Here is a 47,384-nt window from a genome sequence, read left to right on the forward strand (position 1 = left end):
CGTGCGAGTAGCACAGCCAGTAACAGAGCCTTATAGGCGTAGAGCAAACCACCCGTTTTACGGGTGGTCCTGATTTTTTTTTTTTTTTTTTTTTTTTTTTTTTTTTTTGTTATATAAATATAACAAAGTATTAATTTTAACAATTAATACTAAGAAAATAGTAAAAAAATAATTAATTAAATAAAATTTAGATAATAAATTGAGATAAAATATAATAAAATATTAATTGACAAATAAAACCAAAAGAGGTATATTAATATTAACTTTAATACTTTAATGTACTAAAGGAGGAGATTGGAATTAAGAATATAGTACCTGAGGGAACTAGAGATTTTACAATAGATGAATGTAAAAAAAGAAATGAAATTATTAAAATTATAACAATGGTATTTGAAAAGTGGGGATATGAAGAAATTGCAACACCAACTATAGAGTATTATGAAACTTTTAAACATAAAACTCAAAATTTAAAAGAAGAAGAGATGTATAAATTTTTTGATAAAAACGGAAGAATATTAGTCCTAAGACCTGATATGACAGTGCCTGTAGCGAGAATGATAAATACTAAATTAAAGGATATGAATTTACCTTTAAAGCTTTTCTATAAGGCAAATGTATTTAGAGTACATGAAAGTTTAGAAGGAAAAAGAAATGAATATTTAGATTGTGGTATTGAGTTAATAGGTGGAGATGGAGAAGGAATAGATTTAGAGGTATTAATAACAGCATTAGAAGTGTTAAAGTCTTTAAAAACAAAGGAAAGTTTTAAATTAGAAATAGGTAATGTAAATATCTTAAAATCTGCTATTAATTCAATGGATTTATCAAAAAATCACAAAGAAAATATAATTGAACTTATTAATAAAAAGAGTTTGATAAATTTAAAGTGTTATTTAGAAAATCTAGAAATAAAAGAGGAGTATAAAGAGTTTTTAATGACTTTACCATGGATTTTTGGTGGATGTGAAATGATTAAAAAAGCTAAAAAAATAGCATTTAATGATGAAATTAAAGAAAATATATTATATTTAGAGAAGTTATTTTTAAACTTAGTGGAATTAGGATATGAGAAGTATATATCACTAGATATGAGCATGGTTCCTAGATTAAATTATTATTCTGGTGTTATTTTTAAGGGATATGTTAATGGAATTGGATCAACAGTATTAAGAGGAGGAAGATATGATGGGTTATTAGAGAATTTTGGAAGAAAAGTTTCAGCAATAGGATTCTCTGTTGATGTGAATTTATTAATTAATTCTTGTAATTACAATGAAAATATTAAGAAGAAAAATATAATTGTAAATAAGAATGATTATTTAACGGCATTGAAGAATGCCATAAAGGAAACAAGAAATAATGAATATATAGATATTGAATATAAAGAATAAAAGTAGGTGATTTAATGTGATTAGTATAGCACTTACAAAAGGTAGAATTGAAAAAGATGCAATGAAAATATTTGAAGAAGCAGGCTTTGGAGTTGATGAATTAAAGGATAAAGGAAGAAAGCTAGTTTTTAAAGATACTAAAGAGAATATTAAATATTTTTTAGTAAAAGCTAATGATGCTGTAACTTATGTAGAGCATGGAGCCGCGGACTTAGCTATAGTAGGAAAAGATACAATATTAGAAAAGGGAGAAAACTACTATGAAATTTTAGATTTAGGTATTGGAAAATGTAAGTTCATAGTTGCAACATTGCCAGATGCCAATATATTTAATCGAATAGGCCATATAAAAATAGGAAGTAAATATCCAAACGTTTCTAAAAAGTATTTTGAAGGTAAAGGAATGGATGTTGAAATAATTAAAATTGAAGGTTCAGTAGAGCTTGCACCTATCTTGGGGATAAGTGAAGGAATAGTAGATATAATGGAAACAGGAACAACATTAAAAGAAAATGGATTAGTTGTTGTTGACGAAGTATGTGATATAAGTTCAAGGATTATAGTTAATAAATCTAGTTTTAAATTAAAAAGAGATGAAATAAATGAAATTATAGATAGAATTAGAGCAATATGCAATAAATAGTGTTTTTATATAGAAGTAAAGGGGGCAATTTAATATGATAGACATAATTGAATTAAATAATAAGTATATCAGTGATGTTGTATCAATTATAAAAAAGAGAAGTAATACTTTAAATATAAGAAAAAATGTAGAAGAGATAATTGAAAATGTAAAGTCTTCTGGGGATAAGGCTTTAAGGGGATATAGTTTGGATTTTGATAAAGTGTATTTAGAAAATTTTAAAATTGACGAAGAGGAAATAGAAAAGGCTTTTATTGAAGGCGATAAGTCTTTTATTAATATATTAAAGGAAAGTATTAAAAATATAAAAAAATATCATGAGAAACAAAAAAAGACAAGCTATATATATCAAAAAGAGTTTGGAGTATATATGGGACAAAGATTAATTCCAGTAGATAGTGTAGCTATATATGTACCAGGAGGAAAAGCAGCTTATCCATCATCTGTATTAATGAATGCTATTCCAGCAAAGGTTGCAGGTGTAGAAAAGATAGTATTAGTTACACCACCCGACAAAAGTGGACATGTTAATAAAAATATATTAATTGCTGCAAAGTTATGTGGAATAAGTAATGTTTATATGTTAGGAGGAGCACAAGCAATAGCAGCATTAACCTATGGTACAGAAAGTATAGAGAGTGTATCAATGATAGTTGGACCTGGAAATGCCTTTGTAGCAGAGGCAAAAAGGCAAGTATATGGAGATGTCGGAATTGATATGGTGGCTGGACCAAGTGAAATTTTAATTATTGCAGATGAAAAATCTAATCCTAAATATATTGCTGCAGATTTAATGTCTCAAGCAGAGCATGATGAATTAGCCTCTTCAATTTTAGTTACAACTTCTAAAGAAATAGCAGAAAAAGTAAACAGTGAAATTAAATTGCAAATTGAAAAAATGAGTAGAAGAAAGATAATAGAAAGTTCTTTTAGGAATTTTGGAAAAATAGTAATTTGTAGTTCTATAAAGGATGGTATTGAGTTTGCAAATTTAATAGCACCAGAACATTTAGAACTTTTAGTAGATAATCCTATGGAATATTTAGAAGGAGTAAAAAATGCTGGTTCAGTATTTATAGGTGAATATACTCCAGAACCTATAGGTGATTATTTTGGAGGAACTAATCATGTGTTACCAACAGGAGGAACAGCAAGATTTTCATCACCTCTATCAGTAGATACATTTATTAAAAAGTCATCATTCCTATATTATTCACAAAAAGCAGTAGAAAGAGACGGAGAAAAAATAATTAGATTTGCTACAGAAGAAGGGTTAACTGCTCATGCAAATTCAATAAAGGTAAGATTAGAAAATGAAGAAAATAAATAGTTATGGCAAGGTAGTGAATAAAGATATAGGAATAAGAGTAAATGCAAATGAAAGTTATAAAAATATAAGTGATTATGAATTAAGGGATATAACTGAGGAGATAGGTAATGTTAAATTTAATAGGTATCCAGATGATGAATGCAATGAATTGAGAGAGGTATATGGAAAAGTTATAGGAGTAAATAAGGAAAATTTAATTGTTGGAAATGGATCTGATGAAATGATTTCTTTAATTATAAGTTCACAAATTACTAGAAAAAAAGTTGTGCTAACAATAGATCCTGATTTTTCAATGTATGATTTTTATACATCTGTTAGTGATGGTGTAATAAAAAAATATAGTACTGAACAGAATGGAACTTTTTCTGTAAATAAGTTTATTAATTTTGGTGAAAAATTATCTCCAAAGTTAATAATATTTTCAAATCCTAATAATCCAACAGGTCATGTAATAAGCAATGAAGATATATTATATATATTAGATTCATTTAAAGAAAGTTTAGTTGTAGTAGATGAAGCATATTATGAGTTTTATGGACAAAGTATGATTTCATATATAGAAAAGTATAAAAACTTAGTAGTAACTAGAACTTTATCTAAAGCATGGGGATTAGCGGCTCTAAGAGTTGGATTCTTAATTGCTAATAAGAATTTGATAGAAGAATTAAGTAAAAATAAAGTTCCCTATAATTTAAATACAATTTCCCAAGTTATTGCTACTAATGTATTGAGGCATCCAGAGAAAATTCTTGAAAATGTAGAAGAAGTAGTTTACGAAAGGGAAAGATTATATAAAAATTTAAAAAATATAGAAGAAAGATGTAGTAAAAAAATAGTGTTTTATAAATCTAAAGCAAATTTTATTTTTGGAAGATCTGTTATTAAAGAAGAGATAAAAAGAGTACTAGATGATAATGGAATACTAATCAGATATTTTAAGGATGATAGTTTTAGAATAACAGTTGGATCATCATTAGAAAATGATTTAGTAGTTAATGTTATAGAAAGTGCAGTATTAAGTAGGGAGGCAGTATTTAATGAGAACATCACAAATTAAAAGAGATACAAAAGAAACTAATATAAACTTAAGTATTAATTTGGATGGTGATGGAATTAACAATATTAAAACAGAAATAGGTTTTTTCAATCATATGTTAGAATTAATGTCATTTCATAGTGATATAGATATTGCTTTAGAAGCTAGGGGAGATTTAGAAGTATGTGATCACCATTTAGTTGAAGATACTGCAATATGCATAGGAAAGTGTATAAAGAAAGCATTAGATGATAAGAGAGGAATAAAGAGGTATAGTACAGTTTTTATTCCTATGGATGAAGCTTTAGTAATGGTTTCTATAGATATTAGTGGAAGGGAATATTTGCATTTTGAAGCAGATTTTAAACGTGAAAGCATAGGGAGTTTTTCTGTAGAAATGGTTCAAGAGTTTTTTAGAGCACTTGCATTTAATGCCGAAATAACACTTCATATAAAAGTTTTATATGGAGAAAATGATCATCATAAAATTGAGGGGATTTTTAAAGCCTTTGCCAGAGCGTTAAAAGAGGCTATTAAGGTAGAAACAAATGAAATACCATCATCAAAGGGATGTATATAGTTATTAAAAGAAAACCTGTTAGGAGTTGAAGATTAAGATGATTGTTATTATAGATTATGGTATGGGAAATTTAAAAAATGTTTATAATGCATTGAAGTATTTAAATATTCCTTCTAAGATATCACAGGAAGTAGCAGAAATAAAAAATGCAGATAAATTAATCCTACCAGGGGTTGGGGCATTTAATAAAGCGATGTATAACATTAATAGTATGGGATTGACAGAGGTAATAAGTGAAAAAGTTAATAATGGAACACCATTATTAGGAATATGTTTAGGAATGCAAATGATATTTAAAAAAGGGTATGAAAATGGAGAATGTAATGGATTAGGTTTTATAGATGGAGATGTTAAATTATTAGAACCAAAGGAAAATGTAAAAATACCACATATAGGATGGAATAAACTAGAGTGTAATAGAGAAAATAATTTGCTTAAGGGATTAGCAGAAAATAGCTTTGTATACTATGTTCATAGTTATGCTGCAAGTAATGTAAAGGATGAAAATTTAATAGGATTTTCAAACTATGGTGCTATTAAGGTACCTTCTATTGTTTGTAAGGGTAATGTTTATGGAACACAGTTTCATCCGGAGAAGAGTGGTGAAGTAGGACTTAAAATACTTAAGAATTTTGGGGAGGTAATAAAATGATTGTAATACCGGCAATAGATATTATTGGAGGAAAGGCTGTTAGACTATACCAGGGAGATTATAAGAAGAAAGAAGTTGTTGGAAATGATATACTTCATATAGCAAAAGAGTTTGAAAAAAATGGAGCAAGGTATATACATTTAGTAGATTTAGATGGAGCAAAGAAAGGGAAGTTAGTAAATAAGAAAATAATAGTTAACTTAGCTAAAGAGCTTAGCATTCCAATTGAAGTAGGTGGAGGAATTAGAAGCTATAGTGAGGTTGATGAATTAATTAATAGTGGAGTTAGCAGAGTTATTTTAGGTACAGCAGCTTTAGAGGATGAAGAGTTTGTGGAAGGAGTAGTAAGGGATTTTGGAGAAAAGATTGCAGTTGGAGTTGATTGTAAAAAGGGGTATATATTTACTAAGGGATGGCTTGAAGAAAGTAATGTTCATTATATAGATTTTTGTATAAGGATGGAAAAGATAGGGGTTAAAAATATAATTTTAACTGACATAAGTAAGGATGGAACTCTAGAAGGTACTAACATATCTATGGTGAAACAGCTTAAAAAATATGTATCAATAAATATTACAGCATCAGGTGGAGTAAGAGATTATTATGATATTAAAAAGCTAAATGATTTAGATATATATGGTGTAATTATAGGAAAGGCATTATATTCAGGAAATATTGAGATGAAAAGAGTTGTAGAATTATGTAGTTAAATGGAGTGAAATATCTATGAATAAGGGGGGATGATATGCATACGAAAAGAATTATACCTTGTTTGGATGTAAGAAATGGAAGTGTTGTTAAGGGGGTAAATTTTATAGGTATTAAAGAAATTGGAGATCCAGTACAATTAGGTGAATATTATTACAAGCAAGGAGCAGATGAGCTTGTTTTTTTAGATATAACGGCAACTCATGAAGGAAGAGGAATAATGGAAAAAGTAGTAGAGAGAGTTGCTGAAAAAATATTTATACCATTTACAGTTGGAGGTGGAATAAGTAGCATTGATGATATAAGAAGAATTCTTAGAGCTGGAGCAGATAAAGTAAGTTTAAATTCTGCTGCAGTAAAAAATAAAAATCTTATAAGTGAAGGTGCTGTATACTTTGGAAGTCAATGTATAGTGTTAGCAGTTGATGCTAAAAGGAGAATTGATAATTCAGGATGGAATGTATTTGTAAATGGAGGAAGAATAGATACAGGAATTGATGCCTTAGAATGGATAAAAGAAGGAGTTAAACTTGGTGCTGGTGAAATATTGCTTACTTCTATGGATGCAGATGGAACTAAAGATGGATTTGATATTGAATTAACTAAAAAGGTAAATGATATTATAAATGTACCAGTGATAGCATCAGGTGGATGTGGAAGTCTAGGAGATTTTAAAGATATATTTAAAGATGGAAGGGCAGATGCAGCATTAGCGGCATCATTATTTCACTATGGGGAACTTACAATAAATGAAGTGAAGAAATATCTAAAAGAAAATAATGTAGCAGTTAGAACAATATAAATATTTGGAGGGATCATGAGAAGTGAATTAAAGGATAATAAAATTATATTAGATTTTAAAAAGGGAGGAGGACTTATACCTACCATAATTCAAGATTATTATACTGGTGAAGTATTAATGCTTGCATATATGACAAAGGAAAGCTTTGAATTGACAAAAACAACAAAGCAAACTTGGTTTTATAGTAGAAGCAGAAATGAATTATGGAATAAAGGTTCTACATCAGGGAATTTTCAAGAAGTAAAAGAAATTTGGTGCGATTGTGATAAGGATACATTATTAATAAAGGTAAAACAAAATGGTATGGCTTGTCATACAGGTGAAAAAAGTTGCTTTTTTAGGAGGATTGGATAGGGTGATATTAGAGGAGTTATATGAGATAGTAAATAATAGAAAAAATAGTGAAGAAGAAGGTTCTTATACTAAGTATTTATTAGAAAAGGGAACAGATAAGATATTGAAAAAAGTTGGAGAAGAATGCACTGAGGTAATTATTGCAGCCAAAGGCAATGATAAGGATGAAGTAATTAATGAAATCTGTGACTTAGCATACCATATATTAGTATTAATGGTAGATAAAAATATTGATATGGAAGAAGTTGAAAATGAATTAATTGCTAGAAGAAATAAGATTAATAATTTTAAAGGTGAAAGAAAAGAAATAGAGCAAATATAGAGATGGAAGTACAAGATAGTAGATTATTAATAGTTATAACATAACCCAATAATATTAAAAGTATCATTGGCTTATGTTATAATAAATTTATTACAAATATTATTTTGTAATTTAGTTATATAGAAAACTACTTTAATATAAAAGTATAGTATGGGAGAAGAAGAAATGATTAAAGCAGTAATATTTGATTTAGATGGAACATTATTAGATACATTAGAGGATTTAGCTAATGCATGTAATTTTGCATTAAGAAGCTGTGGATATAAAGAGCATCCAGTTAAAGATTATGTAAAGTTCGTTGGTAGTGGAAGATATATATTAATTCAACGTATATTACCTGAAGAATATAAAGATAATAAAGAAGTAATAAGCAAAGTTTTATCACTGTTTGATGAATATTATGGTGAGCACATGATTGATAATACGAAGCCTTATGAAGGAATTAATGATATGATTCAAGCTTTAAAAGAAAAAGATATAAAATTAGCAGTTGTATCTAATAAACCAGATGAGTTTGCAGGAGATGTAGTGAAAAAATATTTTAGAGATGATTTTGAAATTACATATGGACAAAGACCAAATCATGCTGTAAAACCGGATCCAAGAACAGTTTATGAAGTAATTGATTATTTAAAAGTAAATAGAAATGAATGCCTATATGTAGGAGATTCTGACGTTGATATGAATACAGCTACCAATGCAGGAGTTGAATCAGTAGGAGTTTCATGGGGATTTAGAGGTGAAGAGGAATTAAAAAAAGCTGGTGCCGATTATATAATTCAAAAACCAAGTGAATTACTAGATATATTAAATAGTAAATAATAAAATAAGTTTTTAGCAAAATAGATATATAGGATAATTCTTATATATCTATTTTGTTTTATTATATATATTGACAATAGAATAAAAAAGATATATTATTAACATAATACCGATAGGAATAGTAGGAAAAAGAAAGGGAGGTAGGTGAGATTATGAAAATTTCGACTAAGGGAAGATATGGAATTAGAGCTTTAATTGATTTAGTAGTTAATTCAGAATGTGGAAGTGTAACTTTAAAAGCTATATCAGAACGTCAAGAAATATCAGAAAGGTATTTAGAACAAATATTTTCATTGCTTAGAAAGTCAGGTTTGATAATAGGAAGAAAGGGTGCTCAAGGAGGATATATTTTATCAAAAAATCCGAATGAAATTACAGTAGGAGAAGTTTTAAGAGCATTAGAAGGTGAATCTCTTCTTATAGATATAAATGAAGATGAAGAGAATTGTATGGAGAGATTTGTAAATAAAATTATTTGGAGTGAAATAAATAAGAAGATAAATGATTATTTTGATTCTATAACATTAGAGTGTATTGTTGATGAATACAGAAAAGAAAAAGAAGAAATTATATATTATATCTAATTTTAACTAGTATAAGAAATGAATTTAATGTAATATATACATAGATATATATCAATATATAGGAGGATAGTATGAATAGTACTTTTTTATCAAATTTTATAATGATAACAAACTTTAAGACAATAGCATTTATTATTATTCTTGTAGCTATATTATTTGGAGTAAATATTATGGCTAAGAAGAAAATAAAATTTTCTACTAGAATGATAGTTTCTACTATTTCAGGTTTAGTTTTAGGGTTAATAGTTCAATTAGTAGCAGGATTTCCTAATAATCCAGGTGAGGTTCAATGGATTAGTGAAGTTAATAAGTGGTATGGACTTATTGGATATGGATTTATGGATTTATTAAAGATGCTTGTAGTACCTTTAATATTTGTATCTATTATCAGAGTTATTATTAACATGAAAGATGGAGAAAATCTTGGAAAGCTAACAACTAGGTCAATTTTTATATTATTAGGAACAACTACTATTGCAGCTATTGTTGCTATTATAGTAGGAAACTTATTTAAATTAGGAGTTTCAGCTAATGTTGTTGAAAGTACAAATGAAATAAGAGAAATAACACCAGTAGTAGATACTTTAAGAGGATTGCTTCCATCAAATCCAGTGTCTGCAATGGCAGAAGGAAATGTAGTTGCAGTAGTAATCTTTGCTGCATTTATTGGAAATTCTATGAAAATATTAAATAAAAAGTATAGTGATGTAATTAAGCCAGTAACTGATTTAGTTAATGCTTCTTATAAAATAATTACTAGTATTGCAATGACTGTTATAAAGTTAATGCCATATGCAGTAGTAGCATTACTTGCAAATACAATAGCCGGAAGAGGATTATCAGCAATAAAGGAAGTTATAGGGTTTATAGTAGCTCTATATGTAAGTATTATTATTGTATTTATTATACATTTAGTAATTATTGCGTTTTTAGGTGTTAATCCAATTAAATATGTAAAAAAGGTTATGGAGCCATTAATTTTAGCTTTTACTTCTCGTTCAAGTTTAGGTACATTACCAGTTACAATAGAAACATTAACTGACGGAGTTGGGGTAGATAATGGAATAGCATCATTTGTAGGAAGCTTAGGTTCAAATATGGGAATGAATGGATGTGCAGCGATTTATCCAGCATTAATGGCTGTAACATTAGCAAATATGTCAGGAACAACAATGGATATAAGTTTCTATGGAATGCTTATAGTAATAATTGTAATTGGTTCATTAGGAATAGCAGGATTACCAGGAAGTGCTACTATGGCAGTTTCAGTGGCTATATCAGGTATGGGAATGGGAGCGTACTTCCCGTTAGCTGGAGGAATAATAGCAATTGATCCTATATTAGATATGGGACGTACAATGTTAAATGTTAATGGTACAATGGTTACTGCAGTAGCTGTTGGTAAGACTTTTAACAAGATAGATAAAGATAAGTTAAATGCAAAATAATATATAAAAAAAGTAGTCAAGTACACCAGAATAATTAGATGTATTTGGCTACTTTTTCTAGTTTGTGAAAATAAAATCAACTGCTTGTAAGGAATTATAGTAAAAGTAAGAGGAAATACATTCTTGTATGTGAAATTTATATAAAATTTTATCAGAAATTAGATAATATTTAGTGTTAGTGACTTTTGATATACAGAAAAATATAGTAAAATATAATTTATGTAAGATATTAGATCTTTAATAAGATTTTTTTAAACAGATTAGTTTCAAATTAATATATCCAATGAAAATTAATTAGCTGTTTGGACATTGTTATCTCCCAGCTAAAAAGAGATACTAGTGTTAAAGCGGCTAGTAAGTAGATAAATACTATGATAGGAGATAAAAAAATGACATATAAAAAGAAAAAATATAAAAAGAAAAAAAAGACAGTTGGATATAAAAGTAGATTATTTATTGTTTCAGTTTTGGTATTTAGTTTATTGGCTTTTCTTATATTGAGATTAGCATGGCTAACTTTGGTAAGTGGACGAGAATTAGAGGCAAAGGCAAATTCAGAGTGGCAAAAGGAAATTAGTGTAACAGCTACTAGAGGGGATATATTAGATAGAAACGGTTCTGTATTAGTGTCTTCAGCAAATGTTTATAGAATAGACTTTGATTTAGATTCTGTTAGAAATCACATAAAAGAAAAGAAAATAACTATGAATGATATTGCAGTTGAAATTTCAAATGTAACAGGTGTAGAAGTTGAAGAAGTTCTTAAAGCATTAAATAAAAAAAATTCAGATGGAAGTGATGCCAGTTATTCACCTTTAGTTAGAGGTGTTACTAAGGCTGTAGCAGATAGTGCAGATGATTTAGGGATATATGGACTTATAGTTTCTAGAGATGTAAAGAGATATTATCCTAATGAAAACTTCTTAGCAAGTGCATTAGGAGGGATTAATTCAGAAGGAACAGGGTTAACTGGTATAGAATTACAATATGATGATTATTTAGCTGGAATTGCAGGTATGAAAATAGGCGCTTATGACAGCTGGGGAAATAGATTGCCTTTTGACACATATAAATTTACTCCACCTATAGATGGGAGTGATATAATATCAACAGTAGATGAGAATTTACAGTATATAGCAGAAAAAGTTGCACAGAAGGGGTTAGAAGAACATAATGCTAAAGGTGTCCATGTACTTATTATGGATCCTAATAATGGTGAGATATTAGCTATGGTAAATAAGCCGGATTATGATCCAAATGATCCATATTCAGGCTATGAAATTTTCGATGGAGAAACAGATAATGATAAGATACAAAATATGTGGAGAAATTGGTTAGTAAGTGATACTTTTGAACCAGGATCAACATTTAAAACAGTAACAATGGTTGCAGCCTTAGAAGAAGGTTTAGTTAGTGATAATGAAACATTTACTTGTAATGGTGGAGTGAAGTTTGGAAATACAACAGTTCATTGTTGGAAAAGAGATGGACATGGAACTCAAACATTGGGTGAGGTTTTAAAGAACTCTTGTAATGTTGGTATGATGGAAATCGGAGAGAGACTTGGAATTGATAAGTTAAATGAATATATATATAAGTTAGGATTTGGTAAAACAACAGGTATTGATTTGCCAGGTGAAGCATCTGGAATAGTGAAATCATCTGATACAGTTTCTGCTATTGATTTAGCAACAATATCATTTGGACAAACTAATACAGTTACAACACTACAACTTATGGCTGCTTTCAATGCTATAGCAAATGGGGGAGATCTTATACAGCCACATATTGTTAAAGAAATTTCTCATGAAGATGAAAGCGGAAATAGAGTAATTGATGAAACAATAAAACCTACGACAAAGAAAGATGTATTGTCTGACAGTAGTACAGCATTACTTAGAAGTTACTTAGAAAGAACAGTGACTAAGGATGGACCAGATGGATCCTTTGTACAGGGGTATAATGTTGGTGGGAAAACAGGAACAGCTCAAAAGGTTGATCCTGCAACAGGAACTTATTCAACGGATAAATATATATCTTCAATGGTTGCTTTAGCACCTGTAGAAAATCCACAGATAACAGTATTTATAGCTGTAGATGAACCAAGTAATGGTTCTTATTATGGAGGAGAGGTAGCAGCACCGTTAATGAAAGAATTATTTGAAGAAGTATTTAAATATATGGATTCACCACTTGCTAAAGAGAGATTTTCAATTTATAAAAATGTAATAATTCCTGACGTAAGAGGAAAATCTATTGAAGAAGCAAAGGAAATATTAAAAGAAAATGATTTAGAGGCTGAAGTTAAAGGAAATGGTAAAACTATTGTATCTATGGATTCTTATCCAGGTTCAACAGTAAAAGAAGGAACTACTATTTCTATTACAGCAAAAGATAATGGACAAGTAGGGAAAGAAATAATAATGCCAGATCTTAAAGGTAGTACGAAAGAGTTTGCAGCTTCTATTTTAGATAACCTTGGATTGGAATATGAATTTGAAGGAGAAGGAATTGTTTATTCTCAAAGTATAACTAGTGGAAATAAGATTGTAAAAGGAACAAAAGTTACAATTACTTTAAAAAAGGAATTTGAATATTAAATATTGTATACTGGAGAAGATAATATGAATAGTAATACAAAGAAATTAAAAAAAGGAAAGAGTAAGAAAAAATTCAAACGAAAAAAAAAGCTAAACTCTGTTAATCCATATATACTCTATTCTGTATTAGCACTTGTTGCAATAGGAATAATTATGGTGTTTTCAGCTAGTTATTATGATGCATTATATAAGCATAAGGATGTATTCTATTTTTTAAAGAAGGAACTTACCTGGGTTCCAGTTGGAATTGGTGCATTAATAGTAATTATGTTAATAGATTATCATGCGTGGAAAAAAATCACTATATTTGGGTATGGAGCTACAATATTAGCTTTAGTAGCAGTTCTTATTGTGGGAAAAAATATTAATGGAGCTACACGTTGGCTAGATATTGCAGGGATTTCATTTCAACCATCAGAACTTGCTAAATATGTTATAGTATTTTTCTTGGCAATGATGATCGATAGGTATGGAAAGGTGAGTAAGAACTGGAAGGTTCCATTGATTTATTTAAGTTCGGCTCTTATCTTTGCTGGATTAGTATATAAAGAAAATAACTTAAGTATTGCATCTATTATAATGTTTGTTGCATTTATAATGATTTTTGTATCAGGAATGAGTTTTAAAGAAACATTTTCATTAATAATTATTGGAGCTGTAGGTATTATAGTAGGAATTTTTAGCTCTGATTATAGAACAGAAAGATTTGTTAGTTTTTTAGATCCATGGAAATATGCTAATGATGAAGGGTACCAGTTAATACATTCTCTTTATGCTTTAGGGTCTGGTGGTTTATTTGGGGTAGGGCTAGGAAACTCAAAACAAAAAGCTTTATATATGCCAGAACCACATAATGACTTTATATTTGCAATAATAGGTGAAGAGTTAGGTCTTATAGGATGTATTGCTGTTATTACTATTTTTGTGGTATTAATATGGGCAGGGATAAAGGTTGCAGGTAAGGCTAAGGATAGATATGGAAAGCTTCTAGCTACAGGAATAATTTCTGTAATTGCATTACAAGCATTAATAAATATTGCAGTTGTTACAGGTAGTATGCCTGTTACTGGAGTTCCTTTACCTTTTATAAGTTATGGAGGTACATCATTAGTATTTAATATGGCTGCTATGGGAGTTCTCCTTAATATTTCAAGGCAATGTAAAAATACTAAAGATGAAATTGAAGAAAAAATAATAAAAAGTAAAATGAACGTTTAATAAAGAGGTTACGAAAGTAGCCTCTTTTATTATATATAAAACAATAATAATTTATTGAAAAACAATAAATTATTATTGACTTAATATATAAGTATGATATAAAATATCAATGAGGTGATTATAAATGAAAAATAATATATTTAGAAAAATGTTATATATAATATCGGTTTTATCCATTTGTATTACTGTTATTGGAGGAATAAGTATACCCTGGATTACGAAGCTATATTATTTAAACTTTACAAATTTAGAAGAGCCAAGATTTATGAGTACTTTTCTATTTATAACAGCAATACCATTTATTCTTTTATTGATTGAAGTTATGAAGTTGTCTAAAAGTTTACTTAATGATACATATTTGAATAAAGAAACGCTAAAAAGATTAAAAAGAATAAGTATTTATTCTTTAATTGAATTTTTTATTTACTTAGCAAATATTATATTTATGTATCGTAACTTAGTGTTTGTTGTGGTCATTATTGCTACATTAATGGTATTCATGATTACGTCGGTGATTAGAGAACTTATAGTAAAGGGAATAGAGCTAAAAGAAGAAAATGATTTAACTATTTAAGGAGATAAGCTAAATGATTATTGTAAATTTAGATGTTATGATGGCAAAAAGAAAAATGAGTGCGACAGAACTTTCAGAGAAAGTGGGAATAACTATGGCTAATCTTTCAATTCTTAAAAATAATAAGGCTAAAGCCATTAGATTTTCTACTTTAGATGCCATTTGTAAGGCTTTAGACTGTCAGCCAGGTGATATTTTAGAGTATAGAAGTGATGAGGATAAGTAATGAGCTTTAAATAATATTATAATATTTGGGGGGACAAGGTATTATGAGAAGGGTTATAATGGTCATTTTAACTACTATCATTTATGCAATGTTTTTTATAAGTTGTAGTAATATATCTAATATTAAAAGTACAGAATTAAACAATATATTTATTGATAATTTAAATATAGGAAGTTCAATTAAAAAGATAAATTTAAATAAATATACTGAAAGCAACGCATTTTTAGGGGATTATATGTGCAAATTTGAAGAGATAATAATTGATTCAAAGAACAATAAGATTAATTATTTGTTTGGAAAATTTGATGAAAATAGAATAGTTATTTCTGTAAATGATAAAAGAAATTTAAATTATATAGATGAAATAAAACAAATATTAGGAGATAATTATAAAGAAAAATGGAAAGATAGAGAACAAAATTTAAAGAAGTATATTTATTTTGATAAAATTAATAATATAAAAGCTGAATTTGTATATGTAAGCTTTGATGAAAGTTTAGTTTGGATTATTTTATCTAAAATAAATAGTTAACAAGAATTATAAAATGTAATTAGGTAAGGAGATAAGTATATGAAAAAGTATTTAATAAGTATAGTTCCACTAGCAATTGGAATTTTATGTTTTATATTATCAGGAGTAATAGGAAGTGAAGTGTTAGCAGATGGGACATTGAAAGAGCCATTCTTTTTAATACCTATAGGATATTTATTTTTAGCAATAGGAATAATTTTAGGTATTATTATTTTACTTAAGAGAAGAAAAGTATGAAAATAAGAAACAATTATAAGTTTATTATAAATAGTTTTATAATAATATTTTTAACTACACTAGCAGTTTACTTATTTGTAGATCTTAAGTTGTCACAAAATGATCTTCAGTTATCTTTAATATGGATTTATACTACATTATTTACAGTTTCACTTATATTAATTTTTATTATTCTTATTATTATATATTTTATGAGAATATTATTAAAAAAGAAGAATTGTTATGGAAGATTGATAAGGAGAGCAGGAGTAATTGTAGTTATTATGATAATATCATCAGTAATAATAACAAAAGAGCATAATCGTTATCACCATATTATTAATAGTAATTGGGAGTTGAATTTACCTACAAACTATGAAGAGATTTATTATAAGGACAGTGGTCCAAGTTTTAATGGTGATGGTGAAAGATATTCTATATTTCAATATGAGAATTTGGATGAAATTAACAATTTAATAGAGTGGCAAGAGAAAAATAGTAGTATAGAAATTAATATGATAAGTGTATTGAGAAGACTAGAAGTACCAGAGGAATATTATCCAGACTTTAAAACTAATTTTAAGTATTATTATTCTATTAAAGAAGATAATTCTAAAATACATATGATTTTAGATAGTAATTTAAATAAAACTTATACTGTAGAAGAGATATTCTGAGAATGAGATTATTGTAAATATGAAGGGCAATATATGAGTGAAGATGATAAAAAAATAAGAAATATTAAAATTCAATCTACTATAGCATTTATAATAGTTTTACTCATATTAGCTATGTTAATAGGAGGAATCATATTTTTAAAAGAGTTTTTTATTCCCAGTAAAGAATTAATATCAAGAACTGAATCAATTGATGGAAAATATGATTTTAGAGAGAATTAAATTAACAATTGATTATATACAACTTAAAGTTTATTTAAAGAAACATTAGAAAAATAAAAAAATATGGAGTAAAAGATATATGAATATTTTTAGATTATTAAATAATAATATTGAAGATTTAAATGAAGAGGAGAGAGTTCTTGCAGAAAATTTTAATGAAGCATTGAGAGAAAAATTAATAGACGACTTGGCAGAGTATGAAATTGATGAGTTTATTAAGGAATTGAAAAGTGATGAAGAGAGTTTTAGATTGAAAATATCAGAAATTTTAGTAAATGGGAAAAAGGGATATATTAAAATGCCTACAAAGACTTTAATAGATATATATCTTGATAAAAAGGATGAAGGTGAATTTATAAATTTAATTGAAAGTATAAGTAGTATGTAAAAGATACCTCTGAAGCAAATTCATATATTGGATTTGCTTTAGAGGTATTTTTGTTAGAAAAAGTTAATTGTTAATATTTCTCATGATTTAAAAACTCCCTTAACTTCTATAATTAATTATGCTAAATTTTTAAGAAGAAGGAATATTACTAAAGAAGATAGAAAGTAATATATAGATATATTAGAAATAAAATCTACAAGTCTTAAGTATTAATATGGAAATACAGAAGGTTTAGGTTTAGTATTAGATATAGCAAAATCTTTATTTGAATTGCATAATGGCCAGCTTAAGGTTGATATTGATAATAATGAATTTATAGTAGATATGGTTATTTAGAAATGTAATTAGAGGAGAGTATTTATGAAAAAAGAGATAAAATTAAATAATTTAATATTTCCAATATGGATACTTTGGTTATTTCCGCCTATTGTTATTGTAGCTATGATAGGAAATTATATTATTGATAGTTTAGTAATATTATTAGCTTTAGTAGTATTTAAGGTATCTTCAGTGACTGGAGAAAGTACAAAAAGTCTTTATAAAAGAAGTATATTAAAGGTATGGATATTTGGTTTTCTAGCAGATATACTAGGAACAGCATTGTTATTTATTATAATGATGATACTAGGTGGAACTGAAGATTTAGTACAAGGTATAAGTTATAATCCATTATCTAATTTAGGATCATTTTTAATAGTATTTATTGCAATTTTAGCAGCTGCAGTATTTATTTATATTTTTAATTATAATTATGTATTTAATAAACTTATAATTGAGAGAAAGGCTAGATTAAAAGTAGCATTAACTATTGCAATATTAACTATGCCGTGGACATATTTAATACCAACAGAGTGGTTTTTTAAATATTATTAATATAATATTGATACAAGAATAACAAGTGTAAAAATACATTTGTTATTTTTTTATAAAAATTTTTTGTTTATTTAAACAAAACTATATTTTCATACGTCTATATATTAGAATTTGAAATGGTACTATTTACATAATTCTAGATAGGAGAATAAATTAATGATTAAAATTAGGGGTAAGAGCTTAGAGAAAAGGTTCGAACAAGAAGTTATTGATAATAAAGAAAAGCTTTATAGATTAGCATACTATTATGTAAAAAATCATCATGATGCTATGGATATACTTCAAGAAAGTATATTAAAGGGATATTCTAATTTATCTAAGATTAAGGATAAGGATTCTATAGATAAGTATTTAAGTAGGATAATAATTAATACTGCAATAGATTTTATTAGAAAGAATTCTAAAATGATTTTTACTGATGATGAATGCTTAAAAGAAGTAGAATCAGAAGTAAATTCAAGTGATATTAATTATGCTGTTGATAATCTTGAAGAAGATCTTAAATCTATTATAGTTTTAAAGTATTTTCATGGTTATAAGATAAGTGAGGTTGCAGAAATATTAGATATTTCAATTTCTACAGTTAAAAATAGAATGCATAAGGCTTTAAAACAGTTAAGAGTAGAAATTAAGGAGGAAATTTATGAGTAAAAATTATTTTGGTGATGAAAAATTAAAATATGAAAATATAGAAATACCTAAAGAATTAGATTTTGTGGTAAAGAAAACTTTAAAAGAAGGAAGAAGAAAAAGAAAAGTACAAACTGTATATAAGTATGGTATTGGAGTAGCAAGTACATTTTTAGTTTTTGTATTATTAGTTAATATGTTTCCAACTGTAGCTTACGCTATGAGTAATATACCAGGAATTAATAAACTAGTAGAGTTTGTTAAGTTTGATAAAGGTTTTGATAATGCAGTAGAAGAAGGGCTTGTTAAAGAAATAAATTTTAAAGAAGAAAAAAATGGAGTAAAGTTTAAAGTAAATACTATAGCTGGTGATTGGAAAAGTCTTTGGATTGATTATGAGATATCTAGTGATACAGAACTTGGCGTTATAGTTAGTGTAAATGAGAGTAATACAGAAAATGAGATTCCAGTATTAATAGAATATAGGGATGGAGAAAATAAAGGAGAACGATATATAAAAATAGGGTTTCAAGAGTTTAATGAAAATTTTGATTTGAAATTTAATATATTTAAAGATGATGAAGATGCGATGCATGGAAATTATATTGCAAGCTTTAATATACCTATTAGTTTAGATAAGGAGATTTTCAATTGTGAGTTAAAAGAAATTACTTTAGATAATAATTTAATTAATACTGAAATAGGTGATATAGAAATAATAAGTTTAAAAAGTAGTAAAACAAGAATTGTTATGGAATTTAAATTGAATAGTGATAAATATGAATATATGAACTTTGAGAAGCCTAGATTTATAGATGATAAAGGAAATATATACGAAATAAGTTCATCATATATAAGTAGCAGTGATGAAAATAATGCAATTAAAATTGTAGAGTTACAAGGTGAAATAAAAGAGAATATTAAAAAATTAACTTTTCAGTTTGATTCTATGTATTATGCTAGAAAAGATAATAGAAGTATTATTGTAGATTTAAAAAATAGGCTAGTAGAGCCTAATGATTATAATTTTGAATTTGAAAATTTAATAGGAAATGAACTTATATTAAAGGCTGAAGATGTTGAAAGTGTATCATTTGAAAATATTATACTTGAAAATGGGGATGATTTAATAAGTGAAAGTGGAGTATCTTGCATAAGTGATGAAGAAAATGATAATTATTATATTAAATCATATTTTAAATTAAATGATGTTAATGTTGATAAAGTTAAACTGGAAATATTTTGGATAATGAAGGATAAGGTTGAAGGTAACTCAATAGATTTAATATTAAAATAAAAAAATATAACTTAATATAGGGGGACGAGATTAATGCTCGTCCTCTATGTTTATTTATTAGATAATTTCCTTACTCCAATTAGCTTTCTTATAATAAATAAGTGTAACTATAAAACCTATTATCCATCCAATAGGAATACCAATCCATATACCGTCAACTCCTAATAGATTAGAGAAAAAATATGATCCAGGTATTCTTGCAAGCCATAATGATATTATTGAGCTAATAAGAGGAAAGATTGCATTTCCTGCTCCCTTTATAGCACTAGTTAACATAAATGATATACAGATAAATATAAAAAATGGTCCGATAGTATTTAAATAACGAGATCCTATTTGTAATACTTCACTATCTGAATTAAACATCATTATTAGTTCTTTTGCAAAAAGGCTAAATAAAATTGCAACAGAAATGGCCATAACAATTGATATATAAATTGAATATTTTAATCCATTCGTAATTCTATCAAATTTTTTAGCTCCCTTATTTTGTGCAACAAATGTTGAAACAGCAGCCCCTAGATTTATAATAGGAAGTGAAATAAAACTTTCAATTCTAAGACCAGCACCAAAGGCAGCCATAGCAGAAGAACCATAGCTATTCACTAAAGATTGAAGTGCTATATTACCAAATGAAAATAACATTTGCTGAATAGCACTAGGAATACCAAGTTTTAAACCTTTCTTGAATATTTTATTGTTAAAATTCATTACTTTAATTTTAATATTAAATAACTTATGTTTTTTGTTTAAGTATATGATACTAAATATAAAGGATGTACCTTGAGAGATTACTGTTGCAAGAGCGGCACCAGAAATATCCATTTTAAAATAAATAATGAAAACTATGTCTAATATTATGTTTAGTATTGTTGCAATAATAAGAAAGTATAATGGGTTTTTAGAATCTCCAAGCCCTCTTAAAATAGCACTTACACTATTATATCCAGCAGAAAATATAGTTCCAGCAAAAATTATTATAAGATAAATTTTTGAAGAATAAAGAATATCCTGTGGTGTGTTCATTAGTTTTAAAATTGGTTCACATAATGCTATTCCAAGGAATGTAATTATTATTGAAGATATAAACACAAATATGTAAGTTGTATCTATTGTATTTTTAACCTTGTCCATTTTTTTTGAACCATAGTATTGAGATACTAAAATTGAAAATCCAAGAGTAATACCAGTTAAAAGTGATGTTAGTAAAAACATAATTGGATTAGCGCCAGATACAGCAGCCATAGCATCTTTACCTATAAATTGACCCACTATAATGGAGTCAGCGGTATTGTAAAGTTGTTGAAATAATGCTCCAATTAGCATTGGAAGAGTAAATAATAAAATTGATTTTCCCTCATGTCCTGAAGTTAAGTCTCTCATAAAAAAAGCCTCCCTTAGTTATTTAAAGTCTTTTGTATTTATAAAAACTAAAATAATTATATACTAGTATGATAAAATTGTAAAAAGAGGTAAATTTAAAGTAGAAATATAAAAAATTATGATTAGTATAATATCAATATTTAGAAGTAACGTGGATAGAATATTAATATAGTATCAAATTAAGATTTAATATAAAAATTAAAGTTGAGGTGCTAAAAATATGAAGATATTAATAATGAGACTAGAATTAAGAGCCGAGTGGGTAAATTCATTAAAAGAAAAGAGAATGATAGTACTAAGTTTGACTAAACGTATTTCAAATAAATTTAATGTATCAGTTTCAGAGGTGGACTTGCAAGATGTTCATGAGAGAATTGGAATTGGTATTACAGCTGTAAGCACAACAAAAGAGATATTATATTCTTTAAAGGAAAAAATATTAGATTTTGTTGAGGATAATACTGATGCAGAGTTAATTAAGATAGAAGAGGAAATTATAGACTACTAAACTTAAAATGTATTAAGTAAAAGTGATAAAATATATATTTATTTATCAAGAAAAATTTTCTAAAGAAAATATTGACAAAATATCCAAAGTAATATATATTTATATCAACGACACAAAACAATTAAATATCTGAATCTTATCAAGAGTGGTGGAGGGACTGGCCCTGTGAAACCCGGCAACCTATTAACAGTTACTAGTTAGTAGTGAGTAGTTAAAGTGAAAGAAATTCTTTAGAATTTTATAATTAACTACTAACTAAAAGCTAATGACTATATTAATGTGGTGCTAATTCCTGCAGTTTTTTAACTGAGTGATGAGAGGGTAAATTAATAGTGATTTTTATGCGCACTTGAGTTTATTCTCTAGTGCGTTTTTTTTGTTCAATAAAAAATCAATAATTTATATGGGGGAGAGACAAGCATGATTAAAATGCAGAATGTAAAGAAAAATTTTGGTAAAACTGAAGTTTTAAAAGATATTTCTTTAAATATAAATGAAGGTGAAATTTATGGACTTATTGGACATAGTGGAGCTGGAAAGTCAACTCTTTTAAGGTGTATAAATGCTTTAGAAGATTATAATGATGGATCAGTAGAAGTTATGGGGAAGGAAGTAAAAGATTTAAGTGAAAAAGGAAAAAGGGAATTAAGAAAAGAGTTAGGAATGATATTCCAAGGTTTTAACCTTTTAAATAGAAAAAATGTATTTAAAAATGTCTCATTGCCATTAGAAGTATGGGGATATGATAAGGCATTCATAAATAAAAGAGTAAATGAACTTTTAGAAATAGTAGGACTTTCAGAAAAAGCTAAAAGTAAGCCATCAGAATTAAGTGGGGGACAAAAGCAAAGAGTTGCAATTGCAAGAGCATTGGCGTTAGAACCAAAGATACTTTTGTGTGATGAAGCAACATCAGCATTAGATCCCAAAACAACTAAGGATATACTTTCATTACTAGATGATATTAATAAAAAATTAGGAATAACTATAGTAGTTGTTACACATCAAATGGAAGTAGTAAAACAGGTTTGTCAAAGAGTAGCCTTACTTCAAGGGGGTATACTTGTTGCGGAAGGAAGAGCAGAAGAGGTCTTCTTAAGACCAGAAGTATCATTAAAGAAATTTTTAGGTGAGGTAGATGATGATACGTTGCCAACAGAAGGGATAAATATTAAGTTATTCTTCCCAAGTGATTCATCAGAAAATGCACTTATAACAAAAATGGCAAGAGAATTAAATATAGATTTTTCTATAGTTGGTGGAAATTTGGAGAAATTTAGAGATAAAGTTTTAGGAACATTAACTATAAACATAGATGAAAAAGATAGAAAAGAAGTAATGAAATATCTATCAGCAAAAGACATTATATTGGAGGTGCTGTAAATATGGATATCAAAATGATTAATATTATGATTGAAGCATTAGGACAAACTATTTATATGGTATTTTTCTCGACATTATTTGCAAGTGTTTTAGGATTTATACTTGGAATAATAGTAACGGTTACAGCTCCAAAGGGGTTAAAGCCAAATGCTGTAATATATAAGGTTTTAGATTTAGTAATAAATGTACTAAGAAGTTTTCCATTTATAATTTTAATAGTATTTATTATTCCATTAACTAGAGCAATTGTTGGAACACCAATAGGTGAAACAGCGGCAATAGTACCATTAACAATAGCAGCAGCACCGTTTGTTGCAAGAATAATAGAATCAGCATTAAAAGAAGTGGATTCAGGAATAATAGAAGCGGCTAAATCATTTGGTGCATCAAATTCTCAAATAATATTTAAAGTAATGATTAAAGAAGCAGTTCCATCAATTATATCAGGATTGACATTAACTATAATTAATATAATAGGATATTCAGCAATGGCAGGGAGTGTTGGTGCTGGAGGGTTAGGTAAAGTAGCTATAAGCTATGGATATCAAAGATATCAAACAGATGTAATGATAGTTACAGTAATTATTTTAATAATAATTGTTCAAGGACTGCAAAGTTTAGGGAACTATTTATATAAAAAATTAAGTTAATAAGTAATATTAAAATAAATTTAGGGGGAATTTTACATGAAAAAGAGAAGTATTTTAACAGTAATAATAGCAGGTATAGTAGCAGTAGGACTAGTAGGATGTGGAAATAGTGGAAGTTCATCAAATAACGATGACAAAGTAATAAAGGTGGGTGTATCACCAGTTCCTCATGAAGAAATTATGGAAGTCGCAAAACCACTTTTAGAAGAAAAAGGATATACAGTTGAAATAGTTGAATTTACTGACTATGTATTGCCAAATACATCATTAGAAAATGGTGAAATAGATGCAAACTATTTTCAACATATAGCTTACTTAAATTCATTTAATGAAGATAATGGTACACATTTAACTTATACAGCAGAAATTCATTTAGAACCAATGGGGGCTTTTTCTAAAAAGTATAAATCTGTTGATGAAGTTGAAGAAGGAGCAACAGTTGCAGTTCCAGATGATCCATCAAATGAAGCAAGAGCATTAAGAGTATTAGCAGCTGCTGGATTAATTGAAGTAAATGATGGAGAATTAATTACTATAGCAGATATAACTTCAAATCCAAAAAAATTAGAATTTAAAGAGTTAGAAGCGGCAACATTACCAAGAGTTTTAGAAGATGTTGATATTGCAGTAATTAATGGTAACTATGCGTTAGAAGCAGGACTTGATGTAAATAATGATGCTTTCTATGCAGAAGATAAAAATATTGAAAGCTTAAAAGAAAGAAGAAATGTTTTAGCTGTTAAAGAAGGCAGTGAAAATACTCAAAAAATTAAGGATTTAACAGAAGCTCTTACATCTGATGAGGTTAGAGAGTTTATAGAAGAAAAATATAATGGAGCAGTTGTTCCGGTATTTTAATTTAATAAAAGCAATAAATAATTATAATAATTACTTGGGGAATTAATTATTATAAAGGGGCTTAAATGATATAATACGGAGAGAATAAAGATGATTTCTAGTGAGGAAATCATCTTTTATTATTTCAGTAAATGAAGTATACTGTATATTATGTATATAGTATATAGAAAAATATTACAAGTATCAGAGGGAGAAAAGAGGACAAGCTATGAATATTTCTAATATAAATGTTGGTTTAACAGGAGAAGATTTATTAAGTATATATAATGATTTTGTATCAATAAAAGAACTTAATATAGAAAATATAGAAATAAAAGAAGATATAAGGATAGTAGGTTCATTTACAAAAGGTATTGTTATAAAATTTGAATGTAGATTTAAGTTGAATTCTATGGAGAATGGATTAATAAATGGTGAGGTTACTGGATTTAAAATTCTTAATATAGGAATAGTATCATTTTTAAGAAAGATTGCATTAAAGTTTGCTTTAAAATCTTTAAGTGATATGGGTATAAGCTATGATAATGGTAAAGTTATAATACAATATAAATACTTATTAAAGGATATTCCATATGTTGATTTTGATATTCATAGTATATATTGTGCATATGGAGTTTTAAATGTAGAATTAAAAAATATAAACTTATCTTTAGGCGGAGAGTTAAAGAAAGAAATAGAACTTATAAGTTTTGAAAAAGAAAATAAAGCTGAATTTAATGAAGAAGAAATAAAGAAAACAGAAGATTGTTATACTAAGGGAAGAGAAAAGGTTAGCAGAAAGTTACCGGAAAAGGCTAAAAAATATAAAGATTATATTTTTGTATTGCCAGATATTGCAGCTTTAATATATAGATTACTTAAAGATAAAAGAGTAAGCATGAAAACTAAACTTGTAATATCAGGAGCTGTTGCTTACATTACAATACCAAGTGATTTAATACCTGATAAAGTTCCTTTTGTAGGTAAAATTGATGATATAGCAATTGGAATATTTGCATTGAATGTTATAATGACAGATGTGCCATTAAATATAATAATGGAAAATTGGCAAGGTAAAAATGATATATTAGTGGTTGTTAAGAATGTAATTGAATATGCTACCAACTTTACTGGGGCTAAGAATATAGATAGTATTTATAGGGTTATGGAAGAAATTTTATCAGTTTAGAATAGGAGATAAAAATGGCAAAAAAGGTTTATGCAATTAAAGAAGGATTTGATTCAAACTCTAATAAAAAAATAGAAAATATAATAGTTGATACTTGGGCTGAATGCTTAAAGTATGTTAAAGGTGTAAAGGGTGCTAAATATAAGAGTTTTGAGGATATGGAAAGTGCAAAGTCATACTTAAATGATACAAATAAGTTGTTAAAGAAAGGTATTGACCAATATCCAGAAGATTGCTTACACGTTTATGTTGATGGAAGCTATAATATTGCTAGTAAAAGATATGCCTATGGAGTTGTAGCTGTTAGAAATAATGTTGTAGAGCATATTGAAAGTGGATCACCGGATGATACAAGTAAAAGTAATATAAGACAGATAGCAGGTGAACTAGAGGGAGCAGTAAGGGCTGTGGAATACGCTTTAAGTAAAGGTGATAAGAAGATTGTTTTATTCCATGACTATGAAGGGATATTCCATCATGCCACAGGTAGCTGGGAAAGAAAAGATGAATCATCAGAAGCGTATTATGACAAAATTAATAGCCTATTAAGACAAGGAATTGAAGTTATATTTGTTAAGGTGGATAGTCATACTGGAGATTTATATAATGAACTTGTAGATGAGAAATGCAAGGAAGCGTTAGGAATTACCTCTGATAAAGTAGTTGAGAAATGGCTTAATAAGAATGAAATTTTTGTTTCTAATAATAAAATAAAAGAAAGTATTTTAAAGCTTGCTCAAGGAAAAGAAGATAAAATTATAATTAGTAATAATGAAGAGAAAAGTGAAACTTCCATTGAAAACAAATCAGATAAAATAATTTTAGATATAAATGAAATATTAAACAAATTAACTGTTGAAAAACAATTAAATGTATTAAATTATGTTAAGTTTATTTATGAAGATAAATAAAACTTAATAAGAATAGCTTATATAAATTTATACAATAAATGATTATTTTCCTTTAAAATACGCATACTATTTTTATAGATTAATAAAAAGAGGTGTTAATTTTGGGAAAAGTAATTAAGAGTTTAGCAATAGGAACTATTTTTGGAGTAGCAATTGGAATGATGGTTTTACCGGAGTTAGATAGAAAAACTCAAAGAAATATCAGAAGAACTAGCAAAAAGCTTAAATGTGTAGCTGGGGATGCTTATGATAATATCTTAGATTATATAAATTAGTATTAAAAACTGCTATAGAATTCTATAGCAGTTTTTGTATTATTTTAAGTATAATTGAAATTAATGCTCAAAAAATATATTTTTTTGGAACCTTATATGGTATAATGGAAAAGATAATAAGAAACTATTTGAATTTATATAAATGTGGGTAAAGGAAGATTATGCTATGGAGATACTTACTTTAGGAGAAAAAATTAAAAGACGTAGAAAAGAATTAGAAATGACACTAAAGGACTTAGCAGGAGATAGAATTACACCAGGACAAATAAGTTTGGTCGAATCTGGTAGATCAAATCCATCTATGGATTTATTAGAGTATTTAGCAAATTCGCTTCAGACTTCTGTAGAGTATTTAATGGAGTCAGAGGAAACACAAGCTGAAAAAATATGTGTATATTATGAGCAAATGGCAGAAACATATGTATTGAATAGTGATTACATAAGTGCAGAAAAGTACATAGAAAATGCTTTGTATTATGCAGAAAAGTATAATTTAGAGTATAGAAAAGCTAAAAATTTATTTCTAAGAGCAAATATATGTAAAGAAAAAAATGAATTAGTTTTAGCTCAACAGCTTTATTTATCAGCTAATGTAATTTTTATAAAAAGAAATAACTATGAACAAATAATTAATACATTTTTAAGTTTAGGGAAAATAACATTAAGCTTAAAAGCATATCATTCTGCAACAAGCTATTTAAAGCAAGCAGAAAAGGTATACTTAGATAATAATGTTGGAAATGATTTTATTCTTGGGGAAATATATTACCAAATGGCTGAAGGCTATTTTAAAATCGATAATATAAAGAAAGCTATAGATTATACTTTTTTAGCAAAGCAAAAATTTGAGCAAGTCCAAAATAGAGAAGAATATGGTAAAACATTAATGTTATTATCTAAAGAATATAATAAAAAGGGAGATATAGTAAATGCTATAAAATACTCTAAGAAAACCTTGGAAGTATATAAAGAATTGCAAGAAGAAAAAAATATATCTGCTATTGAAAATAGTTTAGGAAAATTATTTTTTGAATTTGATAATCTTGAAGAAGCTTTTAAACATTATTATATAGCTAAAGAAATTAGAATTAGAAATAAAGATAGTGAAGTAATTGAAACTTTAATTAACATATGTGAGGGATACATAAAAATTAAGGAAATCAGCAAGTGTGAAAAAGTTCTTGCTGAAATTGAAATGCTTATTGATGAAAGCAATGTAGAACAAATAATAGAAAAAAATATTTTAAGATATAGATTATATACAATTAAAGAAAAATTTGATGAAGCAGAATGTATATTATTAGAGACATTTAATATAGCAAAAACAAATGGACTAAATAAAAAAGCAGCAGAAATAGCGATACTTATTGGAAGATACTATATTGGTGCTAAGAGAGAAGCAGAAGCAGCTAGATACTTAGATGAAGGTGTAGGTATTTTTAGAAGTTTAGGTATCTTGAATAACTAATAAGCTGGGGGTAGCCATGGAAATATTATCAACAGGAGAAAAAATTAAAAGATCTAGAATATATAAAGGAATAACGTTAAAGGAACTATGCGGAGATAAGATTTCCATTTCAAAAATGAGTTGCATAGAAAATGGAAAAATTAAAGCTGATGAAGAATCCCTTAAATATATTGCAAATAAATTACAAGTAGATTATAACTATTTGGTAAGAGATGTTTATGATCAAATAAAATATAATGTAGAAGAGATAAAAAACTGCACTTATACATTTGAAAAGTTAGAAAATATAATAAACTATAATTTAGAGTATGCATGTAAATATGAATTTAACGATTTAGCATTAAACCTAACTCATATTTTATTTGAATTATATATTAATAATGATAAAATTGAGAACATTCAACTTTTGATTTCAAAATATTATGATTTATATCAATCAACTCAAAATAATGAAGAAGTAGTTGTTTATTATAATGATATGGCTACATTCTTTATGAAAACAGCAGAATATCATGAAGCAATAAGTTATTTTTCAAGAATAAGAGAGCTTTATGAAGATAATGATATAGCTGATAGAGCAAACTATATTTATGCATGTTTTTATGAAGGTATTTGCTATAAAAATATTAAAGAAATCGAAAAGGCATATCAATGTTTAAAGAAAGTGTTGGAATTTGTAGATATATTCACTAGTGATAAAGCTAGAGGTGATTTTTATCACGAATTTGCAGTTTTAAATATTTTGTTATATAAGGTAGAGGCTGAAAGATATTTAAATAAGGCATATGAGTATAAGAAAAATGACACTAAAGAATTAGCTAAGTTTAAGGGAAAGAATGGAGAAATGTATTTTAAGGTTCAAGAATCTGAAAAAGCAATGCTTGAAATTAAAGATGCAGTTGAAATTTACCCTAGAGAAGATAAACAAGGCTGTGGAGAATTTTTAATAGAGTGTATTAAAAGTTTATATGAGAATAAACAATATGAAGAGGCTTTTAAATATACAGATGAAGCTTTAGATTTAGCAATTGATATTGATGAAATTAAGCTTATAGAAAAAGCGTATTATTTCAAGGGAATGATATATCAAAGAAAAGGTGAGTTTATACAAGCAGAAATGTATATGAATTTATCTACTGACTTTTTATTTAGATTTGCTAATAATGAAGAGAGATATAAGAGATATAATGAAATGGCTGAATTATACTATAATTTAGGTGAATTAAAAGAATCACTTAAATACTTCACATTAGCTATAAATATTGAAAAAAAGTTATAATATATAAAAAGATAGAGAAGTAATTACTTCTCTATCTTTTTATATATTATAATTAATTTATTCACTATCATAATAAAAATTTAGTTATCGTGATGTAAAAGGTTAGACATCCAAATCCAAAATGACCATTTTGATTTAGTGTCATTTAGTAGTGATGGATTAAAAAATAGCCCTCTCATAAAAAACATCCTTTCATAAAAACAATTTATATTATTAGTATATCTTAAAAATAAAATTAATGTATTCATGTAGATGCTTTAGTTTTTGTACAATAAGTGTTAAATAATAAAAAGTAAATAAGTAGAAAAAGCATAAAAACACCTAAAAAAGGTGTTTTCTGTACATTATTTTATATTTTTTAGAACTATTAGCTTTGCACCATAACCTTTTAGTTCTGTAATTATATTTAAAACCGAACTTTTTTTAGAATATTTAAATTCTATTTTAGGATAAGATGCTTTATGAAGAATTTCTTTTTCTTCTTTAGCAAGTCTATCTGGAGATCCCATTGCAAGCCAATAATTATAGGAAGAACCTATAGATTCATTAAGTTCATAGGTAATAATTCTAGTTGAATTTTTAATATTTACTATATTAAGAGAATATTTTCTTTCAAAAGATTTTTTTACTCCACCTTGTTGGTAAATATCCTCATAGCTAACTAAAGTGTTAACATCATCATTGTGTGAGTATAGGAGAATAGCATAAGAGTTATCTGATTTTGTAACAATATATCCATCATCTAGTGCAATTATATCATTGCCTAATTTACTTAATAGATAATAAGCATAATATGATGGTTTTCTAATTCCCATATCATTAACTATACCAGGAGCACCTATAAATACTTCATTTGTAATATTTATTTCTTTTTCAAGTACATCAAAGGCTTTAAGAAAATTTAAAGAATTACCTTTGAAAATAGTATTATGAATTATATAAGGAAGCATGTAAGCTGTATCGTAAAGAGAGTTAAGATCAGATTTACATGTAAAGTCCATTTCAGAAACTTCTAATTCATAAGAATTTTTTATATAATCACGAAGATTATTTTTAATATCGGCAGACAATCGAGAATCAAATTGAAATTTAAATTCAGAGACTTCAACAATATCTAATTCTGTAAAATAATCTAAAAAGCTGCTTAAAATATTAATATACTTTTCTAGAGAGTAATCTAAGTTATCAAGTAAAATAAGAGGCTTTAGATAAATATTAGATAAAAACTCCAATACTCCTTTTGCTTTATTCCAATTATAAAAATCTGAATCTAAAAATACACCCATATCACTATGAAACATTTTTTCAAGACGTCCATATTCAAAATGTATTTCTTCTTGTATTTCCTCTAAGATATCTTTATTATCTTCAATTAAAAGGTCAAAGGATTCGCCTAAATTAATACATTCCTTAAAGTCCTTCTCTAATGGATATAATATTTTATCAACATCAACATGAATATTCCAAAGTTTATTTTCAAAATTAAATCTGTTATAGTTTTCTAGGCTATAAGAAAGACTTTCAAGTGCATCACTAAGAGAAAGTTCTATATATTGCTTAGATAATTCATATTCTTTTTCTGTAGTAGCATACTTCTTTCTATATTGAAGAGGTGTGCAATTGTAATAATATTTGAAATTTTTATTAAAATAACGCACATGAGAAAATCCTATTTCATCAGATATTTCAGAAATGCTCATATCGCTATCTAGTAATAGTTTTATAGATTCCTCAACTCTAGTTAAGTTAATTAAGTCTGTAAAGCTATATCCTGTAGCATATTTTATCTCATGAGATAAATAATGTGGACTTAAGAACTCTTTTTTTGCAATTTCTTGCAGAGTAATATTATTATTATAATTATTATATATATACTTTGAAATTCTATGATATCTAGCTAATTGATCAGTTTTTTCTTTCAATTCTTCTTTTTCATGAGTTAAATAATGAAAGTTATTAACTAAATGATAAAGTAGTGTTATAAGTATCTCTTCTATTTCTTCATCATAATCCTCAAGTTTTTGAACATATTCACAAAGCATTTGAGATAAAAAGGTTTTTAATTCTTCATATTCAGGTCCATTTTGATCTTCATATTCATTAGAATTAGTATAGAAAAATATATTATTTATATCTTTATAATATTTTTCGAAGAAAAATGGATCAATATTAAAAATTAATACTTTATTGTCATCAATTCCTTGGATTTCATGAGATTCATCTGAATTTATTATTTCAACTTCACGTTCGTTTAAAGTGAATGAATCAGTATCTATTTTTATGTGTAAAGAACCCTTTAACACATATATAATTTCAATTGAATTATGCCAATGAGTTGGATAATTTTTAATATTCAAATATGATATTTTAATAGGTAGCTCAAAGGGATAATTTATATATTCTCTTCTCAAAATTTCACCTCTAATTTCTATATAAATTCATCTTGTAAATATTATAACAATAACTACCATTAAAAACAAAAAAATATATAAAAAGTGGTATACTATATTATGGAATAAAAAGTAAAAAATAAAAATAAAATTTACTTTGACTTTCTTTGACTTTTGTATTAAAATAAAATTAAAGTTAAGAATACTAATAAGAGGTGAGTAGAAATGAATGTTGAAAGAATGACATTGAGAGTACAACAAGCACTAAATGATGCAAATTTAACTGCAGTAAAATATAATCATCAACAAATAGATGTTATTCATTTATTTTCTGCGTTAGTAGAAGCTGAAGATGGATTAATCCCTAATATCTTTACTAAGATGGGAATAAATGTGAAGATGATGATGGTTGATATAAAAAATGCTCTAGATAAAATGCCGAAGGTTATGGGTGAAGGAGCTAATGGATCAGGTGTTTATATTACTAGACAAGTTGATGAAGTATTAGTAAAAGCTGATGATTTAGCAAAGAAATTTGGAGATTCCTATATAAGTGTTGAACACTTAATATTAGCAATAATAGATGTAGATAAAAATGGTGCAGCTAAGCAAATATTAAATAAATACAATGTTACTAAAGATAACTTTATGAAAGTATTATCTGAAGTTAGAGGTAGTCAAAGAGTTGATACTCAAGACCCAGAAGGAACTTATGATGCCTTAGCTAAATATGGTACAAATTTAGTAGAGCTTGCTAAAAAGCATAAGTTAGATCCTGTAATAGGAAGAGATGATGAAATAAGAAGAACAATTAGAATTCTTTCAAGAAGAACTAAAAACAATCCAGTTTTAATTGGTGAACCTGGTGTTGGTAAAACTGCTATCGTTGAAGGGTTAGCTGAAAGAATAGTAAGAGGGGATGTTCCTGAGGGATTAAAAGATAAAATAATATTCTCATTAGATATGGGTTCTTTAATTGCTGGAGCTAAATATAGAGGTGAATTTGAAGAAAGATTAAAAGCTGTTTTGAAAGAAGTTCAAAATAGTGAAGGTAAAATTATATTATTTATAGATGAAATTCATACAATTGTTGGAGCAGGTAAAACTGATGGAGCAATGGATGCTGGTAATTTAATTAAACCATTATTAGCAAGAGGTGAATTACACTGTATTGGAGCTACTACTTTTGATGAATATAGACAATATATTGAAAAAGATAAAGCTCTTGAAAGAAGATTCCAACCAGTTATTGTTGATGAGCCCTCAGTAGAGGATGCAATTTCAATTTTAAGAGGATTAAAAGAAAGATTTGAAATTCATCATGGAGTTAGAATTCATGATTCAGCTATAGTTGCAGCAGCAAAGCTTTCTGATAGATATATTCAAGATAGATATTTACCAGATAAAGCTATTGATTTAATTGATGAAGCTGGAGCTATGATAAGAACAGAAATAGATTCTCTTCCAGCGGAGTTAGATGCCATAAGAAGAAGAATAGTTCAACTTGAAATAGAAAAAGAAGCATTAACTAGAGAAAAAGATGAAGGTTCTAAGAAAAAGTTAGAAGCATTAGAAAAGGAATATTCAGAATTAAAAGCTAAAAATGATGAAATGACAGCTAAGTTCGATCGTGAAAAAGGCGCTATCTTAAAATTAAAAGAATTAAAAGGTAAGCTTGATGAGGCAAGAGGTAACTTAGAAGCTGCGCAAAGACAATATGATTATAATAAAGCAGCAGAAATTCAATATGGTGAGATTCCAAGCTTAGAAGCTGCCATTGAACAAATGGAAGTTGAAGTTAAAGAAAATTATGAAGGGGCCTTATTAAAGGAAGAAGTTACAGAGGAAGAGGTTTCACAAGTATTATCAAGATGGACTGGTATACCAGTATCTAATTTATTAGAGGGTGAAAGAGAAAAATTATTAAGACTTGAAGATGAAATGCAAAAGAGAGTAATAGGCCAAGAGGAAGCAATTACATCTGTTACATCTGCAATTCTTAGAGCAAGAGCTGGATTAAAGGATATTAATAGACCAATAGGTTCGTTTATTTTCTTAGGACCAACAGGTGTAGGTAAAACAGAGCTTGCAAAGACTCTAGCAAGAAATCTTTTTGATTCTGAAGATAACATTATAAGAATTGATATGTCTGAATATATGGAGAAACATGCTGTATCTAGATTAGTTGGAGCGCCTCCAGGATATGTGGGATATGAAGAAGGTGGTCAATTAACAGAGGCTGTTAGAAGAAAGCCATATAGTGTAATATTATTTGATGAGATTGAAAAAGCTCATGAAGATGTATTTAATATGTTCTTGCAAATACTAGATGATGGTAGACTTACTGATAATAAGGGAAAAACTGTAGATTTTAAAAATACAATAATTATAATGACATCTAATATTGGAAGTAGCTATCTTTTAGAGAATAAAGATGAAAATGGTATAGATCCAAATATTAGAGAAGAAGTAATGAATGAAATGAAGATGAGGTTCAAACCAGAATTCTTAAACAGAGTAGATGATATTATAATGTTTAAACCATTATCTGAAAATGGAATCACTAAGATTATTGATATTTTTGTAAATGAGGTTGCTAATAGATTAAAGGATAGAAATATAACTTTAGATGTTACTCCAGAAGCTAAGCATATACTAGCAGTTGAGGGATATGACCCAGTTTATGGTGCAAGACCACTTAAGAGATATATTCAAAATACTTTAGAAAATAAATTAGCAAGATTAATAATTGCTGGAGATATAAATTATGGTTCACATGTTACTATTGATGGTAAAGATGATGAAATTGTAATTACAACTAAATAGAAAAGGAAAAATGAAGTTGGTATACAACTTCATTTTTTTGTAAATGAAATAAAAATACAAGAAAAATGAAATAAAATAAAATTTTTTAAAAAATATATTGAAATAAGGTTTCATAGGTGGTAATATAAGTATAAAGATTGAAAACGTAAACAAGGTGAGGGATGTTGAAATGATTGTATTAGAGAAATTAACAACTGAAAGTAGAAATGAAAATACATTAAATATAGACAAGGTATCAACCTTAGAAATGGTAAAAATAATAAATAATGAAGATAAAAAAGTTGCCTTTGCAGTTGAAAATGAATTAGAAAATATAGCTAAAGCTATAGATGGAATAGTAGATAGAATAAATCGAGGTGGAAGGCTTATTTATATAGGAGCTGGAACTTCAGGAAGACTTGGAATATTAGATGCATCTGAATGTCCACCAACTTATGGTGTTTCAGAAGAATTAGTTCAAGGAATAATTGCAGGTGGAAAAGAGGCTATCTTTAGAGCTAAAGAAGGTGCAGAAGATTCTGAGGAATTAGCTATAACAGACTTAAAAGATAAATCTTTAAGTGAGAATGATGTAATTGTAGGATTAGCTGCATCAGGAAGAACTCCATATGTTATTGGAGGACTTAAATATGCAAATGATATTGGAGCTTTAACTATATCTGTTACATGTAATGGGGATTCAGAAGTTTCAAAAGTAGCTCAAATTTCAATAGCACCAATAGTTGGAGCTGAAGTAGTTACAGGTTCAACAAGGCTTAAAGCAGGAACAGCTCAAAAGTTAGTTTTAAATATGCTATCAACAGGAACTATGATAAAACTAGGAAAAGTTTATGGAAATCTAATGGTAGATGTTAAAGCAACAAATGAAAAATTGGTGGAAAGAGCAAAAAGAATAGTTTGTGAAGCAACTGGAGTCGAAAGGGGACAAGCTGAAAAAACTTTAAAAGAAACAAACTTTGATGTTAAGCTTGCAATATTTATGATATTGTCAGGATTAAATATAAATGATGCAAAAGAAAAACTGTCAAAAAATAAGGGATACATTGCAAAAGCAATGGAAATAGTTTAAAAAAATATGGGGGGAAGAGAAGATGGCAAAGCAAGGAACCATTACAAATGAAGCTATTGCAAAGAATTTAGTAAAGCTTGTTGGAGGAAAAGAAAATATTAAATCAGTTGAAAACTGTATGACTCGTTGTAGATTAGAGTTAGTAGATCCAATGAAAGCTAAAATTGAGGAAATTAAAAAAGCTGAAGGAACATTAGGTGTTGTAGAGGCTAAAGGTCAATTACAAGTTATTTATGGACCAGGAAAGGTTAATAAAATAACAGAAGAAGTTAAAAAAATAGTAGGAACTAGGGTTGTAATTGGAGAGGATGCTGTAAAAGCAACAAAGGCTAAGTTAAAAGAAAAGAATAATACAAAGTTTAAAAATATTCTTAAAAAATTAGGAAATATATTTATCCCATTAATTCCACTATTCGTTGCATGTGGACTTGTACTTGCTGTAAACAATATAGCTGGAGTTTATTTTGGAGATGCATATAAAACTACAAATGCGGCTCAAATAATAGGGTTAATAGGTAATGCAGTATTTGCAATTTTACCAATATTAGTAGGGGTAAATGCAGCTAAAGAATTTGGTTCTCAAATGCCAATGATAGGTGGAGCATTAGGTGGAGTTTTATCATCAGCAGCTCTTGCAAATATAACTTTATTTGGAAAAGCATTAACACCAAGTCGTGGAGGAATTATTTCAGTTATATTAGTTGTTGCATTAGCAGTTTTTGTTGAAAAGCAATGCAGAAAGTTTGTGCCAGATGTTTTAGATTTATTTGTAACACCATTAGTTACAATAACAGTATCAGTTTTAGCAGCATTATTTGTACTTCAACCAATAGGTGGAACTATATCAGATGCTATGGGGATATTAGTGGCGAATACAATTGCTTCAGATAATACTTTTGTTTCAGTTCTATCAGGAGCAATATCAGGTGGATTATTCTTACCACTTGTTATGACAGGAATGCATCAAGCATTAACACCAATTCATGCAGATTTAATTGCAAACGTTGGATTTACAATATTATTACCAGCTTTAGCAGCTGCAGGTATGGCTCAAGTAGGAGCAACATTTGCTGTTGTTAAGAAGACAAAAAATCAAAGATTAAAGAGAACAGCTAAAAATGGATTAATACCAGGTATTTTAGGAATAGGAGAACCATTAATATATGGTGTAACATTACCACTTGGTAAGCCATTCTTAGGAGCTTGTTTAGGAGCAGCTGTAGGTGGAGCAGTAATGGCTTTATTTAAGGTTGGAGCTGTTGCATTAGGAGTATCAGGATTACCACTTGCACTATTAATTGCAGATGGTAAGATATTACCATTCTTAGTTGGTGTTTTAGCATCATATGTAGCAGGATTTTTCTTTACGTCAATATTAGGCTTTGAAGATCCAACAGAATAATTTTTAGACTAGATAAGGAGCAGTAGATATTTGATATTAATTACTGCTCTTTATTTATGAATTTTTCATGCTTTAAAACTATATTATATTAAAGGGTAAATAATAAATATTATGAAAATATTTTAAGTAATTAAATAAATTAAGTGGTTTAAGAGGGGTTAGGTGAAGAGATGATATCTAAAAAGAGAATATTTAGTATAGTAATGGCTTTAACATTTATGACATCTATAGTAAATACACCTTATAAGAATGTCACTGCAACAATGAATTATGGAATTATAAGAGATACGGGTAATATAAATACACAAGGCTTACAAGCAGATTTAACATTCCCTGATTGTTTGGATTATGTTGATGATACTTTAATAATTAATAATATGTATACCTTCAAATGTAAATTCATACAATCAAGATGGTACATTAAAAACAGATTCTAATGAAGTTACAACGGATACATTATATGATATAGCATCAAATACAAAAATGTATTCAACTAATTATGCAATTCAAAAGTTAGTAAGTGATGGAACTATAAAGATTTCTGATAAGATAACTAAGTTCTTCCCGGAGTTTGTAGATGGTGAAAATGATCCTATAAAAGGAAAAGCTAATTTAACAATACAAAACATATTAGAACATCAAGCTGGTTTTCCTGCAGACCCACAATATCATAATGATAAGTTTAATCAAGAAACGCAAAAACCAGATCAAAATGTAGATAACCCTTTATATTCTCAAGATAAAGAAACTACGAAGGAAATGATTTTAAAAACACCACTTCAATACGAGCCAGGAAGTAAGACTGTTTATTCAGATGTAGATTATATGCTTCTAGGTCTTATAGTTGAGGAAGTAACAGGAATGGATTTAGATGACTATGTAGAAAATACATTCTATAAACCATTAGGATTAAAGAACATAGTTTATAATCCGTTAGAAAAAGGTTTTGAAAAGGAAAATATAGCAGCAACAGAACTTAATGGTAATAGTAGAGATGGTGCAATAAGCTTTGAAAATATTGGTGATTATACTATCCAAGGTGAAGTTCATGATGAAAATGCTTACTATTCAATGGATGGAGTTTCTGGACATGCAGGATTATTTGCAAATGCAGAAGATTTAGCAAAATTAGCTCAAGTAATGTTAAATGATGGTGGGTACGGAAATAATAAATTCTTCTCTAAGAATACAATTGATGAATTTACAAAGAGAAAATCATCAAGCCCAACATGGGGATTAGGATGGTGGAGAGAAGGAGACAACGGAAGAGTATGGTATTTCGGAACTCAATCATCAGAAAATACTATAGGACATCAAGGTTGGACAGGAACATTAACAGTAATAGATCCAGAAAGTGAGTTAGTAGTTGTATTATTAACAAATAAAATAAACTCACCAGTTATAGATAATATTAAAAATGCTAATACATTCTTTGGAAATAAATTTACAACTGCAACATTAGGGACTATTCCAACATTAGTTTATGAATCAATAATTCATGATAATAATGAAGCATTAGATGCTAATGTATCACAAATGGTAACTGAAAACTTGAAATTATATAATCCTACAAGCTATCTTGGTGAAGCAGTTTTACAATCTGTATATTCTAAAATTGATACAGCAATAACTATTGCAGAAGAAAGAGGTACAGAAGATAATTTAAGATATGCAAGAGAAGCGGTTGCTAGATTAGATGTTGAAAAACATCGTGAACAAATAATTATTTTTAATGAAAGACTTAAAAAGTTAAATCTTGAACCGGTAGAAGTTCCAAGCTATGAAGCAGAGCTTAGTGAGTTAAATGAGTTAATTAATTCTACAAAGACTATTGTTGAAAATGGTCAAGATATAGAAGAAGGTATTCATTACCAAACTACCACATGGAATAATATTGTTAGTGCTTATGAAAATGCAGTAACTGTGGCTAATAAAGCTGAGGAAGCTAATAAGACAGAAATATTAGTTGCTATAGAAGAACTATCATTAGCAAAAGAAAATTTAGTATTACTAAATAAAACAGAGCTTAAAAAAGCTATAGAAGCAGCTACTTCAAAAGTAGAAGATGGAATATTAGAAGAAGTAGAAGAAGAAATTAAAATATCTTTCAATAATGTTTTAGAGATTGCAATTTCAGTTTATGAAAATAAGGATGTAACAGTTCAAGATATAGCAAAATCATATAATGATATTTTAGTTGAATATAAAAAGCTAGGAATTCCAGTTGGAGATATAAATAATTTAGCAGATTTAGTAAGAATGGCTGAAGAAATTGATATAGATAGATTCCTAAGTGATGGTAAAGAAGAGTTTATGAATGCGTTACAATTAGCTAATGATATTTTAGTTGTAGAAGATGCTTCAGAAATAGATGTTTATAAAATTTATGAAGAGCTATATAACTCTATGATGAATTTACAATTAAAGGCTGAAAAGGTGAATTATGTAAAGCAATTATTGAAGCTGAAGGCATTGATTTAGATTTATACACAGAAAATAGTAAAAATATATTAGTATCTGCAATTGAAGAAGCTAAAGCTATAAAAGAAAATGAAGAAGCTACTGAAAAAGAGGTTAATAATGCTTTAAGTAATTTAAATAATGCAAGGGAGTCTCTTGTAGAAGCGGCAGATAAAACAGAACTTAAAGAATTAGTAGATAAGGCTAAAGCTATAGATGATAGTAAGTATACTACTACAAGTATAGAATTATTAAATGCAGAAATATCTAATGCTATTAGTATATTAGAAAATAATAATCTATCAATAGATGAGCAAGAAATGGTTACTGAAGCTATAAATAAATTAAATAAAACTATTGAAGGTCTTGAATTAAAAGAATCTCATCCAGGAAAGCCAGGAAGTGGTGTTGAAGATGAAGAAGATAAAAAAGAAGATGATGATAGTGGTAATGGTAATGTAAATAATGGAACTAATGGTGGTTCTAATAATGGTACAAGCAATGGGGGTGCAAATAATAATGATAAATTACCAAGTACAGGAGGTAATAACTCAATAATATATGTTGTATTAGGTTGTTTAGTAGTAGTAAGTGGAGTAATTTTATTTAAGAAAAAAAGACTTCATAATTAACAAATTAAAAGATTAAATCAAAATTTAGACTGTATTTAATTCATTAAAATAAATACAGTCTAAAAATTATATTAGGAGTTAGAAATATGAGTTTAGGTTTTTCAGTTTATTTTGGATTAGATAATACAATGGAAGAAAATATTTATTTATTAATTAATGCAGAGAAATTAGGTTTTACTAGAATATTTACATCTTTGCATATTCCAGAGGCTAATTATGATAAATTAAAGGTTGAAGTAAGTGAATTTTTTAAATTGGCTAAAGAAAAAAATATGGATATAATAAGTGATATTTCTCCTAATACATTTAAATTTTTAGAATTAGAGAATATGGACTTACAAGGCTTAATGAAGTTAGGGGTAAAAACTATAAGACTAGATTTTGGTTATACAGAATATGAAATTGCAAAAATGAGTAAAAACACTTATGGTATTAAAATTCAACTTAATGCATCTACAATAACCAAAGAATTTTTTGAAAAGCTGGATAAATATGAACCAGATTATAAAAATATAGATGCTCTTCATAATTTTTACCCTAGACGTGGGACAGGAATTTCAGAAGAGTGTATGGTTAATAAAAATGAAATTTTGAAGGAAAGAGGTATTAAAGTTTGTGCTTTTGTTCAATCAAATAATAGAAAAAGAAGTCCACTAAAAGATGGATTACCTACATTAGAAGATCACAGAGATTTGCAAATTAGAGAAGCAGCTAATCATCTATTTGCATTAGGAAATGATTCGGTATTTATAGGGGATTCCCTTCCTAGCTTAGAAGAATTAACAGATTTATCAAATTTAAAAGAGGATGCTATAGAGTTAGATATTAAATTAAAGGTAAATAATGAAATTACAAAAAAATTATTAAGTGAAATTTATTCATCAAGAACTGATGAGGCTAGAGATGCTATAAGGGCAGCAGAAAGTAGAATTATTTTAGGTGAAAATATAATAGAGCCAGAAAATACAATTAATAAGGAATATGGAGATATAACTATAGATAATGTACATTATCAAAGATATATGGGAGAATTACAGATATTAAAGGTAAATCAAAAGGGTGATAAAAGAACTAATGTTGTAGCATCTATTTTACAAAATAGACTTTATTTATTAAAATATATTCGAAATGGAAAAAGATTTTATTTTAATATAATAAATAAGTAATAGGATGTGAAGAAATGAATTTACTACAGTATATAAAGCAGAATTATGATAAATTTACAGATAGAGAAAAGCTTATAGCAGATTATTTGTTACTTGAAAATATTAAAATAGTTGATATGTCGGCAAAAGAAATTGCTGAAGCAACAAAGACATCGGCACCTACAGTTGTTAGATTTGCAAAAAAGTTAGGTTTTAGTAGTTTGAATGAAATGAAAATAAAGTTATCTATAAGTTTAAATGAAAAAAAGAGTAATGGGGAGTTTAAATATTTAGATAAAGATTTAAGTACAAGAAGTATAGTTAATGGGGTGAAAAGTTCTATACACTCAATTATAGATGAAACTGTAGACTTAATAAGTGAAGAAGAATTGGATAAAGCGGTAGAGTTATTAACAAATGCTAAAACAATATATATTTTTAGTGTAGGTGTATCAAGCTTAGTTGGTTTAGATTTTTATTATAAATTAAGTAGAATAAATAAAAGATGTATAGTTCATGAGGATACGCATCTTCAAGTAACATCATCAGTACTAATGCAAGAAGGTGATGTAGCTGTAGTAATATCATATTCAGGGGAAACAAAGGAAGTATTATTATGTGCAAAAAATGCTAGAGAAAATAATGTTCCTGTAATTGGAATAACTAAAGCTAGTATTGACAATAAATTAGAGAGTTTTTCAGATATATCATTGCATGTACCATATGTTGAAAAATCATTAAGAGAAGGTGCTATGACTTCAAGAATATCTCAATTAGCTATAATAGATATGCTGTTTTTAGGTATGGCGAGAAGTAATATAAGGGATGTTGAAGAAAAGCTAGTAATAACAAGAGAAGCTATAAAAGAATTAAGATAAAAGTAAAAAACACTCAAGATTTCATAAAGAATTCTTGAGTGTTTTTATTATGAGCTTTTAGTATTAATAATTAAGCTTGACTTTAAATAAAGCAATATCACAAAAGCTATGGAAACTATAATGGCAGAAAGTAAGAAAGAAAGTTTATTTCCTAAATCAAAAATAAATCCAGCGCTTAATGAACCAGTTACTTGACCTACTGCTTTAGATGAATTAAAGATACCCATAAGGGAACCATAGTTTTCTTTTGAGAGCTTTGTAATAATACTTTGCTGCAATGGAATATGTATAGTTGCAAATGATGCAAATATTACAGCACATGTTAAGAATAAAATAACATTGTTAGATATAACCATTAATATTAATGAAAGTGTAATACAAATAGTTATAACTTTAAATAAATTTATTTCCTTAAAATGTTTAGCCAGTAAAGGAGTAAATATTAAATTTACAATAAACCCTACAATTCCGACAAATGCTAAAAATACACCTATAAAGGTTGGTGGTAGCTTTAATACGTCCTCTATGTAATAATTAATAGTTGAGTTATAGCTTGTTGAGGCAAAGTAAAAGGCAATAACTACTATAAACATAATTATTAAATTTTTATTTAAAATATTAGAGTAATTAACTTTCTTGAAATTATATGATTTAGAAGAAGTAGAAGAATTTGCTTTTTGAGGCTCTTCTAATAATAAATAAGCTAGAATACCTAAAATCATACATAAAATAAATTGTAAAAAGAAAGTATATTTAAAATTACTATTACCTATTACTCCACCAAGAAGAGAACCAAGAGATCCACCAATTGTATTTGCAGCAGCATAGTAGGTAATATATTTTGTCCTATTTTCTTTTGTAGTTATATCAGTTAAATATGCTAGTGATGTAGTTAAATAACTTACTACAAAAAAGCCACCTGTAAATCTAAATATTAGTATTATAAATGGATTAGTGTTAAAACCAAATCCAAGCTGACTTATACCATATCCTATAGCACCTAATATTAAGAATTTGATTCGACCTTTTTTATCTGATAAAGTACCGAATAATGGTGACCCTATGAAATTTCCAATAGACATAGTTGCGAAGAATAATCCAAACATAAAGGTTGGTAAACCAAGCTTATTAATAAACATAGGCGTAACTGGATGAGCCATATTAAATACAAGTGAGCTAAACATAGTTAAAAATATAATAAAAAAAAGTGATTTATTTTTTCTTTTCATTTGTCCTCCTATTGTTAATATTTATTTTCATATAATAAAGTTTATCATTGTTTGTAGAACTATTCAATGTAAGATACTATTCAGAGTATTTATATTATTAATATAAATATAATAATTCTTTGATGCTTTATAGAAATAATATCCAATTAAATAAAAAATGTTACAATAGTTAAATAAGCTAAATTAACTATGGGTTAAAAGATGTAATAAATAGTGTGTTATTACATATAATCAGAGTTATAAAATAAATATTGGGGAGAGAGTAATAGATAAGTATATTAGGGGAGAAGATAGAGAAGTAAGAAGACAGGCTGCAATGGCTTTAAATAAAGCATTTTTAGATAAAAAGGAAGAGGTTATAGATTTCTGTTCTATGTTAGATAAGGAACAAGCTAAAAGATTAGGGTTAAAAAAGCTTGCTTCATATGATAGTCAATATGAATTTTTAGATGGAAATGCAACACTGGTAGGGAATGGAGAAAAATTAAGACAAAATGCTAAAAGAATGTATGTAGAATTGGGTAATGATATAAGTAAATTATATAATACAATGGTTGATGATGATTATATTGATATAACAGCCTCTCCTAATAAAATTTCTGGTATGGGATTTTGTACAGAATTATTTAATATTAAATTTCCTTATGTATTTGGAAATTGTACAGGGTCAATACATGATGTATCTGTATTAACACATGAAGTTGGTCATGCTTATCAAATGTATATGAGTTTAAATAATCAAAAGCTTATTGGATATTCAGAAATGCCAAATGATGTTGCAGAAATTCCTTCAAAAACTATGGAGCATTTTACTCATGATTATGCAGAATTATTCTTTGGAGAAGATGCAGATAAGTTTTGCTTCCAACATCTTAATCAATCTTTATCTGAACTTATAGGGTATTGTGCAATAAATGAATATGAAAGTTGGCTTTATAGTAATCCAGATAAAACTCCAGAGGAAAGAGCAAGAAGGTATTATGAAGGGATGATAGAACTTAGTCCAGAAATTGATTTTTCTGAAGTTGAGGAGTATATGGTACAGGGTGCTTCATTATTTAGAAGTATTGGGATTTACATGTTCCCATTTTATCTTATTAGTTATGCATTATCAGCAATGTCAGCTATGGAATTTGCTAAACGTATGAGTGAAAATAGAGAAGAAACATGGAAGGATTATAGTAAGCTTTGTTCAGCTGGTGGAAGCTTATCCTATAATGAGTTATTAGAGGTAGCCAATCTTCACTCGCCATTTGAAAAATCAACAATAGAAAGTAGTATTGGTTTTGTAAAGGATAAAGTTTTAAAATATATTCATACAGTATAAGAGAAAATATTATAGTAAAGTGGAGTAGCAATCAGGATGAAGTTAGTAATAATATTTGGTCCACATGCTGTTGGGAAAATGACAGTTGGGCAAGAATTAGCAAAGTTAACAGGACTTAAATTATTTCATAATCATATGACAATTGATATTGTATCAGATTTATTTAGAAATATGCCAGAGGAAAGAAATAGATTGACTACATTATTTAGAAAAGAAATTTTTGAAGCTTTCTCTAAAAGTGATGAATATGGAATGATTTTTACGTTTATGTGGGCATTGGATAGTAAAGAAGATTGGGATTATATTAATTATGTTGAAGATTTATTTAAGTTAAGAGGGGCGCAGATTTATTATATTGAACTAGCAGCAGATTATAATTTGAGATTAAAGAGAAATAAAACTGAAAATAGGCTTTTAAATAAACCAAGTAAAAGAGATATTCAACAATCAGAACTATTATTCCAAAAATTGGAGTCTTATTATAGACTAAATTCATATGATAATGAAATACAAAAAGAAAATTATATAAAAATCGATAATACAAATATTGAAGCAGATGCTGTTGCAAAAATTATAAGAGACAAATTTTTATTATAATTAAAAAAGCTAAAGAATTCACCTTAACTATGGTTCTTTAGCTTTTTAAGCTTATATTTTTCAATATTTAATAAAACTTATTTTATAGTGTTTAAATATTATAGTTATTTTTTATATTACTTTAATTTTCTAAGGTAGCATGTTACCAGCAGATAAGTAAATTTCATACCACTCTTGTCTAGTTAGATTTACATTTGAAGCAGTACAGATATCTCTTAAACGATTTTTATTTGTTGTTCCCACAATAGTTTGTATCTTAGCAGGATGTCTAAGTATCCATGCTGTTGCTATGGCAGTTTTACTTACATTATATTTGTCAGCTATTTCAGCAAGTTTTTTATTAAGCTCAGGGAATTTTGGATTATCTATAAATGTACCTTCAAAGAATCCATATTGATATGGTGACCATGCTTGTATATTTATATCTTTTAATCTACAATATTCTAAAATTGATCCATCTCTATCAATTGAAGATGAATTTTTCATATTAACATTTATTCCGGAATCAATAATTCCAGTATGCATAATACTAAATTGAAGTTGATTAATAGTAACTTTATTAGTTAAATATTTATTTAACAACTCTATTTGCATAGCATTGTGATTACTAACACCAAAATTTCGTACTTTTCCTTCTTTATATAGTTTTTCAAAAGCTTCATTTACCTCTTCAGGTTCCATTAAAGTATCAGGTCTGTGAAGTAATAATATATCTAAATATTCTGTATTTAATCTTTTTAAAATACCATCTACAGAATTTATAATATAGTCTTTAGAAAAATCATACATACCAGATCTAATAGAACATTTAGATTGTATAATAATTTTTTCTCTTAGAGATGGTGTTAATGATATAGCCTCATTAAATATTTCTTCCGATTTACCAGCACCATAAATATCAGCATGATCAAAAAAGTTAATGCCACAATCTAAAGCTGTATTTATTAAACTATTAACAGTATTTTTATCAAGCTTTGCAATTCTCATACATCCTAATCCAATTTCAGATGCTTTAATATTACCATTTGCCATAATTATTTCTTTCATAAGTATAATCCTCTCCATAATATAAAATAAATTTTTAGCTTTAGGTGAAGGTTTAAATTCATCTAAAGGTTATAAGTATTTATCTATTAGCATAGATTGTGTTAACCCACACCTAAAAAGAGGCGTAATTGTTATAACCTAAAGCAATTAGATAAAACTCTAGTTAATCATTTACATTATAGCATTTAAATAAAATAATAGTCTATTAAATACTTGGCTAAAAAATAAAATAAAAAATGCTAAAATAATGTTGACAAAGGTCGACAAAGATAATATACTAAACAACGTAGTCGATGCGCGGGTATCGTATATCGGTAATACTCCAGCCTTCCAAGCTGGAAAGGTGGGTTCGATTCCCACTACCCGCTCCATAT

At 27.5% G+C, this 47,384-nt stretch carries 48 protein-coding genes, 1 tRNA gene, 1 pseudogene and 1 riboswitch; of the genes and pseudogenes, 46 read left to right on the top strand and 4 right to left on the bottom strand.

All coding sequences use genetic code 11. The features are described from left to right. Positions 1 to 308: 308 nt before the first annotated feature. The 26 genes and pseudogenes from hisZ (at position 309) to HCG76_RS13380 (ending at position 20,125) form a co-directional block, all read left to right on the top strand. Positions 309 to 1,391, top strand: coding sequence for an ATP phosphoribosyltransferase regulatory subunit (gene hisZ / locus HCG76_RS13255; RefSeq protein WP_311776399.1), 1,083 nt, complete (start codon positions 309 to 311; stop codon positions 1,389 to 1,391). Positions 1,392 to 1,407: 16 nt separating this feature from the next. Further along, entirely contained in the window at positions 1,408 to 2,034 is a 627-nt protein-coding gene (hisG, locus tag HCG76_RS13260) for an ATP phosphoribosyltransferase (RefSeq protein ID WP_311776398.1), read from the top strand. 34 nt (positions 2,035 to 2,068) lie between these two features. Beyond that, positions 2,069 to 3,364: a histidinol dehydrogenase gene (gene hisD / locus HCG76_RS13265; RefSeq protein WP_221700921.1), complete on the top strand. Its 1,296-nt coding sequence runs from the start codon at positions 2,069 to 2,071 to the stop codon at positions 3,362 to 3,364. After that, positions 3,348 to 4,421 (top strand): histidinol-phosphate transaminase, encoded by a 1,074-nt coding sequence (hisC, locus tag HCG76_RS13270; protein WP_221700920.1) that lies wholly within the window; start codon positions 3,348 to 3,350, stop codon positions 4,419 to 4,421. Before hisD ends, hisC begins: the two co-directional genes overlap by 17 nt. Further along, the gene (gene hisB / locus HCG76_RS13275; RefSeq protein WP_221700919.1) at positions 4,402 to 4,980 is read left to right on the top strand and encodes an imidazoleglycerol-phosphate dehydratase HisB; all 579 of its coding nucleotides are present in this window, start codon (positions 4,402 to 4,404) and stop codon (positions 4,978 to 4,980) included. Before hisC ends, hisB begins: the two co-directional genes overlap by 20 nt. A gap of 37 nt (positions 4,981 to 5,017) precedes the next feature. Then, entirely contained in the window at positions 5,018 to 5,632 is a 615-nt protein-coding gene (hisH, locus tag HCG76_RS13280; protein WP_221700918.1) for an imidazole glycerol phosphate synthase subunit HisH, read from the top strand. Continuing rightward, complete coding sequence (gene hisA / locus HCG76_RS13285; RefSeq protein ID WP_221700917.1) at positions 5,629 to 6,342, top strand: 1-(5-phosphoribosyl)-5-[(5-phosphoribosylamino)methylideneamino]imidazole-4-carboxamide isomerase; 714 nt, start codon at positions 5,629 to 5,631, stop codon at positions 6,340 to 6,342. The genes hisH and hisA overlap by 4 nt, the downstream gene beginning before the upstream one ends. 35 nt (positions 6,343 to 6,377) lie before the next feature. Next, the gene (hisF, locus tag HCG76_RS13290) at positions 6,378 to 7,142 is read left to right on the top strand and encodes an imidazole glycerol phosphate synthase subunit HisF (RefSeq protein ID WP_221700916.1); all 765 of its coding nucleotides are present in this window, start codon (positions 6,378 to 6,380) and stop codon (positions 7,140 to 7,142) included. A 15-nt stretch (positions 7,143 to 7,157) separates the two neighbouring features. Then, the gene (gene hisI, locus HCG76_RS13295; protein ID WP_221700915.1) at positions 7,158 to 7,496 is read left to right on the top strand and encodes a phosphoribosyl-AMP cyclohydrolase; all 339 of its coding nucleotides are present in this window, start codon (positions 7,158 to 7,160) and stop codon (positions 7,494 to 7,496) included. After that, positions 7,489 to 7,818 carry a phosphoribosyl-ATP diphosphatase gene (gene hisE, locus HCG76_RS13300; RefSeq protein WP_260458147.1) on the top strand — a complete coding sequence of 110 codons (330 nt, stop codon included), beginning with the start codon at positions 7,489 to 7,491 and terminating at the stop codon, positions 7,816 to 7,818. Before hisI ends, hisE begins: the two co-directional genes overlap by 8 nt. A gap of 165 nt (positions 7,819 to 7,983) precedes the next feature. Then, on the top strand, positions 7,984 to 8,640 hold the full coding sequence (locus tag HCG76_RS13305; RefSeq protein WP_221700913.1) for an HAD family hydrolase: 657 nt from the start codon (positions 7,984 to 7,986) through the stop codon (positions 8,638 to 8,640). A 152-nt stretch (positions 8,641 to 8,792) separates the two neighbouring features. Then, the gene (locus HCG76_RS13310; protein ID WP_221700912.1) at positions 8,793 to 9,224 is read left to right on the top strand and encodes an RrF2 family transcriptional regulator; all 432 of its coding nucleotides are present in this window, start codon (positions 8,793 to 8,795) and stop codon (positions 9,222 to 9,224) included. Positions 9,225 to 9,295: 71 nt separating this feature from the next. Beyond that, positions 9,296 to 10,672: a cation:dicarboxylate symporter family transporter gene (locus HCG76_RS13315; protein ID WP_221700911.1), complete on the top strand. Its 1,377-nt coding sequence runs from the start codon at positions 9,296 to 9,298 to the stop codon at positions 10,670 to 10,672. A 389-nt stretch (positions 10,673 to 11,061) separates the two neighbouring features. Next, positions 11,062 to 13,272 carry a stage V sporulation protein D gene (locus HCG76_RS13320; protein WP_195989739.1) on the top strand — a complete coding sequence of 737 codons (2,211 nt, stop codon included), beginning with the start codon at positions 11,062 to 11,064 and terminating at the stop codon, positions 13,270 to 13,272. 24 nt (positions 13,273 to 13,296) lie between these two features. Continuing rightward, positions 13,297 to 14,490 (top strand): putative lipid II flippase FtsW, encoded by a 1,194-nt coding sequence (gene ftsW / locus HCG76_RS13325; RefSeq protein ID WP_221700910.1) that lies wholly within the window; start codon positions 13,297 to 13,299, stop codon positions 14,488 to 14,490. 124 nt (positions 14,491 to 14,614) lie between these two features. Beyond that, entirely contained in the window at positions 14,615 to 15,064 is a 450-nt protein-coding gene (locus HCG76_RS13330; protein ID WP_221700909.1) for a DUF2975 domain-containing protein, read from the top strand. A gap of 13 nt (positions 15,065 to 15,077) precedes the next feature. Further along, positions 15,078 to 15,290 carry a helix-turn-helix domain-containing protein gene (locus tag HCG76_RS13335; RefSeq protein ID WP_195989736.1) on the top strand — a complete coding sequence of 71 codons (213 nt, stop codon included), beginning with the start codon at positions 15,078 to 15,080 and terminating at the stop codon, positions 15,288 to 15,290. Between the two features lie 43 nt (positions 15,291 to 15,333). Beyond that, positions 15,334 to 15,822, top strand: coding sequence for a hypothetical protein (locus tag HCG76_RS13340; RefSeq protein ID WP_221700908.1), 489 nt, complete (start codon positions 15,334 to 15,336; stop codon positions 15,820 to 15,822). Positions 15,823 to 15,861: 39 nt separating this feature from the next. After that, positions 15,862 to 16,059, top strand: a complete 198-nt coding sequence (locus tag HCG76_RS13345) for a DUF3955 domain-containing protein (RefSeq protein ID WP_221700907.1) — start codon at positions 15,862 to 15,864, stop codon at positions 16,057 to 16,059. Continuing rightward, on the top strand, positions 16,056 to 16,715 hold the full coding sequence (locus tag HCG76_RS13350) for a hypothetical protein (RefSeq protein WP_221700906.1): 660 nt from the start codon (positions 16,056 to 16,058) through the stop codon (positions 16,713 to 16,715). The genes HCG76_RS13345 and HCG76_RS13350 overlap by 4 nt, the downstream gene beginning before the upstream one ends. A 33-nt stretch (positions 16,716 to 16,748) precedes the next feature. Continuing rightward, the gene (locus tag HCG76_RS13355; protein ID WP_221700905.1) at positions 16,749 to 16,937 is read left to right on the top strand and encodes a hypothetical protein; all 189 of its coding nucleotides are present in this window, start codon (positions 16,749 to 16,751) and stop codon (positions 16,935 to 16,937) included. A gap of 79 nt (positions 16,938 to 17,016) precedes the next feature. Next, positions 17,017 to 17,325 carry a hypothetical protein gene (locus HCG76_RS13360; RefSeq protein WP_221700904.1) on the top strand — a complete coding sequence of 103 codons (309 nt, stop codon included), beginning with the start codon at positions 17,017 to 17,019 and terminating at the stop codon, positions 17,323 to 17,325. A 60-nt stretch (positions 17,326 to 17,385) separates the two neighbouring features. Next, a pseudogene (locus HCG76_RS13365) lies at positions 17,386 to 17,490 on the top strand (histidine kinase dimerization/phospho-acceptor domain-containing protein); the annotation flags it as partial. 195 nt (positions 17,491 to 17,685) lie between these two features. Continuing rightward, complete coding sequence (locus tag HCG76_RS13370) at positions 17,686 to 18,198, top strand: hypothetical protein (protein WP_221700903.1); 513 nt, start codon at positions 17,686 to 17,688, stop codon at positions 18,196 to 18,198. Between the two features lie 156 nt (positions 18,199 to 18,354). Then, positions 18,355 to 18,849 (top strand): RNA polymerase sigma factor, encoded by a 495-nt coding sequence (locus HCG76_RS13375; RefSeq protein WP_221700902.1) that lies wholly within the window; start codon positions 18,355 to 18,357, stop codon positions 18,847 to 18,849. Beyond that, complete coding sequence (locus HCG76_RS13380; protein ID WP_221700901.1) at positions 18,842 to 20,125, top strand: DUF4179 domain-containing protein; 1,284 nt, start codon at positions 18,842 to 18,844, stop codon at positions 20,123 to 20,125. Before HCG76_RS13375 ends, HCG76_RS13380 begins: the two co-directional genes overlap by 8 nt. A 57-nt stretch (positions 20,126 to 20,182) precedes the next feature. Here HCG76_RS13380 and HCG76_RS13385 read toward each other — a convergent pair whose 3' ends face one another. Next, entirely contained in the window at positions 20,183 to 21,508 is a 1,326-nt protein-coding gene (locus HCG76_RS13385) for an MATE family efflux transporter (RefSeq protein ID WP_221700900.1), read from the bottom strand. Between the two features lie 220 nt (positions 21,509 to 21,728). Between HCG76_RS13385 and HCG76_RS13390 the strand changes: the two genes are divergently transcribed. The 9 genes from HCG76_RS13390 to HCG76_RS13430 all read left to right on the top strand — a co-directional run bounded on the left by HCG76_RS13390 (position 21,729) and on the right by HCG76_RS13430 (position 30,008). Continuing rightward, a complete protein-coding gene (locus tag HCG76_RS13390; RefSeq protein ID WP_221700899.1) occupies positions 21,729 to 22,016 on the top strand; it encodes a DUF503 domain-containing protein in 288 nt (95 codons plus the stop codon). A 133-nt stretch (positions 22,017 to 22,149) separates the two neighbouring features. Beyond that, positions 22,150 to 22,336, top strand: a riboswitch (SAM riboswitch). Positions 22,337 to 22,436: 100 nt separating this feature from the next. After that, positions 22,437 to 23,399, top strand: coding sequence for a methionine ABC transporter ATP-binding protein (locus tag HCG76_RS13395; RefSeq protein ID WP_221700898.1), 963 nt, complete (start codon positions 22,437 to 22,439; stop codon positions 23,397 to 23,399). Positions 23,400 to 23,401: 2 nt separating this feature from the next. Next, positions 23,402 to 24,049, top strand: a complete 648-nt coding sequence (locus tag HCG76_RS13400; RefSeq protein WP_370778517.1) for a methionine ABC transporter permease — start codon at positions 23,402 to 23,404, stop codon at positions 24,047 to 24,049. 36 nt (positions 24,050 to 24,085) lie between these two features. Next, positions 24,086 to 24,907, top strand: a complete 822-nt coding sequence (locus tag HCG76_RS13405) for a MetQ/NlpA family ABC transporter substrate-binding protein (RefSeq protein ID WP_221700897.1) — start codon at positions 24,086 to 24,088, stop codon at positions 24,905 to 24,907. Between the two features lie 208 nt (positions 24,908 to 25,115). Further along, on the top strand, positions 25,116 to 26,075 hold the full coding sequence (locus HCG76_RS13410; protein ID WP_221700896.1) for a YkvA family protein: 960 nt from the start codon (positions 25,116 to 25,118) through the stop codon (positions 26,073 to 26,075). A 14-nt stretch (positions 26,076 to 26,089) separates the two neighbouring features. After that, positions 26,090 to 26,986, top strand: coding sequence for a ribonuclease H1 domain-containing protein (locus tag HCG76_RS13415; RefSeq protein WP_221700895.1), 897 nt, complete (start codon positions 26,090 to 26,092; stop codon positions 26,984 to 26,986). Positions 26,987 to 27,078: 92 nt separating this feature from the next. Then, positions 27,079 to 27,261 (top strand): YtxH domain-containing protein, encoded by a 183-nt coding sequence (locus HCG76_RS13420; RefSeq protein WP_221700894.1) that lies wholly within the window; start codon positions 27,079 to 27,081, stop codon positions 27,259 to 27,261. Positions 27,262 to 27,427: 166 nt separating this feature from the next. Next, the gene (locus HCG76_RS13425) at positions 27,428 to 28,729 is read left to right on the top strand and encodes a helix-turn-helix domain-containing protein (protein WP_221700893.1); all 1,302 of its coding nucleotides are present in this window, start codon (positions 27,428 to 27,430) and stop codon (positions 28,727 to 28,729) included. A gap of 16 nt (positions 28,730 to 28,745) precedes the next feature. Beyond that, on the top strand, positions 28,746 to 30,008 hold the full coding sequence (locus HCG76_RS13430; RefSeq protein ID WP_221700892.1) for a helix-turn-helix domain-containing protein: 1,263 nt from the start codon (positions 28,746 to 28,748) through the stop codon (positions 30,006 to 30,008). A gap of 344 nt (positions 30,009 to 30,352) precedes the next feature. Here the strand turns inward: HCG76_RS13430 and HCG76_RS13435 are convergent, their stop codons facing one another. Beyond that, complete coding sequence (locus tag HCG76_RS13435; RefSeq protein ID WP_221700891.1) at positions 30,353 to 32,419, bottom strand: AraC family transcriptional regulator; 2,067 nt, start codon at positions 32,417 to 32,419, stop codon at positions 30,353 to 30,355. 204 nt (positions 32,420 to 32,623) lie between these two features. On the opposite strand from HCG76_RS13435, the gene clpB reads away from it, so the two are divergent. The 8 genes from clpB to HCG76_RS13480 all read left to right on the top strand — a co-directional run bounded on the left by clpB (position 32,624) and on the right by HCG76_RS13480 (position 42,810). Then, a complete protein-coding gene (gene clpB, locus HCG76_RS13440) occupies positions 32,624 to 35,224 on the top strand; it encodes an ATP-dependent chaperone ClpB (RefSeq protein WP_221700890.1) in 2,601 nt (866 codons plus the stop codon). 169 nt (positions 35,225 to 35,393) lie between these two features. Beyond that, complete coding sequence (gene murQ / locus HCG76_RS13445) at positions 35,394 to 36,293, top strand: N-acetylmuramic acid 6-phosphate etherase (RefSeq protein ID WP_221700889.1); 900 nt, start codon at positions 35,394 to 35,396, stop codon at positions 36,291 to 36,293. Positions 36,294 to 36,333: 40 nt separating this feature from the next. Next, complete coding sequence (locus tag HCG76_RS13450) at positions 36,334 to 37,695, top strand: PTS transporter subunit EIIC (protein ID WP_221700923.1); 1,362 nt, start codon at positions 36,334 to 36,336, stop codon at positions 37,693 to 37,695. Positions 37,696 to 37,865: 170 nt separating this feature from the next. Then, positions 37,866 to 38,132: a hypothetical protein gene (locus HCG76_RS13455; protein WP_221700888.1), complete on the top strand. Its 267-nt coding sequence runs from the start codon at positions 37,866 to 37,868 to the stop codon at positions 38,130 to 38,132. 28 nt (positions 38,133 to 38,160) lie between these two features. Next, on the top strand, positions 38,161 to 40,176 hold the full coding sequence (gene pbp4b, locus HCG76_RS13460) for a penicillin binding protein PBP4B (RefSeq protein WP_311776401.1): 2,016 nt from the start codon (positions 38,161 to 38,163) through the stop codon (positions 40,174 to 40,176). A 41-nt stretch (positions 40,177 to 40,217) separates the two neighbouring features. Further along, a complete protein-coding gene (locus HCG76_RS13470) occupies positions 40,218 to 40,787 on the top strand; it encodes an LPXTG cell wall anchor domain-containing protein (protein WP_396020917.1) in 570 nt (189 codons plus the stop codon). Between the two features lie 86 nt (positions 40,788 to 40,873). After that, positions 40,874 to 41,953: a DUF871 domain-containing protein gene (locus HCG76_RS13475; protein WP_221700886.1), complete on the top strand. Its 1,080-nt coding sequence runs from the start codon at positions 40,874 to 40,876 to the stop codon at positions 41,951 to 41,953. A 14-nt stretch (positions 41,954 to 41,967) separates the two neighbouring features. Then, positions 41,968 to 42,810: a MurR/RpiR family transcriptional regulator gene (locus HCG76_RS13480; RefSeq protein ID WP_221700885.1), complete on the top strand. Its 843-nt coding sequence runs from the start codon at positions 41,968 to 41,970 to the stop codon at positions 42,808 to 42,810. Positions 42,811 to 42,857: 47 nt separating this feature from the next. Here the strand turns inward: HCG76_RS13480 and HCG76_RS13485 are convergent, their stop codons facing one another. Continuing rightward, the gene (locus tag HCG76_RS13485; protein WP_221700884.1) at positions 42,858 to 44,039 is read right to left on the bottom strand and encodes an MFS transporter; all 1,182 of its coding nucleotides are present in this window, start codon (positions 44,037 to 44,039) and stop codon (positions 42,858 to 42,860) included. A gap of 316 nt (positions 44,040 to 44,355) precedes the next feature. Between HCG76_RS13485 and HCG76_RS13490 the strand changes: the two genes are divergently transcribed. Continuing rightward, a complete protein-coding gene (locus HCG76_RS13490; RefSeq protein WP_221700883.1) occupies positions 44,356 to 45,366 on the top strand; it encodes a M3 family metallopeptidase in 1,011 nt (336 codons plus the stop codon). A 36-nt stretch (positions 45,367 to 45,402) separates the two neighbouring features. Continuing rightward, positions 45,403 to 45,963, top strand: a complete 561-nt coding sequence (locus HCG76_RS13495; RefSeq protein ID WP_221700882.1) for an AAA family ATPase — start codon at positions 45,403 to 45,405, stop codon at positions 45,961 to 45,963. 129 nt (positions 45,964 to 46,092) lie between these two features. Here HCG76_RS13495 and HCG76_RS13500 read toward each other — a convergent pair whose 3' ends face one another. Beyond that, positions 46,093 to 47,010 (bottom strand): aldo/keto reductase, encoded by a 918-nt coding sequence (locus HCG76_RS13500; RefSeq protein ID WP_221700881.1) that lies wholly within the window; start codon positions 47,008 to 47,010, stop codon positions 46,093 to 46,095. Between the two features lie 297 nt (positions 47,011 to 47,307). On the opposite strand from HCG76_RS13500, the gene HCG76_RS13505 reads away from it, so the two are divergent. After that, a tRNA-Gly gene (locus tag HCG76_RS13505) sits at positions 47,308 to 47,381 on the top strand. The last annotated feature ends 3 nt before the right edge of the window (positions 47,382 to 47,384 follow it).

This window comes from Clostridium sp. K13 (assembly GCF_019734195.1).
In the GTDB taxonomy this organism is placed as follows: domain Bacteria; phylum Bacillota; class Clostridia; order Clostridiales; family Clostridiaceae; genus Clostridium.

Excerpts from the sequence above, each read along its gene's own strand:
- HCG76_RS13335 (WP_195989736.1), top strand. The coding sequence starts at position 15,078 with ATGATTATTGTAAATTTAGATGTTATGATGGCAAAAAGAAAAATGAGT.
- hisI (WP_221700915.1), top strand. The coding sequence starts at position 7,158 with ATGAGAAGTGAATTAAAGGATAATAAAATTATATTAGATTTTAAAAAG.
- HCG76_RS13305 (WP_221700913.1), top strand. The coding sequence starts at position 7,984 with ATGATTAAAGCAGTAATATTTGATTTAGATGGAACATTATTAGATACA.
- hisH (WP_221700918.1), top strand. The coding sequence starts at position 5,018 with ATGATTGTTATTATAGATTATGGTATGGGAAATTTAAAAAATGTTTAT.
- HCG76_RS13320 (WP_195989739.1), top strand. The coding sequence starts at position 11,062 with ATGACATATAAAAAGAAAAAATATAAAAAGAAAAAAAAGACAGTTGGA.
- HCG76_RS13370 (WP_221700903.1), top strand. The coding sequence starts at position 17,686 with ATGAAAAAAGAGATAAAATTAAATAATTTAATATTTCCAATATGGATA.
- HCG76_RS13360 (WP_221700904.1), top strand. The coding sequence starts at position 17,017 with ATGAATATTTTTAGATTATTAAATAATAATATTGAAGATTTAAATGAA.
- HCG76_RS13350 (WP_221700906.1), top strand. The coding sequence starts at position 16,056 with ATGAAAATAAGAAACAATTATAAGTTTATTATAAATAGTTTTATAATA.
- HCG76_RS13410 (WP_221700896.1), top strand. The coding sequence starts at position 25,116 with ATGAATATTTCTAATATAAATGTTGGTTTAACAGGAGAAGATTTATTA.
- HCG76_RS13415 (WP_221700895.1), top strand. The coding sequence starts at position 26,090 with ATGGCAAAAAAGGTTTATGCAATTAAAGAAGGATTTGATTCAAACTCT.
- HCG76_RS13395 (WP_221700898.1), top strand. The coding sequence starts at position 22,437 with ATGATTAAAATGCAGAATGTAAAGAAAAATTTTGGTAAAACTGAAGTT.
- HCG76_RS13380 (WP_221700901.1), top strand. The coding sequence starts at position 18,842 with ATGAGTAAAAATTATTTTGGTGATGAAAAATTAAAATATGAAAATATA.
- HCG76_RS13425 (WP_221700893.1), top strand. The coding sequence starts at position 27,428 with ATGGAGATACTTACTTTAGGAGAAAAAATTAAAAGACGTAGAAAAGAA.
- HCG76_RS13315 (WP_221700911.1), top strand. The coding sequence starts at position 9,296 with ATGAATAGTACTTTTTTATCAAATTTTATAATGATAACAAACTTTAAG.
- hisC (WP_221700920.1), top strand. The coding sequence starts at position 3,348 with ATGAAGAAAATAAATAGTTATGGCAAGGTAGTGAATAAAGATATAGGA.
- HCG76_RS13455 (WP_221700888.1), top strand. The coding sequence starts at position 37,866 with ATGATATCTAAAAAGAGAATATTTAGTATAGTAATGGCTTTAACATTT.
- HCG76_RS13375 (WP_221700902.1), top strand. The coding sequence starts at position 18,355 with ATGATTAAAATTAGGGGTAAGAGCTTAGAGAAAAGGTTCGAACAAGAA.
- HCG76_RS13355 (WP_221700905.1), top strand. The coding sequence starts at position 16,749 with ATGAGTGAAGATGATAAAAAAATAAGAAATATTAAAATTCAATCTACT.
- HCG76_RS13345 (WP_221700907.1), top strand. The coding sequence starts at position 15,862 with ATGAAAAAGTATTTAATAAGTATAGTTCCACTAGCAATTGGAATTTTA.
- HCG76_RS13405 (WP_221700897.1), top strand. The coding sequence starts at position 24,086 with ATGAAAAAGAGAAGTATTTTAACAGTAATAATAGCAGGTATAGTAGCA.
- HCG76_RS13495 (WP_221700882.1), top strand. The coding sequence starts at position 45,403 with ATGAAGTTAGTAATAATATTTGGTCCACATGCTGTTGGGAAAATGACA.
- HCG76_RS13340 (WP_221700908.1), top strand. The coding sequence starts at position 15,334 with ATGAGAAGGGTTATAATGGTCATTTTAACTACTATCATTTATGCAATG.
- HCG76_RS13330 (WP_221700909.1), top strand. The coding sequence starts at position 14,615 with ATGAAAAATAATATATTTAGAAAAATGTTATATATAATATCGGTTTTA.
- hisD (WP_221700921.1), top strand. The coding sequence starts at position 2,069 with ATGATAGACATAATTGAATTAAATAATAAGTATATCAGTGATGTTGTA.
- ftsW (WP_221700910.1), top strand. The coding sequence starts at position 13,297 with ATGAATAGTAATACAAAGAAATTAAAAAAAGGAAAGAGTAAGAAAAAA.
- murQ (WP_221700889.1), top strand. The coding sequence starts at position 35,394 with ATGATTGTATTAGAGAAATTAACAACTGAAAGTAGAAATGAAAATACA.
- hisA (WP_221700917.1), top strand. The coding sequence starts at position 5,629 with ATGATTGTAATACCGGCAATAGATATTATTGGAGGAAAGGCTGTTAGA.
- HCG76_RS13480 (WP_221700885.1), top strand. The coding sequence starts at position 41,968 with ATGAATTTACTACAGTATATAAAGCAGAATTATGATAAATTTACAGAT.
- HCG76_RS13390 (WP_221700899.1), top strand. The coding sequence starts at position 21,729 with ATGAAGATATTAATAATGAGACTAGAATTAAGAGCCGAGTGGGTAAAT.
- HCG76_RS13310 (WP_221700912.1), top strand. The coding sequence starts at position 8,793 with ATGAAAATTTCGACTAAGGGAAGATATGGAATTAGAGCTTTAATTGAT.
- clpB (WP_221700890.1), top strand. The coding sequence starts at position 32,624 with ATGAATGTTGAAAGAATGACATTGAGAGTACAACAAGCACTAAATGAT.
- HCG76_RS13500 (WP_221700881.1), bottom strand. The coding sequence starts at position 47,010 with ATGAAAGAAATAATTATGGCAAATGGTAATATTAAAGCATCTGAAATT.
- HCG76_RS13485 (WP_221700884.1), bottom strand. The coding sequence starts at position 44,039 with ATGAAAAGAAAAAATAAATCACTTTTTTTTATTATATTTTTAACTATG.
- HCG76_RS13400 (WP_370778517.1), top strand. The coding sequence starts at position 23,402 with ATGGATATCAAAATGATTAATATTATGATTGAAGCATTAGGACAAACT.
- hisB (WP_221700919.1), top strand. The coding sequence starts at position 4,402 with ATGAGAACATCACAAATTAAAAGAGATACAAAAGAAACTAATATAAAC.
- HCG76_RS13430 (WP_221700892.1), top strand. The coding sequence starts at position 28,746 with ATGGAAATATTATCAACAGGAGAAAAAATTAAAAGATCTAGAATATAT.
- hisF (WP_221700916.1), top strand. The coding sequence starts at position 6,378 with ATGCATACGAAAAGAATTATACCTTGTTTGGATGTAAGAAATGGAAGT.
- HCG76_RS13490 (WP_221700883.1), top strand. The coding sequence starts at position 44,356 with ATGGCTTTAAATAAAGCATTTTTAGATAAAAAGGAAGAGGTTATAGAT.
- HCG76_RS13475 (WP_221700886.1), top strand. The coding sequence starts at position 40,874 with ATGAGTTTAGGTTTTTCAGTTTATTTTGGATTAGATAATACAATGGAA.
- HCG76_RS13385 (WP_221700900.1), bottom strand. The coding sequence starts at position 21,508 with ATGAGAGACTTAACTTCAGGACATGAGGGAAAATCAATTTTATTATTT.